Origin of the sequence: Streptomyces sp. NPDC046203, assembly GCF_040646255.1 — a bacterium.
Lineage (GTDB): Bacteria > Actinomycetota > Actinomycetes > Streptomycetales > Streptomycetaceae > Streptomyces.
The window spans coordinates 219,937-275,758 of the sequence record NZ_JBEYZX010000004.1 but is presented as its reverse complement, the minus strand read 5'-3'; the positions used below and the strand labels follow the sequence as shown (position 1 = coordinate 275,758).

Genomic DNA, 55,822 nt, shown 5'->3' with positions numbered 1-55,822 from the left:
GCGGACGTGCCGTAGCCGCCGAGCGTGAGATCCATCGTCACCTTGGTGAAGCCGGAGAGCGCGTCGCCGTGCTTCCTCAGGAGGGCCGGCTGCCGGGGCGTCACCGCTCCCCGCCCCCCGGCCCCGCCCCGGCCGGTCAGCGCTCGTGACCGAGCAGCCCGTGCAGCGTCGCCCCCGGGGCCGCTTGTGAGGACTCCGCTTGTGAGGACTCCGCCTGTGAGGACCCCGCAGGTGAGGATTCGGTCTGCGACGACCCGGCCGACGGCGACCCGGCCTGCGCCGCCCCCGCAGGTGAGGACTCTGCCCCCGCCGCGCCCTGCTTCGCGGGCGCCGGCGTCTTCACCGGCTCCGGAACCGGGTCCGGGAGCGTCTCGCAGACCGCGTCCGCCTCGGCGCCCTCCGCCCCGCGCGGGACCTCGCCGGTGCTCAGATAGGCGATCAGATACTGGTCCATGCACGCATTTCCGGCCAGGGTGACACCGTGGTTGCCGCCGCCCTGCTCGACGACGAGGCTGGAGCGCCGCACCATCCGGTGCAGCGCGACCGCGCCCTCGAAGGGCGTCGCGGCGTCGTTCGTCGCCTGGAGGAACAGCGTCGGCGGCAGCTGGTCGTTGGTGACGTCCGGCGGGGTCAGCGAGGGGACCGGCCAGAAGGCGCACGGCGCGTTGTACCAGGTGTTGTTCCAGGTGTAGAAGCGTGCCTTCGCGTACACGTCCCAGGCGTCCTTGCGCCACACGCTCCACCGCGCGGGCCAGCGCGCGTCCCGGCACTGCACGCTCGTGTAGACCGAATAGCCGTTGTCCGTGGCGGCGTCCGCCGCGCCGTGCGCCTCGTAGGCCTTCAGCAGCGGGGCGCTGTCGTGGTCGACGGCGTACGCCGAGAACGCCGCCGCGAGCTCCGGCCAGTAACCGTTGTAGTAGCCGCCCGGCAGGAAGGTGTCCTCCAGCTCGCTGGCCCCGACCTTGCCGCCGACCGGTCGCGCGAGCGCCTCGTCCCGCATCCGATACCAGGCCGCCTCGACGGCGTCCGGGTCGGTGCCGAGCCGGTAGGTCGCGTCGTTGCGCGCCACCCAGGCCATGAACGCCTTGTGACGCGCGTCGAACGCGTAGTTCTGCGCGATGTTGTCGTCGTACCAGACCCCGCGCGGATCGACCACGGAGTCCAGCACCAGGCGGCGCACCCGCTCGGGGTACAGACGCGCGTACACGGAACCGAGGTAGGTGCCGTAGGAGTAGCCGAGGTAGTTGATCCGGGGCACGCCGAGCGCCCGGCGGACGGCGTCCATGTCGCGGGCCGTGGAGATGGTGTCGATGTACGGCAGCAGGTCGGCGTATTTGTCGCCGCACGCCTTGGCGAAGGTCCGCGCCCGCTGGAGGTTGACCTTCTCGCCCTTCGTGCCGTGCGGTACGGAGTCCGGGCGCACCGGGTCGAAGTAGCCGGGGAGACAGTCCAGGGCGGGCTCGCTCTTGCCGACCCCGCGCGGGTCGAAGCCGATCACGTCGTACTGCGCGGCCACCTTGGCGGGCAGCGAGGCCGCCACGTATCCGGCCAGCCCGCGCCCGCTGCCGCCCGGCCCGCCGGGGTTGACCAGGAGTGGGCCCTGGTACGTGGCGGCGGTGTGCGCGACCCGGGTGAGGGCGAGCGAGATCTTCCGCCCGGCCGGATCGTCGTGGTTCAGGGGGACGCTCAGAGTGGCGCACTGGAGCGTCGGGTACGTCTTGGTGCCGCAGTCGGTCCAGGTCAGCGGGGCGACGGGCCGGGTGCTCGGGCCGGGTTCGGCGGCGGAGGCGGGGCCGGGCAGGACGGCGACCGTCCCCGCGACCAGGGCCCCTGCGGCGATCAGCTTGCCTGCGCGTGGATTCATACGGCGTCCGTGCCCCGCCCATGCCCCGGAGGGACCGATTCCGTCGAGAGTTGACCCGTTCGGAGGACGTGACACGCCGTCAGGAAGACGTGTCCGCAGCCGAGTCGGATCCGGCCGTACCGGAGCGGCCGCCGGGCCGCCCGGACCTCGGGCCCGTCGGGGCGGGAGCCCCGGCCCGCCCCGGAGGGCGCCGTGGATTTGGGGCCCCGCCGCGCAGGTGATTGGCTTGACCCGTACCCCCGAGAGCATCACGAAACAACCTGGAGGAAGCGCCATGGCGCAGGTCGAGGCCACGACGGAGCGGATCATCGCCGCGGACGCGGGCACTGTGTTCGACGCGCTCGCCGACTACCGCGGCACGCGCGCGAAGCTGCTGCCGGAGCAGTTCAGCGAGTACGAGGTGCGCGAGGGCGGCGACGGCGCGGGCACCCTGGTCCACTGGAAGCTCCAGGCCACCAGCAAGCGTGTCCGCGACTGTCTCCTGGAGGTCACCGAGCCCACCAGCGGGCAGCTGGCCGAGAAGGACCGCAACTCCTCCATGGTCACCACCTGGACCGTGACCCCGGCCGGTGAGGGGCGGTCCAAGGTCGTCGTCACCACGGTCTGGAACGGCGCCGGCGGCATCGGCGGCTTCTTCGAGCGGACCTTCGCCCCCAAGGGGCTCGGCCGCATCTACGACGCCGTGCTCGCCAAGCTCGCCACCGAGGTCGAGAAGTAGTCGGAAGTAGTCGGAAGTAGTCAGGGGGGCGGCCCGCCCTCCCTGGAACCGACGCCGGATCCGCGTGCGCCCGCCTGGTCGGTCCGGTCACCCCGTTCCGCCCGGTTCGCCCTGAAGGGTCAACCGGGCGCAGCGGCGGCCCGGGAAGTAGCCCCGGCGAACCAGAACCAGGAAGTAACGCCCGGATCTGTCACCGGATCGAGTGGTTTCCCCGACGCCCTTGCCAGAGTTCCGGGGGCGCGCGGAGGGGCGCTTCTCACTTTATAAACCTGCTGATGAGCGCCCCGAGCGCGCCCTCACGCCGGTCCGCTGCACCCCTCACGCCCTCGCTTTCCCCGTCACCTCCACCGTGCTCCGGCCCCGCGCGCCCCGCGAACAATGGCCCGCGCAGAGGCCGTGAGAGGGGAGCAGGACGTGGGTGCGCGTACGAAAGCGGAGGGTGTCGAGGGGACCGTGACGGTCTTCTCGGACGTACTACCGCCCGCCCGGGAGGCGTCGGCCTTCGAGCCGTCCCCAGGACCCGGCTGCGAGGGGGACCCGACCCTCTCGTGGGATCCGGCGGCGCCCGGATCCCACGACCCCCGATCCCACGCCCCCGGACCGGACACCGGCTCCGGACCGGACACCGGCCCCGGCGCGGGTCCGGACGCCCCTTCGGATCCGGCCGCACCCGCGGGCGGGGCGGCCCCGCGCGAGGCCCTCGATCCGCGCCGCGTCCGGCTCGTCTTCGTCGGCCTCATGCTCGCGCTGCTGCTCGCCGCGCTGGAGCAGATGATCGTCGCCACCGCCCTGCCGAAGATCGTCGGTGAACTCCAGGGCCTGGACCGGATGTCCTGGGCGATCACCGCCTATCTGCTCACCTCCACCATCGGCCTGCCCGTCTACGGCAAGCTCGGCGACCTGCTCGGCCGCAAGGGTGTCTTCGTCTTCGCGATCGTCGTCTTCGTGATCGGCTCCGGACTGGCCGGCTGGTCGCACACGATGAACCAGCTCATCGCCTTCCGGGCCGTCCAGGGCGCCGGCGCGGGCGGGCTGATGATCGGTGTCCAGGCGATCATGGCCGACATCGTTCCCGTCCGGGAGCGCGGCCGTTACATGGGGCTCATCGGCGCGGCCTTCGGCCTCGCCTCCGTCGCGGGCCCCCTGCTCGGCGGTTTCTTCACCGACCACCTCTCGTGGCGCTGGTGCTTCTACTTCAACGTGCCCTTCGGCCTGGTCACCCTCGCCGTCGTCGCCGTCGTCCTCAAGCTGCCCCGGCCCACCGTCCGGGCCCGCTTCGACGTCCTCGGCGCCCTGCTGCTCGCCGCCGCCTCCACCTGTCTGGTGCTGCTGACGACCTGGGGCGGCACCGAGTACGCGTGGGGCTCCCGGGTCATCATCGGGCTCGGCTGCGGCGCCGGCGCGGCCGCAGCGCTCTTCCTGGTGGTCGAGCGCTTCGCCCGGGAACCGCTCATCCCGCTGCGGCTGTTCCGCGACTCCGTCTTCAGCGTCACCAGCCTGGTCGGCGCCGTCGTCGGCATCGCGCTCTTCGGCGCCGCGAGCTACCTGCCGACCTTCCTCCAGATGGTCGAGGGCGCCAGCGCCACCGAATCGGGCCTGCTGATGCTGCCGCTCATGGGCGGCATCGTCGTGGCCTCCGTCGTCTCCGGCCGGCTCATCAGCCGTACCGGCCGCTACAAGATCTACCCGGTGCTCGGCAGTGCCGTCGCGACCACCGGAATGTGGCTGCTGTCGCGGATGGAGACCGACACGCCGCGTCTCCAGTACAGCCTGTGGCAGGCCGTCCTCGGCCTCGGCATCGGCCTGATCATGCCGGTCCTGGTACTCGCCGTGCAGAACTCCGTACGGCCCTCCGACCTCGGCACCGCCACCAGCGCGCACAACTACTTCCGCCAGATCGGCGGCAGTGTGGGCGCCGCGATCTTCGGCACCCTCTTCGCCTCCCGGCTCGCCGACGCCCTCGCCGACCGGCTGCCCCGGGGCGGCGCCACCGCGCTGCCGTCCGCCGACTCGATCACTCCGCAGGTGGTCCACGCGCTGCCGCCCGCGCTGCGCGACGCCTTCGTCCAGGCATATGCCGACGCGATGCCCCGGATCTTCCTCTACCTCGTGCCGGTCCTCGCGCTCGGCCTCGTCCTCGCCTTCGCTCTCAAGGAGAAACCGCTGGTGTCCCACCACACCCCCGCCACCGAGGCACCCGTCGCCCCCGCCCCGCAGCCCCGGGACCCCGCCTACGACCCGGCGGGTTACGAGCCGTCCGGCTACGACCCGGCCGGCTACGAATCGGCCGGTTACGACCCGGCCGCACCCGCCCCGTTCGCCACGGCGTCGATCACCATCGGCCCGGGCCCCGGCGCGGTCGCGCAGCTCGGCGGCGTACCCGTCTGCGGCACGGTCCGGCACCACGACGGCAGCCGCGTCCCGCGCGCCGCGCTCACCCTCATCGACGTCCGGGGGCGGCAGATCGGCCGGGGCGCGAGCGGCGAGGACGGCCGGTACGCGCTGAGCGTGCCCGGTCCCGGCGCGTACGTGATGATCGCCGCCGCCGGCGGACACCAGCCGCAGGCCGTCTCCGTCAGCGTCGGGGAGCGGCCGGTCGAACTCGATGTCGTACTCGGTGGCGCGGGCCGGCTCGCCGGTGCCGTCGTCACCGCCGACGGCACCCCGGTCCGGGACGCCACCGTCACCCTCACCGATGTACGCGGCGAGGTCGTCGCCGCCACCCGCAGCGGACGCGAGGGCGGCTATGTGATCGGCGAGCTGGTCGCCGGCGAGTACACGCTCGCCGCGAGCGCCGCCGCGTTCCGCCCGGCCGCGCTGCCGATCAGCGTGCAGGCCTCGCGCGAGACCCGCCAGGACATCGAGCTGGCGGGCGGCGCGGTGCTGCGCGGGACGGTCAGGGCGGGCGGCGGGCGGCCCGTCGAGGACGCCCGGGTGACCCTGCTCGACGCGGCCGGCAATGTCGTCGACACCCTCACCACCGGCCCCGACGGCAGCTTCCGCTTCATCGACCTGTCCTCCGGCGAGTACACGGTCATCGCGGCCGGCTACCCGCCGGTCGCCACCGTCCTCCAGGTCGCCGGGGGAGGCCGCACCGAGCGCGACCTCCAGCTCGGCCACCAGGACTGACGGGCGCCGACGGGTCGACGCCTCGGCGGGCCGACGCCTCGGAGGTCCGTCAGTCCGTCAGTCCGTCAGCCCGCCAGTCCGGCGGGACGGGACTCAGGAGGCGTCGGTCGCCTTGCGCAGCGCGTTGATGCAGGCGCCGATCGCCTCCTGGAGGGCCTCCAGACGCTGGACCATGTCGGCCTCGACGACGTCCTCCTCCAGTACCTCGTCCAGAGTCAGCTCCTCGAAGACCTTCGTGGCCTTCTGGAGGCTGTTGTAGAACTTCGCCCGGCGCTCCTGGACCCGCAGCGCCGGGTCCTCCTCGACCGCCTTGGCGACCAGGGACTTCACCGTGTCATATGCCTCGCCGGCCCACTCGCCGGCCTCTTCCGAGTCGTCCAGCTCGTCGATCAGCGACAGGTGGCGCTCGGCCTCGGCCCGCAGCTCCGGCGGCGCGTCCAGCGTCTGCCCGGCCGGCGTCCTGACCTGCCCGCCCTCGGCGACCTGGCGCACGAACTCGATCCGGTCGGCCGCCTTCGCCTCCTGCGCCACCGCCTTCTTCAGCTCGCCGGTACGGGCGATGGCCCGCGCCATCTCGGTCTGGAGGGCGGTGTCCTCCTTCATCCGGTCGAGGAGCGCGTCCCGCGCCGCCTCGGCCGTGCCCGGGTCGGCGAGGATCGCGGCGCGCAGCGCGGTCGGGTTCTCCGCGACCTCCAGCGCCTTGGTCGCCTTGATGCCCTCCGCCTCGGCCGCCGCCGTGATCGCGTGACCACGCACGGACGTGGCGCTGGAGCGCGAGGAGTAGTACGAGAGCCACACGTCGGCCTCGGGCAGCTCGACGTCCTCACCCGGGACCAGCGCCTCGAACTGCGGCACGAGGCCGTCGTCGGCGGCCGTGTCCCACGCCTTGTAGTAGCGCATGACCCGCTCCGCCGAGCAGCCGGCCAGCTCCGCGAACGCCTTCGCCGACACCTTCGGCGAGCCCTCGGCCGGCTGTCCGCCCGGACGTACACTTCGCGCCACCTTCAGCGCGAACGCCCAGCCGCCCGTCCGCGCGTACACCCCGAAGTCCCGGGCGTCGCGGACCACGGCCTCGGCGACGTCCTGCGCGGCGGGCTCGACCCACTCGCCGCCGTCCAGCGCGGGGTCGAGCGAGAGGTCCGGCGCGAGCCCGGCCACCGGCTCGGCAACCGGCTCGGCCACGGGCTCCGCCGGCGGCTCGGCGGCCGGTGCGGGGACCGGGGCGACGACCGGCTCGGCCGCGGTCTCGGCGGGGGTCTCGGACAGGGTGGGGGACATGGTCACCGAGAGGTCTCCTGGAGTCGGGGGCGCGGACCCGGGGCGGATTCCGCACCTGTCAGCCTATACGTACGAGATGAAATGATTCGCCCGAATCCTTGGGTGGCCGAGAGGTCACGTACCGCTGAACCCCCGCCACCGGTCCAGGCCTTCGACACTTTTCCACAGGGGTGGTGGGGCCCGTGGGTCGGCGCGTACGGTGCGGGGCATGAAGATCTTGATCAGCGCCGACATGGAAGGCGCCACCGGGGTCACCTGGCCCGCCGACGTGCTGCCGGGGACCCCGCAATGGGAGCGCTGCCGGTCCATGTTCACCTCCGACGTCAACGCGGCGGCGCTCGGCTTCCTCGACGGCGGCGCCGACGAGGTGCTGATCAACGAGGCGCACTGGACCATGCGCAATCTGCTCCTTGAGCGGCTCGACGAGCGCGCCCAGATGCTGACCGGGCGGCACAAGTCGCTGTCCATGGTCGAGGGTGTCCAGCACGGGGACGTCGACGGCATCGCCTTCGTCGGCTATCACACCGGGGCGGGCGCCGAGGGTGTCCTCGCGCACACCTACCTCGCGAACTCGATCACCGGCGTCTGGCTCGACGGGGTCCGCGCCAGCGAGGGCCTGCTCAACGCGCGCGTGGTCGCCGAGTTCGGGGTCCCCGTCGTCCTCGTCACCGGAGACGACCTGACCTGCGAGGACGCCCTCCTCTACGCGCCGGAGGCGCACAAGGTCGCCGTCAAGGACTACGTGTCGCGGTACGCGGCCGTGTGCCGCACCCCCGCCCGTACCGCCGCCGACATCCGCGCGGCGGCCAAGGCGGCGACCGCGCTCGCGGTGCGCCACGAACCGGTCCAGGCCGGGCCGTTCACGATGGAGCTCGAATTCGACGCCGAGCACCTGGCCGGTGCCGCCACCGTGGTGCCCGGCACGGAGCGGAGCGGCGAGCGGCGCGTGGCCTACACCAGCGAGACGATGTACGAGGCGATTCGCACGTTCAAGGCGGTCACCACGGTCGTGTCCGCCGCAGTGGAGGAACAGTATGGGTGAGGAACAGCGCGGCCCGGACGCGACGGCACTCGACGAGGTGGTCACCTTCACCTCCGGGCTGATCCGGATCGACACCACCAACCGGGGCGGCGGCGACTGCCGCGAGCGTCCCGCCGCCGAGTACGTGGCGGAGCGGCTGGCCGGCGCGGGCCTTGAGCCCACGCTCCTGGAGCGCACCCCCGGCCGGACCAATGTGGTCGCCCGGATCGCCGGCACCGATCCCACGGCCGACGCGCTGCTCGTCCACGGCCATCTGGACGTCGTGCCCGCCGAGGCGGCCGACTGGACCGTGCACCCGTTCTCCGGCGAGGTGCGCGACGGTGTCGTGTGGGGCCGAGGCGCCGTCGACATGAAGAACATGGACGCGATGGTGCTCTCCGTCGTCCGCTCCTGGGCCCGCGAGGGGTTCCGCCCGCGCCGTGACATCGTCCTCGCGTACACCGCCGACGAGGAGGCCAGTGCCGAGGACGGCTCCGACTTTCTCGCCGAGCGCCACCCCGGTCTCTTCGAGGGCTGTACGGAGGGCATCAGTGAGTCCGGCGCGTACAGCTTCCACCCGGAGCCGGGGATGACGCTGTACCCGATCGCGGCGGGGGAGCGAGGCACCGCCTGGCTCAAGCTCACCGCCCGCGGCCGGGCCGGCCACGGCTCCAAGGTCAACACGGCCAACGCGGTCACCCGGCTCGCCGAGGCCATCGCCCGCATCGGCGCCCACCAGTGGCCCGTCCGGCTCACCCCGACCGTGCGGGCCGCGCTCACCGAGCTGGCCGCGCTGTACGGCATCGACACCGACGTCGACGCCCCCGACTTCGACACCGACCTCCTCCTGGACAAGCTGGGTCCGGCCGCCGCCCTCGTCGAGGCCACCGTCCGCAACAGCGCCAACCCGACGATGCTGGAGGCCGGCTACAAGGTCAACGTCATCCCGGGCCAGGCCGTCGCCTACGTCGACGGGCGGATGCTGCCCGGCACGGAGCACGAGTTCGCCGAGACCATGGACCGGCTCACCGGACCCGACGTGGAGTGGGAGTTCCACCACCGCGAGGTGCCGCTCCAGGCGCCGGTCGACTCGCCCACCTTCGCCAAGCTCCGCGCCGCCGTCGAGTACGTCGACCCCACCGGGCACGTCGTCCCGTTCTCCATGTCCGGCGGCACCGACGCCAAGCAGTTCTCCCGGCTGGGCATCACCGGCTACGGCTTCTCGCCGCTCAGGCTGCCCCCGGAACTCGACTACGGCGCGCTCTTCCACGGCGTCGACGAGCGCGTCCCCGTCGACGCCCTCCACTTCGGCGTCCGCGTCCTCGACCGCTATCTCCGGACCGCCTGACGCGCGGCCCGCGCCCGGTCGGGCCGGAAGCCCCGGCCACCGACCCGCTCGACCCGCTCGACCCGCTCGACCCGCTCCCGCTCCACCGACCCCGCCCCACCCGCATCGCAACCCACGCACGACCCGTACAGGGGGGATCCAGATGGAAACCACGGCCGCCTACGGCAGCTGGCCGTCGCCCATCGACGCGGCACTGGCCGCGGCGCACGACGGCCGGCCCGAATTCGTCGGCTTCGTCGGCGACGAGGTGTGGTGGACCGCGCCCCGTCCCGCCGAGGGCGGCCGGCGGACCCTGGTGCGCCGCCGCCCCGACGGCGCCGAGGAGTCGGTGCTGCCCGCCCCGTGGAACGTCCGCAACCGGGTCGTCGAGTACGGCGGACAGCCCTGGGCCGGCACCGTGCGGGCGGACGGTTCGCCGCTCGTCGTCTTCTGCCACTACGCCGACCAGCGGCTGTACGTGTACGAGCCGGACGCGGCGGACGGCGCCCCGCCCCGCCCGCTGACCCCGCTCTCCCCGGTCGGCGACGGACTGCGCTGGGCCGACCCGGTGCTCCGGCCCGAACGCGGCGAGGTCTGGTGCGTCCTGGAGGAGTTCACAGGGCCCGGACCCACGGACGTGCGCCGGGCCGTCGTCGCCGTGCCCCTGGACGGCTCCGCCGCCGAGGACCGCGCGCGCGTGCGCGAACTGTCCGACGGGCGGCACCGCTTCGTCACCGGCCCGCGCGTCTCGCCCGACGGCCGGCGGGCCGCCTGGATCGGCTGGGACCACCCCCGGATGCCGTGGGACGGCACCGAGGTCCGGCTCGCCGACGTCATGGAGGACGGCAGTTTCACCGGGATCCGCACCGTCGCCGGCGGACCCGAGGAGTCCGTGCCGCAGATCGGCTGGACCGCCGACGGCCACCTGCTGCACGTCAGCGACCGCACCGGCTGGTGGAACCTCTACCGCACCGCGCTCGACGGCGGCGACCACCTCGCGCTCTGCCCCCGCGAGGAGGAGTTCGCCGGCGCCCTGTGGAAGATCGGCCTCACCTGGTTCCAGCCCCTGGACAGCGGACTGGTCGCCGTCGTCCACGGCCGGGGCGCCACCACCCTCGGGATCCTCGACCCCGAGAGCGGCGACCTCGCCGACGCCGTGGGTCCCTGGACCGAATGGGCCGCGACCCTCGCCGTGCACGGCACCCGGGTCGTCGGTGTCGCCGCCGGACCGCACAGCGGCTACGAGGTCGTCGAACTGGACACCTGCACCGGCTTCGCCCGGGTGATCGGCGCCCCGCACAAGGACCCCGTCGACCCCGCGTACTACCCCGAACCCGAGGTGCGGACCTTCACCGGCCCCGGCGGCCGGGAGATCCACGCCCAGGTGTACCCGCCCCGCCACCCCGAGCACACCGGCCCCGACGGCACGCGTCCGCCGTTCGTGATCTGGGCGCACGGCGGACCCACCGGCCACGCCCCGCTCGTCCTCGACCTGGAGATCGCCTACTTCACCTCGCGCGGCATCGGCGTCGCCGAGGTCAACTACGGCGGCTCCACCGGCTACGGCCGGGAGTACCGCGAGCGGCTGCGCGAACAGTGGGGAGTGGTCGACGTCGAGGACTGCGCGGCCGTGGCCCGCGCCCTCGCCGACGAGGGCACCGCCGACCCCGCCCGGCTCGCCGTCCGAGGCGGCAGCGCCGGCGGCTGGACGGCCGCCGCCTCCCTCGTCCACAGCGACGTCTACGCCTGCGGCACCATCATCTACCCCATCCTCGACCCGGCCGGCTGGGCCACCGGCGAGACCCACGACTTCGAGGCCCGCTACATGGACTCGCTGATGGGGCCGGTCGCCGAGGTCCCCGAGCGCTACCGCGAGCGCTCCCCGCTGGAGCACGTCGACCGGATCACCGCGCCCTTCCTGCTGCTCCAGGGGCTCGACGACGTGATCTGCCCGCCCGCCCAGGCCGACCGGTTCCTGGCCCGCACCGCCGGCCGAGGCGTCCCGCACGCCTACATCGCCTTCGAGGGCGAATCGCACGGCTTCCGCCGCGAGGACACCCTGATCCGGGCGCTGGAGGCCGAACTCTCCCTGTACGCACAGACCTTCGGCATCGACCGCCCCGACGTCCCCCGGCTGGAGCTGAGGAAGTGACCGCCGAGCCACTGGTACGGCCCCGCCGGCTCCGACCCGGCGACCGGGTCGCGGTCGTCGCCCCCAGCGGTCCGATCCCCGAGGAGAGGCTTCAGGCGGGGCTCGACGTCCTGCGCGGCTGGGACCTCGACCCCGTCGTGGCCCCGCACGTCCTCGACACCCACCCCACCCTCGACTACCTCGCGGGTACGGACGAGGCCAGGGCCCGCGACTTCACCGAGGCATGGTGCGACCCGGAGATCGCGGCGGTGCTGTGCGCCCGGGGCGGGTACGGCGCCCAGCGCATGGTGGACCTGCTCGACTGGACCGCGATCCGCGCCGCCGGCCCCAAGGTCATGGTCGGCTACAGCGACATCACCGCCCTGCACGAGGCGTTCGCCGTCCGGATGGGCCTCGTCACCCTGCACGGCCCGATGACGGCGGCCGGTCCCTTCGCCAAGAACGCCCGCACCCAGGAGTCGCTGCGCGCCACCCTCTTCGAGCCCGAGTCGGTCCGCTCGCTCGGCCTGGAGTCGGCCACCGCCCTGGTGCCCGGCCGGGCGCACGGCGTCACCCTCGGCGGCTGCGTCAGCCTGCTCGCCTCCGACCTCGGCACACCGCACGCCCGGCGCTCCGCCCGGGGCGGGCTGCTGCTCCTGGAGGACGTGGGGGAGGAGCCGTACCGCCTGGACCGGATCCTCACCCAGCTCCTGCGCTCCGGCTGGCTGGACGGCGTTGCCGGGATCGGCCTCGGCTCGTGGGAGGAGTGCGGGCCGTACGAGAAGGTGCGCGCACTGTTCGCCGACCGGCTCGGCGGGCTCGGCGTCCCGGTCCTGGAGCATCTCGGCTTCGGCCACCAGGACGACGCGCCGACGATCCCGTTCGGGATACCCGGCGTCCTGGACGCCGACGCGGGCACGCTCACCCTCGACGTACCCGCGCTGATCTGAGCTCCCCGGACGGCCCGCCCGCCTCAGGGCCTCACCCGGGGAGGGCGGGCCGTCCGGTGTCTTCACCGGACCTCCGCCGACAACCCGGCGCACCCGCATTGACGCGCGCATGACATGCGTCTCACGATGGGTCGGACCCGCACCTACCGCTTGGTAGGCCGTCGCACGCCCCCGGTGTGGAGGTCCCCGTGTCCCGTGCCCTGCCCAGATCCCGCAAGCTGCTCGCGCTCACGGCCGGAGCGGCCCTCGCCGCACCCCTCGCCCTTGCCGTACCCGCCCAGGGCACGGAGCCCGGACCGAGGAGCCTCGCGAGCGGCACGTACACCGTCACCCCGCTCCACTTCACCGTCCAGGCCGGCGGCCGCAGTTGTGTCGTCGACGCCGACCTCTACCGTCCCGACGGCGTTGACGCCGCCCACCCCGCGCCCGCCGTCCTCGCCACCAACGGCTTCGGCGGCAGCAAGAGCGACACCGACGGCATCGGCAAGGCATTCGCCGCCCGCGGCTACGTCGGACTCGTCTACTCCGGCCTCGGCTTCGGCAAGAGCGGCTGCCTGATCTCCCTCGACGCCCCGGGCATCGACGGCGCGGCCGCCGCCCGGCTCGTCGACTTCCTGGCCGGCGCCCGCGCCGCCGACGACGGCACCCGCGCGGACTTCGTCACCCTGGACGCCCCCGGCGACCCCGTCGTCGGCATGATCGGCGGCTCCTACGGCGGCGCCATCCAGCTCGCCACCGCCGCGGCCGATCCCCGCCTCGACGCCCTCGTCCCCTTCATCACCTGGAACGACCTCGCCTACTCCCTCGCCCCCAACAACGCCGACCGCGACACCCCCGGCGTCTTCAAATGGCAGTGGGCCAACGGCTTCTACCTGATCGGCGAGGGCCAGACCCTGCTCGAACCCTCCCTCGACCCCAGCCGGATCAACTCCCTGGCCTGTCTGCACTTCGTCACCGACGCCTGCGACACCGTCCGGCTGCTCAACTCCGGCACCTACCCGCAGGCCGGCGCCGACAAGATGCTCGCCTACGCGCGCAGCGTCTCCCCGGTCTCGTACCTCGACAAGGTCAAGGCCCCCACCCTCCTCGTCCAGGGCCAGTCCGACAGCCTGTTCAACCTCAACGAGGCCCGGCGCACCTACGACCGGCTGCGCGGCCAGGGCGTCGACACCCGGATGATCTGGCAGTCCTGGGGCCACAGCGGCGGCCACAAGCCCGGCGAACTCGACCTCGGCCAGGGAAACCTGGAGACGAGCTACACCGGACAGCGGGTCCTCGCCTGGTTCGACCGGTATCTGCGCCACGACCGGGCCGTCGACACCGGGCCCGCCTTCGCCTACTACCGCGACTGGCAGAGCGGCTACGGCACCGCCGACCAGGTGCCCGCGGCGGGCAGCCGGCTCTATCTGTCCGGCGACGGCAAGCTGGTCGACGACCGCGCCAAGGTCGCCCGGGGCTCGCGCCTCTACGCCAACCTCCCGGTGCCCACCAGCCACTCGGAGTTCTCGCTGGCCGGCACCCTGGGCGTACCCGACCCCGAGCCGTACGACCTGGCCGGCACCTACCTCGGCTGGAGCAGCGCCCCGCTCACCGCCCCCGCCGACCTCGTCGGCGCGCCCCGCGCCACCCTCAAGGTGAACTCGCCGAGCGCCGCACGTGTCCAGGACTCCGGCGACGCCGCCGACAAGCTGGTGCTCTTCGCCAAGCTCTACGACGTCGCCCCCGACGGCACCAAGACCCTGGTCAACCGGCTGGTCGCGCCCGTCCGCGTGCCCGACGTCAACCAGCCCTTCACCGTCGAACTGCCCGCGATCGTCCACCGCTACGAGACGGGCCACCGGCTGGAGTTCGTCGTCGCGGCCAGCGACACGGCGTACTTCGGCAACCGGGGCATCAAGCCGGTGACGGTCACCAGCGCCCCCGACGACACGGGGACGCTGGACCTGCCGCTGGTGAACGGGCGCGTGGGCTGACCCTCGCCCGCCACTCGCCCGCCACCGGTTCCTCGTGCCGGGCCCGCGGCGATCACCGCGGGCCCGGCACGTCTCAGCGGGCGGTGAGGGCCGCGTAACCCGGCCGGATCAGCTCCTCGACGATGCGCCGGCGCTCCGGCAGCGGCAGGAACGCGGCCTCCACGGCGGCCACCGTGAACTCCTCGAAGACCTCCGGGCCGTAGCCGAAGGCATCCACCAGGTGCTGGAACTCCTCGCACATGGTGGTGCCGGAGACCAGCCGGCCGTCGGTGTTCACGGTGACGCGGAAGCCGAGGCGGCGCAGCTCGTCGATCGGGTGCGAGGCGTAGTCCTTGGCCGCACCCGTCTGGAGGTTGGAGGTGGGGCAGATCTCCAGCGGGATGCGGTTGTCGCGGACGTACGCGGCCAGCCGGCCCAGCGTGCCGTCCTCGGCGATGTCGTCCGTGATCCGCACCCCGTGCCCGATCCGCTCGGTGCCGCAGACTTGCACCGCCTCGTGGATCGACTCGGCGCCGACGGCCTCGCCCGCGTGGACGGTGAAGTGGCAGTTCTCCCGCTTCAGGTACTGGAAGGCGGGCAGGTGACGGGCCGGCGGGTTGCCTATCTCGCCACCGGCGATGTCGAAGCCGACGACGCCGTCGTCCCGGTGCGCGGCCGTCAGCCGGGCGATCTCCAGGGACCGGTCGGTGTGCCGCATGCCGGTGAGCAGGGTACGGACGGTGATCCGGCCGCCGGCCGCGCGCTCGCCCGCCCGGAATCCGGCGTTCACCGCCTCGACGACCTCGTCGAGGGTCAGCCCGCCCTCCAGATGCTGCTCGGGGGCGTAACGGATCTCGGCGTAGACCACCCCGTCGGCGGCCATGTCCACGACGCACTCGGCCGCCACCCGCTCCAGGGCCGTACGGGTCTGCATGACCGCGCAGGTGTGCGCGAAGGTCTCCAGATACCGCTCCAGCGACCCCGAGTTCGCGGCCTTCCGGAACCATTCCGCCAGCTCGGCCGGGTCCTCGGTGGGCAGACCGGTGTAGCCGTGCTCCCGCGCCAGTTCGACGATGGTCGCGGCGCGCAGACTGCCGTCGAGGTGGTCGTGGAGTACGGCCTTCGGGGCCCGCCGGATCCAGTCGGCGACGACGGGGGCCGTGGCCGGAGCGGCCGCCGTGTCAGTCGCCGTGCCGGTCGCCGCGTCGGTCGCCGCGTCGGTCGCCGGGGAGGCGGGAACGGCGGGGGCGGCATCCGAGGCCATGTGGTTGTCAGACAAGTGCATGGCGCGGAAGTGTACGCCACCCGGGAAAGGGCGCCCGCGGGTGGTGACGGCGACGGTGAAGGAGACGGCGGGAGGGCGTCCCGGGGCTCAGCCGGACTGCACGACGGGCAGGGCGGGCGCGCCCGTCGGCAGCATGTGCTTGGCCGCCAGAACCGGGGTGTCGCCGACCCGTACGACCTGGGTCACGAGCACCGCCGGAGTGTCGGCCGGACGGCCCAGCTGCCCGCCGCGGCGGCGGCCGAGCAGCGTCGCCGTGACGGAGCTGTGCGCGGCCAGCGGCACACCCCGCGAGGCGGAGGTGAGGACCGCCAGCATCGAGACGGCACCGGGCCGGACCGATGGGTGGGCGGTTGGGCGGGCGGATGAGGCTTCCCGGTGGGCGGGCGGTGCCGCCTGGCCGGTGGATGGTGCCTCCCGGTCGGTGGGTGCCTCCCCGCCGGCGGGCCTCGGAGAGGCTCGCAGGGCGTCGGCGAAGGCCGGGTGGGCCCGGTCCAGGACCGGCCACGCCGCCGCCCACTCCTGACTGAGGACGGCCGCCCCGGCCTCGCCGACCAGGACGGACTCCCAGAACGGCAGCTCGGCGCCGGCCGGTGCGAGCAGGTGCTGGGTGGTGAAGTCGGTGGGTTCCTCGCTCGTGCGCAGGATGTCCCGCACCCGCAGGGGCGCGCTCGCCCCGAGCAGATCCTCCAGCGGGCGCAGCCGCTCGAAGCCGCGTCGCGGCGGATGGGTGTTGACCGTCCGGCCGACCCCGCGCCGCACCGTGACCAGCCCGTCCTCCTGGAGCAGGAGCAGCGCCTCGCGCAAGGCGGGGCGGCTGACGCCGAGTTCGCCCGCGAGCCTCGGTTCGGAGGGGAGCGTGGAGCCCGGGGGATAGGTGCCGTCGCGCAGGGCGTCCGCGATCCGCTCGTAGAGCGCGACGACGGGACGCCGCCCCTGTCCGCCGCCTGCCACGGGGCCTCCTGGTGTCCATCGGTGTCCGTCGGCTCTTCGATCGACCACCGTAGTCGGCCCACGCTGTCTGACAAGTCGCTCGTTCGGCGTAGCTCGTCAGGGCCGTGGGGCGCGAATCGGCTCATTCTGGGGGAGCGCACGGACACGGCGGGACTCGGACTCGGACATGGGTCCGGACTCGGACACGGGCACGGCGGGACGGAGAAAGGGCGGCCATGAGCGCCAAGAGGACGACGAGGGACAGGTCGAGCGCGAGCGGGTCCCGGGCCGGCGGATTCTTCACCCCGGGACGGATCGCGATCCTGATCGTCGCGGCCGTGACGCTCGTCTTCATCTTCGAGAACCGGCATGAGGTGCGGATCAGGGTGCTGATCCCCGAGGTGACGATGCCCCTCTACTTCGCCCTGCTCGCCACCGCCGTGCTCGGCGCGGTATGCGGCTACTACCTGGCCGCCAGGAGACGCCGGTGAGACGGGCGGCCCTCGTGTGCGCGGGGGCCGCCCTCGCGCTGGCCGCCGTGGCGGTCAGTTCGGCGGAGCCGGCCGCCCCGGCCGAGGGGGACACCGGCTCCCCGCCGCTGCCGGACCTGCCGGATCTGCGCGGCAAGGGCCTGTGGCGGGTCTTCACCACGCTCGACGCCCGCACCCGCCTCGACGTCCACGACGCCGCCGGCTCCGACCGGCGCGTGCTCTGGCCGCTGAACTGGCGCGTCTGCACCCAGTACCCGCCACCGGGCACGACCCGCCACTCCGGCGGCCGACTGGTGATCGGCGTCCTCAAGAAGGGCGAACCCTGCCCGGCCAGGGTGGCGGCGGCCCGGCGCTGAATGCCCGTGGACGACCGCCGACGGCCACCCTCGCCGGGCCACCCTCACCCGGCCACCCTCACCCGGCCGCCCTCACCCGGCCATCCCCGCCGGATCATGCGGCGACGGGACCTGCGCGACCGGGCGGCAGCCGGCTTCGCCGGACCGCCCCCCACCCGTCCGCACGCGCCTAGGGCGTGTTTCGAAAGTCCCTCCTGGCCCGCGACGCCTGGCACGCCCTCCCCCGTAGCCCTTCGGGCACGGGAGGTGCCCCCACGCTGCGTTGTCGGAGTCATCCAAGTACACCCAGTACGAGGATGATCCTCCGCCTTGCGATCGCACGCACCAGACGCCGCAGGCCCCGCCCTCCGGGCGGACGGAGCTACTTTCGAAACACGCCCTAGGCTGAGCCCATGACCGATGATCAAGAGAGCCGGTCCGGCCGCTACCTCGCCGTCGGCCCCCGTGTCGCCCTGCGTCCGTTCACGGCCGGTGACGCGGAGGAGTTCACGGCGCGGGCCCGGGAGAGCCGCGAGTTCCACGCGCCCTGGCTGTTCCCGCCGCTCACGCCCGAGGCGTACGCGGTCTACACCGGCCAGCTGATCGACGTCCCGAGCCGGGCCGGCTTTCTCGTCTGCGACCGGGCGGACGGGACGATCGCCGGGTTCGTCAACATCAACAACATCGTCCGCGGCGCGTTCCTCTCCGGCGCTCTCGGCTACGGTGCCTTCGCGCACGCCGCCGGGCGTGGGCTGCTCTCCGAGGGCCTCGGGCTCGTCGTCACGTACGCCTTCGGGCCGCTCGGACTGCACCGGCTGGAGGCCAACATCCAGCCAGGGAACGCCGCCTCGCGCGCCCTGGTCCGGCGGGCCGGCTTCCGCCTCGAAGGGTTCTCGCCCGCGATGCTCTTCATCGACGGGGCCTGGCGCGACCACGAACGCTGGGCGGTCACGGCCGGCGACCCCCTCCTGACCCGCGCACGCGACCGGGACGGCGCCTGACCGAGGGGGCGAGGGGCCTCCCCTGGGGCCTGATCCGAAAGACAGGCCCCAGGACGTCAGGCCCCGGGGCGGGTCTCCGCCCCCCCCGGTCGGGCGCGGTCCGTCAGCGCTTGTAGTTGATCTTCATCGTGTCCATGTCGGTGACCGTGGACCGCAGGCCCTTGAAGCCGTGCCCGAGGCCCCGCAGGGCCGTCTCCACCCGGTCCTCCGCGATCGCGCCCGCCATCTCCTCCCCGTCCGCCGCGTCGGAGACGACGACCAGGCGGTACGAGAAGTGCTTCAGCGTGCGGTCGTAGGTGAGCGAGCCCTCCTCGGTGAACTCCATCGCCGAGATGCCGTGCGCGTCGACCTCGGCCAGCAGCCGGCTGCGGCTCGCCTCCGACAGCCCGTCGAATGTCCCCCGGACGATCACCCGGTAGGTGTGCTGCTCGCTCATGTGTGATGCCTTCCTCGATGAAGAACCAAGGGTAGGACGGCCTCCTCCCACCGCAACGGAATTTCTCGGTCAAGCCCGACCGGGGGCGTTGTCCACCCCCTGGCCAGCGATGGTTCCGGCGTGTTCCATGGTCGACATGACGACCGTACGACGTGCCGTACTCGCCCTCCCGGCGGCGCCGTTGGGCCCGGACAACCCGCTGCCCGCCCTTCGTCTGCTCGGTGGCACCCCCCTTCCCGCGGTCGACGCGCGCGACCTGGCCGACCTGCCCCGCGACATGGCGCGCCAGCTCGGCCGCGCCCCGCTGCGCACACTGTTGCCCACTCGTGTCCGTGACGGTTATGGACGTGAGCGCATCCCGACTGATCTCGACACGATCGTGATCGAGAACGACCGTCTGCGGGTCACCGTTCTGCCCGGCCTCGGCGGTCGTGTCCACTCCCTCCTCCACAAGCCGACCGGCCGCGACCTCGTCTACCGCAACCCGGTGTTCCAGCCCGCCGCCTTCGCCCTCAACGGCGCCTGGTTCTCCGGCGGCATCGAGTGGAACATCGGCGCCCACGGCCACGGCCCCCTCTCCTGCTCCCCGCTGCACGCGGCGGTCGTCCCCGCGCCCGACGGCGGCCCGATGCTCCGGCTCTGGGAATGGGAGCGGCTGCGCGACCTGCCCTTCCAGATCGACCTCTGGCTGCCGGAAGACGCCGAGCACCTGCGGGTCGCCGTCCGGATCCGCAACCCCCACGAGCACGCCGTGCCCTGCTACTGGTGGTCCAACACCGCCGTACCCGAGGACCGCCGCGTCCTCGCGCCCGCCGACAGCGCCTGGCACTTCGGCTACGAGCGTGCCCTGCGCCGGGTCCCGGTGCCCCGCTCCGAGGACGGCGCCGACCACACGTACCCGCTCCGCTCCGCCCACGCCGCCGACTACTTCTACGCGCTCGCCGACGGGCGGCGCCGCTGGATCGCCGCGCTCGGCGAGGACGGCACCGGGCTCGTGCAGACCTCCACGGACACCCTCCTCGGCCGCAAGCTGTTCCTCTGGGGCACGGCGCGCGGCAGCCGGCGCTGGCAGGAGTGGCTGACCGAGCCCGGCACCCCCGGGTACGCCGAGATCCAGGCCGGTCTCGCCCGCACCCAACTGGAACACCCGCCCCTGGAAGCGGGCGGGGAAGTCTCCTGGCTGGAGGTGTACGGGCCGCTCGGCGCCGACCCGGACACGGTGCACGGCACCGACTGGGCCGCCGCCCGCGGACACGTCGAGGACGCACTGGAACGGGTCCTGCCCCGGGCCGAGGTGGACGCCGCGTACGAGCAGTGGCGCACCCACGCAGCCGACACCGACCCGGGACCGCTGCTCGCGACCGGATCGGGCTGGGGCGCGCTCGAAGTCCTGTGCCGTGGACACGTGTTGCCGGGCACACCGTTCCCGGAATCGCTGCTCGGCGAGGAACAGCGGCCCTGGGTCGGCCTGTTGCGTACGGGTGGACTGCCGAACGCCCCGGAGTACGTCGCGGCGCGCTGGACGACTCCGGTCAACGGAGTCTGGCGGGATCTGCTGGAGTCCGCCGCCCCGGCGGGCCCGTCCGCCGAGTACCACCTCGGCATCGCCCAGTGGGCGGCGGGCGATCTGGCCCAGGCGGTACGGAGTTGGGAACGCGGCCTGAAGAACGCGGCCGAACGCTGGCCCCTGCTCTACTGTCTGGCCGTCGCGGACCGTGAGCGCGGACACCCGGTGCGCGCCGCCGAGCGGTTCGCGGAGGCGTACGACGCGCAGGCGCGCGGTGGAGACCCGTTCGTCGGTGCCGCGCTCGCCCGCGAGGCCGTGCCCGCCCTGCTCGCCGCCCATCGCCCGGGCCGGGCCCGCCGCATACTGGAGCGCCTCCCCGACGCGGTCCGGGCCCGGGGCGTCTTCCGTTATCTGGCGGTCCGGCTGCTGCTGGCAGAGGGCCGGACGGACGAGGCCCGGGCCGTCTTCGACGCGGGCTTCGAAGTCGCCGATCTGCGGGAGGGCGCCGAGGAACTGGGCGAGACATGGTCCCGTATCACCGACGAACCCCTGCCGGACGCCTACGACTTCAGGATGCGCCCGCCCGAATGACCGGCCCCGGCCGGGTGAATCCTTCGGCCCGGGCGAACCCTCCGGTCCCTCCGGTCCGTCCGGTCCGTCCGGTCCCTCCGGTCCGTCCGGTCCGTCCGGCCCTGGTGGCCCGGCGAGGTCCGAACGATCAGACCCGGCACAGGATTTCGCCGTGCAGGACGGCGTACCAGCCGTCGTCCTGCACGCCCCAGGCGCGCCACGCGTCCGCGATGGCCGCCGGCTCCTCGTGCGTCGCGTGGCCGAGCTCGACCGCCCGGCGGGCGTACCCGGAGTCCGTGGTGCGGTCCGCCCACATCCCGCTCCACCAGGCCCGCTCGTCCGGCGACGCGAAGCACCAGACTCCGGCCGAGGCGGTGACGTCGGTGAACCCGGCCTCGTGGGCCCAGGACACCAGACGGCGGCCGGCGTCGGGCTCCCCGCCGTTCGAGCGGGCGACCCGCCGGTACAGCTCCCGCCAGCGGTCCAGGCCCGGCGAGGCCGGGAACCAGGTGAACGCGCCGTAGTCACTGTCCCGTACGGCCACCACGCCACCCGGCCGGCACACCCGCCGCATCTCGCGCAGCGCCCGTACCGGATCCCCGACGTGCTGGAGGACCTGATGGGCGTGGACGACGTCGAAGGAGTCGTCGGCGAAGTCGAGGGCGTGGACGTCCGCGACCGCGAACTCGACGTTGTCCAGGCCGCGTTCGGCCACCACGGCCTTCGCCGTGTCGAGAACGTCCGATGCCGGGTCCACCGCGACGACCAGGCCGCCCGGCGCGACCCTCGCGGCCAGATCGGCGGAGATCGTCCCCGGTCCGCAGCCCACATCCAGGACGCGTTGGCCCGGCCGCAGTTCCGGCAGCAGATAGGCGGCGGAGTTCTCGGCCGTACGCCAGCGGTGCGACCGCAGGACGGACTCGTGGTGGCCGTGGGTGTAGACGGCGGTCTCGCGTGGCGTGGACGGTTCCGGGCGGGTGGCGCGACGGTCGGTCATGGCCGGACTTCCTCACGGGGGTCGGGTGCGAAGCGGTGCGGTGCGGCCACGGTACGCCCGACATCCGGATGGCGAGACCCCTCTCTCAGGATATGGACAATCGGTAGGACAGCTCGCGCAGTTCCCGGCCTCCGGTCTCCTCGATGACGGCCTCCCCGTCCGGCCGCCAGCCGGCCGCCTCGTAGAACGCCCGCGCCCGCGCGTTGTCCTCGAACACCCGCAGTCCCGCCGCCCGGAATCCGGCCGCGCGCATCGCGGCCACCGCCGCCGCGAGCAGCGCCCGCCCGATCCCGCGCCCCCATGCCTCCGGCACGGCGTACAGCGCCGACAGCTCCGCCGTCGCCACGTCCGCCGTCGCCCCGCCGTGCCGGGCCCGGAACGAGACGAACGCCTCCACCGCCCCGGCCTCGCCCTCCGCGACCAGTACCACCGGCCCACCGGGATCCGACAGCCGCTCGTGCCACGCGACCGCCCGCGCGACCGGATCGAGGGAGTCGAGATACGGCGCGGGCAGCAGGTCACGGTAGGCCGCCCGCCAGGAACGGACATGGACGCCCGCGATCGCGGCGGCGTCGGACGGAAGGGCGTGTCGGATCGTCGGCATGCTCGGCATTCTCGGGGCCGCTCACCCGCCCGGCCACGCCTTTTCGCTCAGACGGGCGGGCGCGGAGGCTCTTGGCGGTCGGGCCGGAGCGGCGACTCCCAGCGGCGCTCCCCGTCCTGGAAGACCTCGGTCGGTGCCAGCCCGGCCGCCGCTGCCACCGCCGCCGACGCGTGATGCCCGTGGTGCACATGCGCCACGAGCGAGGGGACGCCCCGCCCGCGCAGCCAGTCGGCAAGCGCCCCCGCCGCCTCGCGGGCCAGCCCCCGGCCCTGCCAGGGGGTGCCGACCACCCATGCGATCTCGGCGCCGTCGCGCGCCACGGTGGCCTGTACGGTGCCGACCGCCTCGCCCCGGCCCGGGCCGTCGCCGCGCAGCCGCAGTACCCAGTTGCACCAGGCGGCGGACCCCGCCTCGGCCGGACCAGCGAGCAACCGGACGTAACGCGCCCGCAGTTCAGGCTCGGACAGCGGGGTGCCGCCGATGAAGTCGTGCAGGGCCGGATCGGCCAGGGCCACCGCCATCTCGGGCGCGTGGTCCACCCGCAGGGGCTCCAGGTCCAGCCGGGCGGTGCGCAGCGGGACGGCGGCGAAGGTGAGGGGATCGAGGGGGTGCATCCGTACAGACTGCCGCGTGGTGCAAGTTCGTTCAGCTGAATTCCGCGCGGGCGCGGGCGCGGGCGCGGGTGCGGGTGCGAGTGCTGGCGTGGACACGGTCCACCCGCGCGCCTGCGTCACCCGGAGCCGCCGGTCCACCCGCCGTCCGCGATCGACCGCCCGGAGCCCGCCGCCCGGTGCCACGAACGGCGGAACCTGGCGAACCTCCGTATAAAGGACAGCGGGCAAGGGCAGTGGTGGCCTGGAGAGCGCCCTGGTGTGTCGGGAGGTGCGGGACATGCGGCAGACCACCCCGGAAGGGCGCGGGCCGGTGCGGTACGCGCCGCCCGCGCCGGGCTCGGGGCTGCCCGTGCTGCCGCGCCTCGCCGCCCTGCTCGCCGCCGCCGCGGACCGTACCGAACCCGAGCCGCCCGGCGGCGGACCCGTGCTCCGCGAGGCGGCCGCCGGCTACTGGTGGCGGCGCGGACTGCGCACCCATCCGGAGGACGTCGTCGCCGCACCCGGCGCCCCGCCCCTCCTGCTCGCCCTGCTCACCGCGCACGGCGGCGACGTCCTGCTGCCGAGGCCCTGCCCCGCCTGGTGGGCCCCGCAGATCCGGCTCCTCGGCCGGCCCGCCTACCACGTGCCCACCCCCGCCGAATGCGGTGGCGTGCCCGACCCGTACGCCCTGCTGGAGACCGTGCGCCGGGTCCGCGCCGAGGGCGGCAGCCCACGGGTGCTGCTGCTCTCCGTCGCCGACGACCCCACCGCCACCGTCGCGCCGCCCGAACTCCTGCGCGAGGCGTGCGAGGCGGCCGTCGCCGAGGGCCTGCACATCGTCAGCGACGAGACCTGGCGCGACACCCTGCACCGGCCGTCCGGAACCGTGCTGCTCAGCCCCGCCGAGATGTGCCCCGAGGACGTCACCGTCCTCACCGACCTGGCCGGCGCGCTCACTCCGGTCGCCTGGCCCTGCGCCGTCGCCCGCTTCCCGCCGGGGGCGGCCGGCGGCCACCGGGCCCGTACGCTCGACATCCTCACCGCGCTCGGCGCCCTCGTGGCCGCCCCGGTCGCCCCCGCCGCCGTGTACGCGCTCGGTGAACCCCCGGACGTCACGGAGCGGACCCGGCTGACGGCCGCCCTGCACGGCACGGTCGCCGCCGCCGCGCACCGCGCCGTCCTCGCCGCCGGAGCCCTCGCCCTTCCCCCGCGAGCCGGACGTCATCTCTACGCGAATCTCGGCCCGTTGCGCCCCGGACTCGCCGCCCGAGGTGTCCAGGACTCCCTCGATCTGGAGATCCATCTGACCGCCCGGCTCGGCGTCCCCGTCCCCGGTGGCCATCGTTTCGGCGATGAACTCGGAGCCCTGCGTGCCCGGTTCGACACCGCCTTCTTCCTGGGCGCGGCCGAGCGGGAGGAGGAGCGAGTCCTCGGAGATTTTCACTCCGAGGAACTGCCCGGTGTGGCCGAGGCGTTGGGCACCTTCGCCGCCGCACTCGGCGAACTCGCGGACGGGGGCGCGGACGGGGGCGCGAAACCGGAAGGGCCGCCCGAAGGCTCCTACGGCTGACGGTGACCCGCCGCCCGGCACCGCCTACGCGTGCTTGCCGCCGCCCGGGCCCGCCGGAGGGACCTTGTGGCGGCGCTCGCCGCGCAGCCGCCGCCACAGCGCCGGGATCGCGCTGACCAGCACCGTGAGCCCCACCGCGGCCACCACCCCCTGCCACGGCTCCGGGAAGAGGGAGCCGCCCAGGATGCCGATGAGCTGGTACGTCGCAGCCCACGCGAGGCACGCCGGCAGGTCGCCCCGGGCGAACCGGCGCAGTGGCATCCCGGCGAGCAGACAGGCCAGCATCACCGGGATCCGTCCAGCCGGCACGAGCCGCGACAGGACCAGCACCGGCACCTGATGGCTCTCCAGCCGCTCCTGCGCGTGGACCAGGTGTTCCGGGGTGACCCGGCCGCGCAGTGACGCCAGCCAGCGCGACCCGCCGCGCGAGCGGACCCCGCGCTGCCCCAGCCAGTACAGCGCCAGATCGCCCAGGAACGCGGCGAACGACGCCACCAGGAACACGAACAGCAACGCCAGCGGCGACGTCTGGTGGAAGGCCACCACCGCCGCCGAACTCACGACCGCGCCCGTCGGCACCACCGGCACCAGCGCGCCCAGGGCCACCAGCAGGAACAGGGAGGGATAGCCGACGGCCTGCTGCGTCGACTCGGGCGGCAGCACCGGAGCCACGGGCACCACCGTCACCAGCCGCTCGATCACCGGCCGCCCCCAAGCCGTATCCGCAACCCCGTGCCCCCGAAGCCTCGCCCGGCGGACGCCCCCGGCACCGGCCCGGTCATCGCGTCCACCGCCACCGCCTCGCGCGCCACGACAACCTCGCGCACCGCGACCGCCCCGGGCGTTCCGCCCAGGGCCGTATCCCCGCCGTCCCCGCTCACCGCGCCACCTCCGGCCGGACCCGCTCGCCGTGGCCGAGCCGGTGCACCGCCACCTTCGGCGCCAGCCGGGCCGCGTGCCGGACGAACTCGTCGCCCGGGGAGTGGAACTCGTGCGGCCGCACCGCGTCCATGCCGATCGGCCAGTACGTGCCGTAGTGCACCGGCACCGCGGCCGCCGGGGACAGTACGGCGAGGGCTTCCGCCGCGCGCCCGGCGTCCAGATGACCGTGCCCGAGGTACGGACCCCAGCCGCCCACCGGGAGCAGCGCCACGTCCACCGGGCCGACCGCGTCCGCCATGCCGTCGAACAGCCCGGTGTCCCCAGCGAAGTAGGTACGGGCCTCGCCCTCCACCACGAAGCCGAGCGCGGGGGAGCGCTGCGGGCCGACCGGGAGCCGGCGGCCGTCGTGCGACGCGGGCACGGCTCGTACCCGCACCCCCTCGACCTCGGTCGACTCGCCCGGCGCGAGCTCGGTGAGCCGCAGTCCCCGCCCGTCGAGACGGCGCAGCGCCGGTACGGCCGCGAGCGCGCCGCGCGGCACGACGACCCGCGTGCCCGGGGCGAGCCGGGCGAGGGAGGGCAGATGGAGGTGGTCGGCGTGCAGATGGGAGACGAGCACCGCCTCGGCGCGGGCGGCCTCCGGCGGCGGCGGTGCGCCGCGCCTGCGCCGCAGATGAGCGAAGCGGCGCGCGAAGAGCGGGTCGGTGAGGAACCGGACCCCGGAGTCCTCGACGGTGCATGTGGCATGACCCCACCAGGTGATCTCCACCAGTCCGCCGCCCTCTCCGCTCCCGCGCCCGTCCGGCGCGGTGTGTGCCGATGCCCTCTGTCCGCTGCCCGTAGCGTTCCCCGGGCGTGGCCGCCGTCCGGGCCGGCCGGAGGTTCGGGTGCCGGCCCACGGCACTTCCGTATCTCCGTACCTCTGGACCTCTGTACTTCCGTACCTCCGTATCGAGGGTAGATGTACGACGGCGGCCCCGTACCCCGTCGGTCGGCCCGCGCCGTACCCGCACCCCGGCGGTGTCCTCGCTCTCCTCGGCGACCCGCCGACGCAGTAGGGTCGGGCCATGGACGACGTTCGGGTGGCGGCGATCGCCAGCCTCACCCCGCTCGAAGAGCTCGACGACGACCCTTTTCTGGTCGACACCCGCAGCCAGCACGCCATGTGCGCCCGCTGGGCCGACGCCAACGGCTACGTGGTGACCCGCGAGATCCTCTGCTACGGCCTCAGACCCGATCACGACGCGCTGTGGGCGGACGTCGACGAGGGGGCCGTGGACGTCTTCGTCGCGCCGAACGAGCGCGTGCTGGCCCGTGCGCTGGCCGACGTCTCCGGCTTCCTCGCCGAGTGCGTCCGGCGCGGGGTCCGGCTGGAGACCGCCGGGTTCGACGAGCCCGCGTACGACGGGCCGACGAAGGCGCGGGTGCATCGCAGGCTCTCGATGCCCACGGCGGGATACGACGGATCCTGAACGTTTTCGAACGACCCCGGAGGCGGCACCACCCGGGCCTCCGGCCCTCCCCTGTCCCGACCTGCATCCCGCCCCGTATCCCGAGCCGTGCCCCGCCCCTGCCGGCCGGCCGCGCCCCCGCCGCCGTCCCACCGCCGTGCCCCGTCGCCGCACGACCGGCACCGCACGACCGGCACCGCTTCCGGCCCGCTGTGCCAGTCTTGAGGCAGGAAACGGGTGAAAGGTGAACGAGGCGTGGGTGAACGGCGAGGGCGATCCGGTCGCTGGCGGAGCGCCGGTGGCACGCTGCTGCGGGTGATCACGGTCTGGGCGGTCTCCACCCTCACCCTCCTGGTCCTCGCCGCCGTGCTCCCCGACTTCCGGCTCCAGTCCCGCGACGGCGACAGCGTCACCCGGATCGCGCTCACCGCCGCCTGGGGAGCGGGGGCCTTCGGACTGCTCGGCGCGCTCGTCTGGCGGCTGATCGTCCGGGCCCTGCTGCTCGTCCCCGCGCTCGTCCTCGGCCTGCTGGTGTTCTTCCTCAACGGCTCGCTGCTGCTCCTCGCGCTCCGGCTGATCCCCGACGGGCGCGGCGCCGTCGCCCCGGAGACCGCCGTCGTGGTCGCCGCCGTGATGTCGGCGGTCGCCTCGGCCACCTCGACCGCCCTCGCCGTACGGGACGACGAGGCGTACCGGCGCCGGCTGTACCGGCTCACCGACCGCACCCGCCCCCGGATCGCCCGAGGCGGCCCCGAGGCCGCCCCCGGCACCGTCTTCCTCCAGCTCGACGGCGTCGGCCACCGGGTGCTGCGCGACGCCGTCGCCGACGGCCGGATGCCCACCGTCGCCGAGTGGCTGGCCGGGACCCACACCCTCACCCCGTGGCGTACGGACTGGTCGAGCCAGACCGGCGCCAGCCAGCTCGGCATCCTGCACGGCTCCAACGAGGACGTGCCCGCCTTCCGCTGGTACGAGAAGGACACCGGCCGGCTCATGGTGTCCAACCGGCCGGCGAGCGCCGTCGAACTCCAGCGCCGGGCCGTCGAGCGCACCGGCCACGGCGGACTGCTCGCGGACGACGGCGCCTCGCGCGGCAACCTGTTCAGCGGTGGCGCCGAGCAGCTCGCGCTCGTCCTGTCGACGGCCGCCCGCCGGGGCCCGCACAACCGCTCGCGCGCCGGCTACTTCGCGTACTTCTCCGACCCCGCCAACGCCGTCCGCACCGCCGGCTCCCTCCTCGCCGAGGTGCTGCGCGAGATGGTCCAGTCGACCCGCGCCCTGCTGCGCCGCGACACCCCGCGCGTCGGACGCGGCGGGCTCTACCCCTTCGTCCGCGCCTTCGCCACGGTCGTGGAGCGCGACGTGGTGGTCTCGGCCGTCATGGGCGACATGCTCGCCGGGCGGACCGCCGTCTATGCCGACCTGGTGGCCTACGACGAGGTCGCCCACCACTCCGGACCCCGAAGCCGCGACACCCACCAGGTCCTCGCCCGGCTCGACCGGTCGATCGCCCTGATCGCGAAGGTCGCCGAGCACGCGCCCCGCCCGTACCGGATCGTGCTCCTGTCCGACCACGGCCAGAGCCCGGGGGAGACCTTCGCGTCCGCGTACGGGCTCACGCTGCGCGATCTCGTACGGGCCGGGTGCGGGCTGCCCGTGCCGCGCCGGGTCCGGCGGACGCACAGCGGCTCCGAGGCCCGGGACGCGGCCCGCGAGGCGCTGCGCGGCGCGCTGCACCGGCCGGTGGACCAGGAGGGCGAGGCCGGGCCGGAGGGGCAGGAGGCGGCGGCGGTGGCCGCGGCGCGGGCGCCCGGGCCGGTGGTCCTGGCCTCCGGGAACCTGGGCCTGGTGTCGTTCCCCGGGGTTCCCCACCGGATGACCCGGGAGGAGATCGATCGGCTGCACCCCGGGCTGCTGCGCACCCTCGCCGAGCACCCGGGGATCGGCTTCCTGCTGGTCGCGAGCGAGGAGCACGGCTCGGTGGTGCTGGCGCGCGACGGCGTAGAGGCGCCGCTCGCCGGGCTGACCGACGAGGCGCCCGGGCCGCTGGCCGCGTTCGGGCCGGGCGCGGCGGACGCGGTGCGGCGCACGGACGGCTTCCCGCACGTCGCCGACATCATGGTCAACTCGATGCACGATCCAAAGACCGGCACCGTGCACGCGTTCGAGGAACAGATCGGTTCGCACGGGGGGCTGGGCGGGGAGCAGGGGGAGCCGTTCCTGCTCTGGCCGCGCGAGCTGACGGCGCCCCCGGCCGGGCTGGTGGGCGCCGAGCGGGTGCACCGGGTGCTGCGGGGCTGGCTGGGGGAGAGCGGCGGCCCGCAGGTGCCGCTGAAGATTTCGTTGCCGAATGATCAAACGGAAGCAGTTATTCCGGTTAACGGACCGGTGACGCGCAATAACGAACGGTGATTTGGCACGCCATCGCGCCGGGCGGACCATGGGGACGTTTGGCATGACGAGAGGTTGTTCGACGAGAGGCGCACCACCCGCATGAGCACGGCCCCCACCGCCGCGAGCCAGGACCCCACCGCGGTCCCGGCCGGCACTCCGGTCCCGGCTTCGGTACCTGCTTCGGTCCCGGTTCTCGACCAGAACCCGGCCCTCGACCGCGACTCCACGACCGGGACGACCCCGGACACGACGACCACCTCGGCTGCGGGGATCGACCCGGCCGCGGAGAACACCGCCGGCGGGGCTCCGTCCGGGAAGCACACCCGCGGCTTCGGACTTCCCGTCGCCACCGCCCTGGTCATGGGCAACATCATCGGCGGCGGCATCTTCCTCCTCCCGGCGTCGGTCGCCCCGTTCGGCACGATCAGCCTGCTGGCCTTCGGCATCCTCACCCTCGGCGCGATCTCCCTGGCCCTGGTCTTCGGCCGACTCGCCCGCCGTCTCCCGAAGACCGGCGGCCCCTACGTCTACGCCCGCGCCGCCTTCGGCGACTTCGCCGGCTTCCTCGCCGCCTGGTCGTACTGGATCACCGCCTGGGTCTCCAACGCCGCGCTCGCCGTCGCCGCCGTCGGCTACCTCGACGTCCTCGTCCCCGTACACGAGTCGACGTTCCTGACGATCGTCGCCGCCCTGTCCTTCCAGTGGCTGCCCGGCCTCGCGAACCTGGCCGGCACCCGCTACGTCGGTGCCGTGCAGGTCGTCGCGACCGTGCTCAAGTTCGTACCGCTGCTCCTGGTCGCCATCGGCGGGTTCTTCTTCTTCGACTCCGCGAACCTCGGCCCCTTCCAGGCGACCGAGGGCAGCCCGCTCGGCGCGATCTCCGCGTCCGCCGCGATCCTGCTGTTCAGCTACCTCGGCGTCGAGTCCGCAGCCGTCAGCGCGGGCGAGGTCCGCAACCCGCGCCGCAACGTCGGGCGCGCCACCGTCCTCGGCACCATCGCCGCGGCCACGCTCTACCTGCTCGGCACGCTCTCGGTCTTCGGCACCGTGGCCCACGACAAGCTGGTCCACTCCTCGGCGCCCTTCTCCGATGCCACGAACATCATGTTCGGCGGCTCGTGGGGCGGCGTGGCCGTCGCCTGTATGGCCATGGTCTCGATCCTGGGCGCGCTCAACGGCTGGACCCTGCTCAGCGCGCAGGCGCCGTACGCCGCCGCCCGCGACGGGCTGTTCCCGAAGGCATTCACGATCAAGCGGCGGGGTGTCCCGACGTTCGGCGTCGTCGTCACCGTGGCCCTCGCGTCGATGCTGACGATCTACAACTACACGGCCGGCACCAAGGGCGTCTTCGAGATGCTGGTCCTGGTCACCACCTTCACGGCCACGGTGCCGTACCTGCTCTCCACGGCCGCGCAGATCTACTTCCTGCTCTCCGGGCAGAAGGAGAAGGTCTCCCGGGCGCACCTCGTACGCGACGGAATCCTGGCGCTGGCCGCCTTCGGCTTCTCGATCTGGCTGGTCGCGGGCGCCGGGTACGAGGCGGTCTACCAGGGTGTGCTCTTCCTGTTCGTCGGTGTCCTCGTGTACGCGGTGATGGCGGCCCGCAAGGGGCGCGCGGCGCGGAGCGCGGCCGAGGGCCGGGAAGACGGCGAGGGTCGGGCCGACGAGGGTCGGGACGGCGAGGATCTGGAGGCCGAGGGTCGGGTAGCCGTGGGCCGTAAGGGTGCGGACCGGTAGGTCAACACGGCTGCGGAATGAACCCCTGAGGGTGAAATTCGGGGCGCTGGTGTAGGCCGTCCGGGGGGTTCGACGGGCGAGTCGGCACACGAGGCCCGTGTGGCGGGCAAAACGGACCACCGTGAGGTCCCCTGTCCGGTACGCGCTCGCGGTGCTGCTCGTGTTCGCAGCGCTGCTTGGCGCGGGCGCGGGAGCGGGGCCCGCGATCCCGGAGACGGAGACGCGGAGCGCGGCTGTCGCGGCCGATCCGGGTCCGGAGACGCACGACGAGGTCGAGGACGAGGACGCCGTATCCGTACGAGGGGTACGGTGCCCGGCCCTGCCCGGGCGGCCCTGGCGGCTGCCGGCCGCGCTGACCCTCGCGCCGGTTCCTGTGCCGCTTCCGCCCGTCCAGGGCGAAGGGGCTTCGCGGTCGACGGTGATGCGGTGCTGAGAGAGCTGGTCTCTCTCGCACCTTTCTCACCTCCGATCGTCAGGAGTCCCGTCATGCCCGTCGACTTTTTCGCCGTGCTCAACGCGCTGCTTCGCGCCGAAGCCTCCCGCAAGAACCGCCCGGCCGGCTCCTCCGGCCCGGTCCACCCGCCCCGGGCCCCCAAGCCCAAGCCCGCGCCCGTGTCCGAGTCCCTGCCCGAGCGCGAGCCTGCGGCCGCGTCCGCGTCTGCGGTCGCTTCCGGGGCGGGGGTGGGGTCCGGAGCGGGGTCGGGTGCCGAGGCAGGGCCCGGCCCTCGCTCCGGACCAGATCCAGACACGGACAGCCGTACGACCTGATGACGCCGTAGGGCGTTGACTCCGGCCGAAGTCATGCGCGAGATCTGTGGGGTGTACGGGGCGGGCGCATGGCTTCGGGCGGGGGTGGTTCGTGGGACCTGGCCTCTGGCGCGTGGGTGTTGGGGGCTGGGTGTCGTTTGGGGTGGGTGGGGCGTGGGTGCGGGTTAGGGCGGGTCCTGCGGGTGGGCGTTTGTGGTGGGTTCGGGTGGTGGCCCGCCCTCTTTTCCGAGTGTGGCCCCCTTCGCCGGCCCCTCAAGGGCGCTCCTTCGTCGCGTCGCTTGCGCGATGGCCTTCGGCCACCCTTGACCGCCCGGCTACGGGGGCCTTTTCACACTCGGAGGGCGGGCCGGGGGAAAGGGTCCACGCGGAGGCGATGCTTGCTGCCGGGCACCGTAGGCGAGTGGCGGGCCGGTGGGGTGTGGGGTCCGGGTATCGCTCCGGTGGTTCCGTTGTCCGTCCGTCGGTGGGGTGGGGCTCGGTTTGTGGCCGGGATGGGCGGGGCTGTGTCGGTCGGTTTGGGGTGCGCGGTTGTGGAGTGGGGCGGCCCGGGCCGTCTCGGCGGCCGGCCGCCGTCGCTGGGTCGGGATTCATGCCCCGCTGGTCACCGTCGGTGGGTGGGGCGGGGGAAACCCCGCTCGCGCGGTGGCCGGGCTTGCCTGGATCGCCTCTGGAGTCACACGAGTTCACACCAGCCCCACGACGGGCGCGGAGTATCGCGTTCCACTCCAGGCCGGGTGAGTAAGTGCGCTCGCGAGCGTCCGAAGGTGCCTCAGGAGCCACAGGGGTTCACTCCGGTCCCATTTCCGTCGGGAATTTCGACTTACCCACCCGCCAGACGAAGGAACTGCGCACGCGAGCAACCCCGTTCGCCCCTGCCGTCACGCGAGTCGTCCCGCCGAGGGGCGGAGTGGCGTCTTCCGCCCGACCGTGCGAGTTAGTGTGCTCGCTAGCGTCCGGGAGGGCCTCAGGAGCCACGGGAGTTCGCAATTGCCCTATTTGGAGTGGAAATGTCGACTTAAGTCGCACCTTGGTAAAGTGGGTAAAATCCGGGGTCTGGCGATGTGAAGCCGCAGGTCAGCTCCCCGCGCACGCGGGGGTGGTCCCAATGAGCCGGGATTCATTACCTGGGACCGGGAGTGATCCCCGCGCACGCGGGGGTGGTCCCCACCAGTGGGTCACGGCCGGAGGGGCGTCGCGGTGATCCCCGCGCACGCGGGGGTGGTCCCAACACGATCCGCGTCCTGGTCAACGCCAAGCGGTGATCCCCGCGCACGCGGGGGTGGTCCCCAGATCCGCCCGCAGCGGACCAGACCGATCGTGTGATCCCCGCGCACGCGGGGGTGGTCTCTTCGCGCCGGGGCGCCCGGCGGCGATCGTGGCGTGGTCCCCGCGCACGCGGGGGTGGTCCCCCTGGTCATGCCCGACATCGCCCACCCCACCCTGTGGTCCCCGCGCACGCGGGGGTGGTCCCGTAGGCCCGTTCGTGCGGCTGCGGCCCTCGACATGGTCCCCGCGCATGCGGGGTGGTCCCCGTGCGTTGCGCTCGGTGATTCTTCAGTCCACCGGCAGTGATCAGCGGGGCATGAGTCCCGGCCTGTCGACGGCGGTCATTCGCTGAGCCGTGCCGGGCCGCCCCATTGCACTGCTGCGCACCCCGGGCCGGCGGGTGCGGTCCCACCCACCCCGGCCGCAAACCGAGCCCCACCCCACCGGCCCGCACTCATCAAGTCGACCGGAGCGATACCCGGACCCCACCACCCCCCGGCCCGCCACCCGCCCACGGTGGCCAACGGACAAGACCGCCCCCGCGTGGACCTTTCCCCTGGGCCGCCCTCCGAGAGTGTCTTTCGCGCCTGGAAGCGCCGGGTCAAGGGTGGGCGCAGCCCATCGCGTAGCGACGCGACCGAAGGGAGCGCCCTTGACGCGGTGGTGGAAGGCGCGACTCTCGGAAGGAGGGCGGACACCACGTCACACCCACTCGCACCTCGCGCTATGACACCCCCCGCCCACCCCCTGCGGGCCTCGCCCCTCCCCGCCTTACCTCCGAGGTCATCGACCCACGCGAGCGTCGCCGACATCATCGAGGCACCGGGTCCCGGGCGGCGCACTCCGTCCGGGGCTCCGGGCCTCCACGCGCACCCCATCCTCCGCCCCACCCCCCCCCGTGGGGCTTTCGAAGGGAATCCGTCATGTCCCAGACCCTGCTCGCCGGTCTCGCCCGCACCACCGTGCCGCGCAGCGCGCTGCGTCGGTTCCTGGGGCTCGACGCCGTCGTCACCGGCGTGAACGGGATCGCCTACCTCGCCGCCTCCGGGCCGCTCGGCGAACTCCTCGGTGTCGGGCGCACCTTGCTGCTCGGGCTCGGAGTCTTCCTCACCCTGTACGCGGCGGGTGTCGCCTGGCTCGCGAGCCGTCCGCAGCCGCCCGCGCTCGGGGTCCGCGCCGTCGTCGAGGCCAACCTGGCCTGGGCGGTCGCGAGCGTTGCCGCACTCGCTCTCTGGCTGGAACCCACCACGGCGGGCGCGGTCTGGACCCTCCTCCAGGCCGGTACCGTCGCCGGCTTCGCCGCGCTCCAGTGGGCCGCCCTGCGGGCCGCTACACCGTGAGCGACCGCAGGTAGGAGACCGTCGCCTCGTCGGCCGGGAGCATCGTCTCGATGGCCAGCTCGGCGACGGTCACGTCCATCGGCGTGTTGAAGGTCGAGATCGACGAGACGAACGACAGCAGGCGACCGTCGTGTTCGATCCGCAGCGGCAGCGCGAAGTACGGGTACGGATCCGGGTCCTCCCGGTCGTCGGGGTCCGTGGTGCCCTCGGGCAGCGGGTACGCCGCCACCTCGTCGTACAGCGCTCGCAGCGCCGCCGACCGGTCCAGCGCGATCTGACGCTCCATCTGCGCCAGCAGATGGCCCCGCCATTCGCGCAGATTCCGGATGCGCGGCGCGAGCCCCTCCGGGTGCAGCGTGATCCGCATGGCGTTCAGCGGCGGGGTCAGAAGATGCTCGGGCAGACCCGCGAGCATCGCCTGCATGCCCTGGTTGGCCGCCACCACGGTGTACGCGCCGTCGACGACGATCGCCGGGTACGGCTCGTACCCCCGCAGCAGCCGCTCGATGCCCTCCCGCAGCGTGCCGAGCCTCGGGTCGTCGAGGGCGGACTCGGTGTAGCGCGGCGCGTAACCCGCCGCCAGCAGCAGGTCGTTGCGCTCGCGCACCGGTACGTCGAGGTGTTCGGCGAGCCGCAGCACCATCTCCTCGCTGGGCCGCGAGCGGCCGTTCTCGATGAAGGAGATGTGCCGCGCGGACGAGTCGGCGCGCAGCGCCAGCTCCAGTTGGCTCAGTCGCCGCCGCAGCCGCCAGCGGCGCAGCAGCGGGCCCACACTTGTGTCGCTCGCGACAGTCGTCATGGGCAGACGGTATCCCAGAGGGGGACCCGGGTATTTCTTTCGGATCCACCCTGTCCCCCCACCCGTTCCACCCCGTCGAAAGGGAGCATCCGTGCCCACACAGCCCTTGTCGCAGAAGGAGATCGAGGACCGACTGCGGGAGCTGCCCGGCTGGTCCGCGGCGGACGACCGCCTCACGCGCGACTTCCATCTCGCCGACCACTTCGCCGCCACCGCGTTCGTCGTCCACATCGCCCAGATCCAGCAGGAACTCGACCACCACGCCGACCTGACACTCGGCTACAACACCGTCGCGTTCTCCGTCCACACCCATTCGGCCGGCGGCGCCCTCACCGAGAAGGACTTCGCCCTGGCCGAACGCGTCCACGCGGCGGCCCCGAGCCACGGAGCCGAGTAGGCCGCATCCTCCCGCGCGCCGGGGTACGGCCCTCCCGGCGTCCTCGCCGGCGCGCGGGATCGGCCCGCAGGGAACGCCGGGACGGTGATCCGGCGAGCCCGTCCTTGCCGGAACGGCAAGTTTCCTCGCCGGTTCGGCAGCAGGTACCGCACGCTGTCCCCATGAGCGCACACCAGCACGGCCAGACGAAGCACGGTCACGGAAACCATGGCGCCGGAAACCATGGCGCCGGAAACCATGGCGCCGGAAACCATGGCGCCGGAAACCATGGTGCTGGAGACCATGGGCAGGGAACCCATGGGCACGGGAACCACCGCCACGGTCATGGCCATGGGGGCCACGACCACACCCACCTCGATTGGGCCGAGATGGCTCCCCTGCTGATCCAGCAGGCCGAGACCCAGAGCCCGCTCTACACGGAGGCCGCCTCCTGGCTCGCCTCCCTCGCCCCGGCCGCCCGGGTCCGCCGGGTCCTGGACGTCGGCAGCGGGCCCGGCGTCGTCACCGCGCTGCTCGCCGAGGCGTTCCCCGAGGCCGAGGTCGTCGCCGTGGACGCGACCCCGGAACTCCTCGCACTCGCCCGCGAACGCGCCGACGCCCGAGGGCTCGGCGACCGGGTCACCACCCTGCGCGCCGAACTTCCGGGCGACTTCGCCGCCCTCGGCACCGCCGACCTCGTCTGGGCCAGTAACTCCCTGCACCACATCGGGGATCAGCGCGCCGCCCTGGCCTCGTTCGCGGAGGTGCTGAACCCGGGCGGACTCATCGCGCTCGCCGAAGGCGGTCTGGCGCCCCGTCACCTGCCGTGGAACGCCGGCGTCGGCCGTCCGGGCCTGGAGGCCCGGCTCGACGCCGCCCAGGCCGAGTGGTTCGGCGCGATGCGGTCCGCGCTGCCCGACAGCAAGGAGGAAATCGACGACTGGAACGCTCTGCTGACCGCCGCCGGACTCACCCCGAGCGGCACCCGCAGCTTCCTGTCCGACGTCCCCGCACCGCTGCCCGACGCCGTACGCGGCCAGATCGTCGCGCACTACGAGCGGCAGCGGGAGGGTCTCGCCGAGCAGCTGGCGGACGACGACCGTGCCGCCCTCGACCGGCTGCTCGACCCGGCCGACCCGCTCTCCCTGCACCGCCGCCCGGACGTCTTCCTGCTCACGGCCCGTACCGTCCACACGGCACGCCGGGACTGACCCCCGGTGGCCGCCCCGCCGCCGGATGCCCCGGTGGGGCGGCCGGACAACCGGGCCGCCGGACCACGAGGACAGGGCCGTACGCTCCGCACACGTGGCCCCGCCACATGTGCCCCGGCCACATACGCCCCGGACAGCGCTACGGCGGCCCGGTGACACCCCGTACGGGAATGCCACCGGACCGCCGTTCACCGGATCGGGCGCGAGATCAAGCGCGAGACCAGGCGTGGGATCAGACGCGGGCTCAGGCGCCGGCGTTGAACTCCGCCGGGTTGGGGCCCAGGCGACGGCCCTCCTCGAGCGCGCTGATCGCGGCCAGGTCCTCGGCGTCCAGCTCGAAGTCGAAGACCTCGATGTTCTCCCGGATCCGGGAGGGGGTGACCGACTTCGGGATCACCACGTTGCCGGTCTGGAGGTGCCAGCGCAGCACCACCTGGGCCGGGGAGCGGTCGTGCTTGCGGGCGATCGCCACGATCGCCGGAACCTCCAGGAGGCCCTTGCCGGAGCCGAGCGGCGACCACGCCTCGGTCGCGATGCCGTGCTTGGCGTGCAGCGCGCGGGACTCGGCCTGCTGGAGCTGCGGGTGCAGCTCGATCTGGTTGACGGCGGGGACCACCGAGGTCTCGCCCAGCAGCCGCTCCAGGTGCTCCGGCTGGAAGTTCGACACGCCGATCGCCTTGGCGCGGCCGTCCGCCAGGATCTTCTCGAACGCCTTGTACGTGTCGACGTACGCGTCCTTCGCCGGCACCGGCCAGTGGATCAGGTACAGGTCCACGTAGTCGAGGCCGAGACGGTCCAGCGAGGCGTCGAACGCGCGCAGCGTCGAGTCGTGGCCCTGCTGGTCGTTCCAGAGCTTGGTGGTGACGAAGAGTTCCTCGCGGGGGAGGCCCGAGGCGGCGAGGGCCTTGCCGGTGCCGGCCTCGTTCCCGTAGATCGCGGCGGTGTCGATGGAGCGGTAGCCCGCGTCCAGCGCCGTGGCGACGGCCTTCTCGGCCTCGGCGTCCGGCACCTGCCAGACGCCGAAGCCCAGCTGCGGCATGCGCACGCCGTTGTTGAGGGTGAGGAAGGGAACCTTGCTGTCCGTGGTCACGGGGAAGCGTTCCTAACGTCGTCGGTGGGTGTTCGTATTCCTTCATCCCTTCAACGGACGAAGACCCGGTCGCATTCCGCCTCCGACGGACGAATCCGCAGGTCCGGAGAGTTCTCGGAGCCGCGGAGGTGATCACCCGGACACGGGCGGGTTCCGGGCCCCGCCCGTGTCCGCTCAGCGGTACAGCGCCTCGACCTCCTTGGCGTACACCTGCTCGATGGCGCGTCGCTTCAGCTTCAGGGACGGAGTGAGCAGCCCGTGCTCCTCGCTGAACGGATGGGCCAGGATCCGGAAGGTCCGGATCGACTCCGCCTGCGACACGCGCGTGTTCGCCGCCACCACCGCCCGCCGGATCTCCGCCTCCAGGGCCGCGTCGCGCACCAGTTCGGCGGTCGGCAGCGCCGGCCGTTCCCGCATCGCCAGCCAGTGCTCCACCGACTCCTGGTCCAGGGTGACCAGCGCGGCGATGTACGGCCGGTCGTTGCCGACCACGACGCACTGCGCCACCAGCGGATGCGCCCGCACCCGTTCCTCCAGGGGGGCCGGCGAGACGCTCTTGCCGCCCGAGGTCACCAGGATCTCCTTCTTCCGCCCGGTGATCGTCAGATAGCCGTCCTCGTCGAGCGACCCCAGATCGCCCGTCGCCAGCCAGCCGTCGTTGAGGACCGCGCCGGTCGCCTCCGGGGCGTTCAGATACCCCGAGAAGACATGGCCGCCGTGCAGCCACACCTCGCCGTCCTCCGCGATGTGCACCGTCGTGCCCGGCACCGGCTGCCCGACCGTCCCGTACCGGGTCCGCTCGGGCGGGTTCGCCGTCGCCGCCGCCGTCGACTCCGTCAGGCCGTACCCCTCGAAGATCGTCACCCCCGCGCCCTCGAAGAACAGCCCGAGGCGCCGGTCCATGCCCGAGCCGCCCGACATCGCGTGCCGCACCCGGCCGCCGAGCGCGGCGCGGACCTTCGCGTACACGGTCTTCTCGAAGAACTGGTGCTGCATCCGCAGCCCCGCCGACGGCCCCGGGCCGAGCCCGAAGGATTTGTGCTCCAGCGCCTCCGCGTAGCGCACCGCCACGTCCACGGCCTTGTCGAACGCGGCTCGCCGGCCCTCCGTCTCGGCCTTGCGGCGGGCGGCGCGGAAGAGCTTCTCGAAGATGTACGGCACGGCCAGGACGAAGGTGGGCCGGAAGAGCTGGAGGTCCGGCAGCAGCTCCGCGGCGGCCATCACCGGCTGATGGCCCAGCTTCACCCGGCCCCGGATCGCCGCCACCTCCACCATCCGCCCGAAGACGTGCGCGAGCGGCAGGAAGAGCAGCGTCGACGCCTCGTCGCCGGCGCGGGAGCGGAACACCGGATCCCAGCGCCCGGTCATCGTGTCCGCCTCGAACATCAGGTTCGCGTGGGTGATCACACAGCCCTTGGGGCGGCCCGTGGTCCCCGAGGTGTAGATCACCGTGGCCACCGAATCCGGCGTCACCGCCCGGCGGTGCCGGTGCACCGTCTCGTCGTCGATGCCCGCGCCCGCCGCCGTCAGTTCGGCGACCGCGCCGACCCCCGCGTCGAGCTGCCACAGCCGCTGCAGCCGGGGCAGCCGGTCGATCACCGAACCGATCGTCATCGCGTGGTCCTCGTGTTCCACCACGCACGCCGTGACCTCGGCGTCGTGCAGCATCCAGTGCACCTGGTCGGCGGAGGAGGTCGGGTAGACCGGCACCGGCTGCGCCCCGAGCGTCCACAGCGCGAAGTCGAACAGCGTCCACTCGTAGCGGGTACGCGCCATGATCGCGACCCGGTCGCCGAACCGCACCCCCTCGGCGATCAGCCCCTTGGCGAGCGCGAGCACCTCGTCGCGGAACCCGGCCGCCGTGACGTCCCGCCACTGCCCGTCGGCGTCCCGCCGGCCCAGCGCGGGCCGCTCCGGCTCCCGCTCGGCGTACTCGAACACCGCGTCCGCCAGACCGCCGGCCGAAGGCGCCGCCTCGACGGGCGGCACGGTGAACTCGCGCACTGGCCTGCTCCCCTCACCCGTAGCCGTATCGACGACGTCACGTTTGTCACACTCCGTACGGCGCGGAACCTACCCCACGCGGGGGCCCGGCGGGAGCCCCTTTCACGAAGCCGCGACATTGCGTGTATCGGCAGGTCAGGGGCGGGGGAGGAGGAGTGGCGGGACCTTCCGGGGGCGGCTGTGTGACCGTGGGTAAGCCCTGGTCGGGGGCAATCTCCACGGAATCTGTACGGCCTGCTCACCGGGGCCCCGCGCGGACGGGCCCGAGAGCCGGCCGAGAGTCCGGGGCCGCTGAGGGGCGGGGGTTGCCGGGATGTGGTGGTCGGGGCACGGGGCGCGGGGCGCGGGGCGCGGGGCGCGGGGCGGTGGGCCTTCGGAGGTCGAGCCCTGCCGGCCGGGGCAGCGGTCCGCCGGTCGGGGCAGCGGGAAGGCTCGTCCTCCGGCGGTCGGCTCAGTTGGGCCGGTGCAGCCGGTCGCCGCCCGCCAGGATCGCCGCGGCGAGGGCGTCGGCCGCGTCCTGGGAAGCCCCGCGCCGGCGTCCCTTGCGCAGGACGAAGTCGACCGGTCCCAGCTCGGGCAGTCCCGCCCGGGCGGGCAGTTCGACCAGGCCGGACGGCATCAGGCCGCGGCTGTGCGCCATCACCCCGAGCCCGGCCCGGGCCGCCGCCACGTTGGCGCTCAGGCTCGTACTCGTACACGCGATCCGCCACGGCCGGCCCTGGACCCGCAGCGCCTCCAGCGCGCGGGCGCGGGTGATGCCGGGGGCGGGGAAGAGGATCAGCGGCAGCGGCCGGTCCGGGTCGAGCCGCAGGCGGGGCGCGCCGATCCAGACGAGTACGTCCCGCCGGACCAGTTCCTCGCCGGACGCGCCCGATGCGCCGGACGCACCGGAGGCGCCGGATGCGTCGGGCGGGCCGGGCTCACCGGACGCGCCGGACGAATCCGCCGTCTCCACCGCCCCTCCGGCGGGCTTCCCGTCCGCCGGCCTTCCCGGGGTGCCGCCCCGCTTGGCCAGGATCAGATCGAGCCGGCCCGCGTCGAGACGCGCCTGGAGGGTGCCGGACAGCTCGACGGTCAACTCCAGGTCGACATCCGGGTGTTCGCGCCGAAATGCCTCCAGGATCTCCGGCAGCCGGGTCGTCACGAAGTCCTCCGAGGCCCCGAACCGCAGCCGCCCGCGCAGCCGGGTCCCGGTGAAGAACGCCGCCGCGCGCTCGTGCGCCTCAAGGATCGTCCGGGCGAAGCCGAGCATCGCCTCGCCGTCCTCGGTCAGCTCCACCGAGTGCGTGTCCCGGACGAACAGCGGCCGACCGGTCGCGGCTTCCAGTCGCCGTACCTGCTGGCTGACGGTCGACTGGCGCAGCCCGAGCCGCCGGGCCGCGCCAGTGAAGCTCAGGGTCTGCGCGACCGCGAGGAAGGTGCGCAACTGGGTCGGCTCGTAGAGGGCGGGCATGGGCGACAGGGTAGGGCCTCGCGTGGACGGCTCCGGGCCCTGCGCGCACGGCACTCCGTGACAGGGAGGCCACCCGTCTCCCCGGCGCCGGGGTCGGTCATCGCGAGCAGCGTGCGTTATCGCGATGCGTGATGACAGTCAGTGCGCTGAGCGGGTTTCCCGATCTCCGGGCCGTCGACCAGGATGGACGCCATGACCTCCCCCACCTCCCGCACGGCTGCCGGTCGCCGCCGGTCCCTGCTGCCGGTCGATCCGTACATCCTGGCGCTGCTCGGTACGGTCGGACTCGCCGCCCTGCTGCCCGCCTCCGGGACGGCGGCGACGGTCGCGGGCGGGGCCTCGACGGGGGCGGTCGCGCTGCTCTTCTTCCTCTACGGGGCGCGGCTGTCCACCCGGGAGGCGATGGACGGACTGCGCCACTGGCGGCTCCATCTCGCCGTGCTGGCCAGTACGTTCCTGGTCTTCCCGGTACTCGGGATCGCGGCGCGGGGATTCGTACCGACGGTCCTCACCCCCGACCTGTACAACGGTCTGCTCTTTCTCTGCCTGGTGCCGTCCACCATCCAGTCGTCGATCGCCTTCACCTCGATCGCCCGGGGCAACGTGCCCGCCGCGATCTGCGCGGGCTCCTTCTCCTCCCTGGCCGGCATGGCCCTCACCCCGCTGCTCGCGGCCCTGCTGCTGGGACACGGCGCGGGCGGCTTCTCCGCCGACTCGCTGATGAGGATCGCGCTCCAGCTCCTCGTCCCGTTCCTGGCCGGGCAGCTGCTGCGGCGCTGGGTCGGCGGATTCATCGCCCGGCACCGGAAGGTGCTCGGGTACGTCGACCGGGGCTCGATCCTGCTGGTCGTCTACACGGCCTTCAGCGAGGGCATGAACCGGGGCGTCTGGCAGCTGGTGACCCCGGCCCGGCTCGGCCTGCTGCTCGGCGTGGAAGCGGTGCTCCTCGCGGTGATGCTGGCATTGACCTGGTACGGGGCGGGGCGGCTCGGCTTCGGGAGGGCAGACCGGATCGCGATCCAGTTCGCCGGGTCCAAGAAGAGTCTGGCGGCCGGACTGCCCATGGCCAGCGTTCTCTTCGGCGCGCAGGCGTCGCTCGCGGTGCTGCCGCTGATGCTCTTCCACCAGATGCAGCTCATGGTCTGCGCCGTGCTGGCCCGCCGCCGGTCCCGCGATCCGGAGGCGGGCGGGGTGACATCGGCCGGTACGGCACCGGCCGGGACGGCTTCGAAGGGGGCGGCTTCGATCGAGACGGGGACGGTCGGGACCGTCGGGGCGGACGCCTGAGCGTCCGCAGCCCGGGCGCGCTCGGTCTGCCCGGCCCCGTCCCGCCCGGTCACGCCCGTCCGCTCGGCGGTCCGAGTGGCGGGCCTGCCCGGCCCGCCCCTCAGCGGGTCGCGGCGATCGCGTCCAGATCGATCCGGTGCTCACCCGCGTACACGTTCATGTCCTGCCCGCGCAGGAAACCGACCAGGGTCAGCCCCGTCTCCGCCGCCAGGTCCACCGCGAGCGAGGACGGCGCCGACACCGCCGCCAGCACCGGAATCCCCGCCATCACCGCCTTCTGCGCCAGCTCGAACGAAGCCCGCCCCGACACCAGCAGCACCGACCGCGCCAGCGGCAGCCGTCCCTCCGTGAGCGCCCGCCCCACCACCTTGTCCACGGCGTTGTGCCGGCCCACGTCCTCGCGTATGTCGAGCAGCTCGCCGTCCTCCGAGAACAGCGCCGCCGCGTGCAGCCCGCCGGTCCGGTCGAAGACCCGCTGCGCCTCCCGCAGCCGGTCCGGCAGCGCGGCCAGCAGGGCGGGCGGCAGCCGCAGCGGGGGAGTGTCGGCGATCGGGAAACGGGCCGTGGTGCGCACCGCGTCCAGGCTCGCCTTGCCGCACAGACCGCACGACGAGGTGGTGTAGACGTTCCGCTCCAGGGTGATGTCGGGGACCGGTACGTCCGGCGCGAGCCGTACATCCACCACGTTGTACGTATTGGTGCCGTCGTCCTTCGCTCCGGCGCAGTACACGATGTTCCGTACGTCCGAGGCGGCCGCGAGCACACCCTCGCTCACCAGGAATCCCGCCGCCAGCGCGAAGTCGTCGCCGGGCGTCCGCATGGTGATCGCGATCGGCCGGCCGTTGAGCCGGATCTCCAGCGGCTCCTCCGCGACCAGGGTGTCCGGCCGGGTGCTCACCACCCCGCCACGGACGCGTACGACCCGCCGCCGTTCGGTGACCCGTCCCATGTGATCGCCCGTCCTTCCCCGCCGCTGACCTCGGATGGTCCGGCCGTTCCGGCCCGACCGGTCCATTCTCCCTTGTCAGCGCCGTACAGCCGGTTCGAGGGAATCTTGGTGGTTCACCCCACTTGTTACCCGCCGGTCGCTCGCGAGACTGGGAGGTCTTCCGCGGATACGAACCGGCGGAAACCCGTACGCATTTCCGAATCAGCGCACCAGCACACCACCGAACCACCGGAGGATCCCGGGCATGACGGGCACAACGGGCATGACGGGCACTCGCATCGCCGCACTCGGGCACCACCAGCCCGCCAAGGTGCTCACCAACGACGACCTGGCCGCGCTCGTCGACACCAGCGACGCGTGGATCACCAGCCGGGTCGGCATCCGTACCCGGCACGTCGCCGGGCCCGACGAGCCGGTCGACGCCCTCGCCGCACACGCCGCCGCGAAGGCGCTCGCCGCCGCCGGACGGGCACCCGACGACATCGACCTGGTGCTCGTGGCCACCTCCACCGCCATCGACCGCTCGCCCAACACGGCCGCTCGGGTCGCCGCCCGGCTCGGTATGACCTCGCCCGCCACCATGGACCTCAACGTGGTCTGCGCCGGCTTCACCCACGCCCTCGCCACCGCCGACCACGCGATCCGAGCCGGTGGCGCCCGCCGCGTCCTCGTCATCGGCGCCGACAAGATGACCGACGTCACGGACTGGACCGACCGCACCACCTGCGTGCTCGTCGGCGACGGCGCGGGCGCCGCGGTCGTCGAGGCGTGCGAGGCCCCGGCGGACGGCGGTCTCGCGGCCATCGGCCCCGTCCTGTGGGGCTCGGTCCCCGAGATGGGCCACGCCGTACGCATCGAGGGCACCCCGCCCCGCTTCGCCCAGGAGGGTCAGGCTGTCTACCGCTGGGCCACCCACCGGCTGCCCGCCCTCGCCCGCGAGACGTGCGCCCGTTCCGGGATCGCCCCGGAGGACCTGGCCGGGGTCGTCCTCCACCAGGCCAACCTGCGCATCGTCGAACCGCTCGCCGCGCGCATCGGCGCGGTCAACGCGGTGGTCGCCCGGGACGTCGTCGACTCGGGCAACACCTCCGCCGCCTCGGTCCCGCTGGCCCTGGCGAAGCTGGTCGAGCGCGGCGAACTCCCCACCGGTGCCCCAGTCCTGCTGTTCGCCTTCGGCGGCAACCTCTCCTACGCGGGCCAGGTCGTCCGGGTGCCGTAGGGGCTGTCCGGGAAGAGTCCGGGGTGCGTCCGGGGCGGGGCTTGGGCCGAGGTCCGGGTCGAGGCTTGGGCCGTTCGGCGGTGCCCGGTGGCGAGGGGTCCGGGGCGGACCTAGCTTCGATCACGGCGAGGGCCTTTCTCCCGGCCTTCCGCGGAAGCGCTCCGCCTGCCCGCCCCTCGCGTGATCTGGAGGACCGTCATGCGCGTGATACGTGCCGCAACGTCCGCAGCCCTGCTCGCCGTCGCCCCCATGGCCGCCCTCCTCCTGACGGCGCCCGCCGCCGCGGCGGACGACACCGGCCCCGGGGGAGGCTTCCCGAGGGAACACGGCGGCGGTTCGTTCGGTTTCTCCGTCACTCCCCGGCAGGTCGCTCCCGGTGGCACCGTCACCCTCAAGGCGGACGGATGCCGGGCGCCGGTGGTGAACGTCGAGTCCGACGCCTTCGACTCGCTCGTCCTGCGGGACGGGCGGCCGGGCACCGCCCGCGTCGACCCGGGCCTCAAGCACGGCGAGCGGTTCGAGGTGACCTTCGACTGCAAGGGCGAACGCGGCAGCACCACCCTCACGGTCGTCGGGGGCGGCGGCCACGACCGGCCGGGCCGCGACCACGGCCACGAGCCGGGGCGTGACCACGATCGGGACTTCGGCCGGGACTTCGGCCGTGACTTCGGCCGTGACCATGGACGCGACCACGGTGGAGACCACGAGCACGAGTGGATGGGCGGCCGCGACCACGAGGGCCACCCGTCGTTCGACGCCCACAAGGGCGTGAACGCCGGCTTCGGCAGCGTCTCCGGCAACAGCGCCTCCGACGGAGGTCCCGCCGGACTCGGCACCGCCGCGGCGGTCGCGGGTGGCGTCCTGATCGCCGGCGCGCTGGGCGCGGCCGTCGTCCTGACGCGCCGCCGCGAGCGCACCGAGGGCTGAGGGCAGCCCCCGAAGACAGCCCCTTCTTCCCGGTATGACGAGGACCGGGGAGGAGGGGCGCCGCTTTCCGTACGGTCCGCCGGACCGGCCTCCGTTCGGAACCGGCCGGACGGGACCGCATCGGACCGGCATGGGAAGAACCGGACCGGACTTGAACGGGCTGGACTGGAACGGACCGGAACAGATCAAGGAGAGGGCTTCACGTGTACGGGCAAAGCGACCAGAGCGTCCGGAGCGGGCTGGGCCTGCGCGGTGCCTGGGGCGCCGTCGCCGTCGTCTTCCTCATCGGTGTGCACCTTCTCCGCGGCGGCCTGACGGACGAGCCCGCCGACGGGCCCCCGCGCCCCGCCCCCGCCGCGGCACCCTTGCCCGCCCGGGCCGAGGTCACCGCCTCGCGCGCTGCCCCTCCGGCTCCCGCCCCGCTGCCGGCCGCTCCGCCTGTCCGGGTGCGGGTCCCGGCGGTCGGCGTCGACGCCCCGGTGGCCCGGGTCGGTCTGGAAGCCGACGGCCGGATCGCCGCCCCGCCCCCGGGCGACCGCAACCTCGCCGGCTGGTTCACCGGCTCGGTCACCCCCGGCGCACGCGGCACCGCCGTGGTCGTCGGCCATGTCGACACCGCCGAGGGCCACGCCGTCTTCTACGACCTCGGCGCGCTCGCCAAGGGGCAGCGGATCGAGATCGCCCGCGCCGACGGCCGCACCGCGGTCTTCACCGTGTACGGCGTCGAACTCGTCCCGAAGGACCGTTTCCCCGCCGAGCGGGTCTACGGCTCCACCAGCGCCCCGGAGCTGCGTCTCATCACCTGCGGCGGTCCGTACGCCGAGGGCGGCGGCTACACGGACAACGTGGTCGTCTCGGCCCGCCTCGCCGAGGTCCGCTGACCCGCCCCTCTCGCGGGGCGGCGCTGATGCGCGTACCCCCTGCACCCCGTACGACCAGCGCGCCTCCCGCACCTGGTACGTACCGTGCGCACCCGGCAACCCTCCGTGCACCCGCCGTCCGACCCCCTGCTGACCACGGAAAACGCTGGTGAAACCCACCTCGAACCCCTGATAGAGTTATCTATGTCGCCGCGGGAAACACCCCGAAAGCAAGACAGGCGACATCAGCATTACACCCCGTCCGGGTGGCGGAATGGCAGACGCGCTAGCTTGAGGTGCTAGTGCCCTTTATCGGGCGTGGGGGTTCAAGTCCCCCCTCGGACACCAACGAAAGACCCCAGCCTAGCTGGGGTCTTCGTGCGTTTACGGGGCGCTTGGCGTCACGGCGCAGCGACACTCGTGTCCCGTGGTTGCCGGGCCCTGGCCGCCGGGCTTCGGCCGGGACGGTGGGCGGTCAGGTGGTCAGGCGGTCGGCGCAGGGGTGAACAGCACCGGCAGGCTCACGGTGCCTCGGGTGAAGAGGCCCGTTTCGGCCGGGGTGAAGCCTTCGGCCAGGCGGGCGTCGGGCATGGCGTCCAGCAGCTGGGCGACACCGGTCTCGACCTCCGCCTTGGCGAGCAGCGCACCGACGCAGAAGTGCCGGCCGAGGGCGAAGGCGACGTGGTCGGCGGCGGCGGAGAAGGCGGTCGAGGTGGTCAGGTCGTCGCGGAAGATGTCAAAGCGGTCCGGGTCGCGGTAGCGGCTCTCGTCGCGGTTGGCCGCGCCGATCAGGCAGTTGACGGTCGCGCCGGCCGGTACGGTGCCGCCGCTGAGCTCCACCTCGGTCGCGGACTGCCGCATGATCATCTGGACCGGCGGGGTGTACCGCAGGGTCTCGGCGAAGGCCCGCGGGATCAGGTCGTGGTCCGCGCGGACGGCGGCGAGCTGGTCGGGGTGGCGCAGCAGGTTCACGAAGATGCCGGAGATCGCCTTGTCGGTGGTCTCGCCGCCCGCGGAGAGCAGCAGGCTGCAGAACGCGTCGATGTCCTCGTCGCTCATCTGCACCCCGTCGATCTCCGCGGCGCACAGCGTGGACAGCAGGTCCTCGCCCAGGTTCGCACGGCGCTCCCGGATGATCGGCAGCATGTACGCGGAGAGCTCGGCGCGGGTCCGCTTGCCCGTCTCGGCCACTTCCGGGTCCGCGGAGAGGTTGCCGAGGAAGGCGACGATCGAGGTGTACCAGCGGTGGAAGCGGGCGTGGTCCGCCTTGTCGAGGCCCAGCATGTCGACGATCACGTTGATCGGGAATCGGGTGGCGAACTGGTCCACCAGGTCGACGGAGCCGGAGTCCCGGAAGGCGTCGATCAGTTCGCGTGCGTTGCGCTCGATGACGGGGCGGAACTTCTCGCGGAGATCCGCGCCCCGGAAGGCGGGGGCGACGAGCGCGCGGCGTACGGCGTGCTCGCGGCCGCTGAGCTGGAGGATCGTCTTGCCGTGTGCGGGCTCGGCCTGCCACACGTAGTTGTCGGAAGTGAACTCGCCGCGCTTGTCCTTGAAGACGCGCTCGACGTCCTCGTAGCGCGAGACGAGGTAACTTCGCGTGGCCTCATGCCAGATGAGGGGCGCGGTGTCGCGCATCCGGCGGTACACGGGGTAGGGGTCCGCGGCGAACTCGGGCGAGAGGATGTCGGGCACCTGCTCCGCAGTGGACATGGGGACTCCCTCGATGTCGGTGAGGTTCCTCTGGCGGGAATGGCGTGAGTGGCGTGACCGAGCGACGAATGGCCTATGGCACAAGGTAAGTGATGCCCCGTCAGTCGAAACAGTCGACGTCATCGGCAATCGAAGAACGGCTCGAATGCTCGCCTGCCCCGCCGCCCTCCTCTCATCATCGGTCTCGCGGGGAGGGTCTGCCACTGGAGGTGCTCGCCGATGGTGCGGGCGTGCCGCCAGTGGCAGAGGGGCCGCGCCGGCAGTGATGGCACGCTCCACCGTGCGGCCGCGGCCGGCGGCCGAGAGGGCCTTCGGGTCGGATCACTGGACGCTTCGCCGGCCGCTTCGGTCCGCCGAGGGGGCGGTCTCCACCGGGCTCCGGCGCCCCGCCAGGTGCTGGGCGGGCAGCAGGGAGGCGAGCGCCGCGAGCCCGAGGAGTATGACCGCGATGCCGCGGAACGCGCGTTGGTAGCTGTCCGCGAGCACCGCGGGGGCGTCGGTGGCATGCGTCGCGGTGAGGGTGAGCAGTACGGCGAGGCCGAATGCCCCGCCGAACTGCCGGGTCGTGTTCAGCAGTCCGGAGACGGCGCCGGCGTCGGCGGACGCGACCCCGTTGGTGATGGTGGTGCTCACCGGGGTGCCGACCAGGCCGGTGCCGAACGAGACCAGGACCGCCGGGCCGAGGATGCCGGTGCCGTACCCGCTGCTCGGGGTGATGCCGCTCTGCCACAGGAAACCCGCGGCGGCGATCAGCGCACCGGTGGCGACCAGGATCCGGGGCTGGACGAACCTCATCAGCCGCGGCGTCAGGAACAGCCCGACCAGCAGCATCACCACCGTGTGCGGCAGGAACCCGAGGCCCGTCTGTACGGCGCTGTAGTGGAGGACGTCCTGCATGGTCAGAGTCAGGAAGTACCACATGGGTATGTGGAAGCTCGCGCCTCCCAGCAGCATCGCCAGGTTGCCCCGGCTCACTCCCGGCAGCCTGAACAGGCGTGGTGGTATGAGGGGTTGCGGGGCCAGCCTCGTCTCGACGGCCACGAAGGCGGCGAGTGCGACGAGCCCGCCGAGGAGGGGCAGTGCGGTCGCGAGATCGGTCCAGGCGTGGGTGTGGGCCTGCGCGATGCCGAAGGTGAGCAGGATCAGGGCGACCGTGGCCAGTACCGCCCCGGGCACATCGAGCCGCATGCCGCGCGTGGAGGTGTCCCGCCGGGTGAGGAACCGGGCGGCGACGAGGATCACGGGTACCCCCAGCGGGACGTTGATCAGCAGGATCGACCGCCAGGTCAGGTACTCGGTCAGGATGCCGCCGAAGAGGTTCCCCGAGGCGCCGCCCGCCAGACCCAGCGCCGTCCAGATCGTGAACGCCCGGGTGCGCAGCGGGCCCTCGGGGAACGTGGTGGTGAGCATGGTCAGGGCGAGCGGGGCGAGCGCGGCGGCGGCGACCCCCTGCGCGGCGCGCGCCGCGATCAGTACCGCCGGGACGGTCGCGAGGCCGCCGACCAGACTGGCGGCGGTGAACGCCGTCAGCGCGCTGACGAAGATCCGCTTGTGCCCGTAGAGATCGGCCAGCCTGCCGCCCAGCAGCAGCAGGCCGGCGAAGGCCAGCGTGTAGCCGCTGACCACCCATTGCAGGTTCGCCGGGGCGAAACCGAGATCCCTCTGGATCGACGGCAACGCCACGGTGATCACCGAGATGTCGAATATGACGATGAACTGGGCCGCGCACGCCAACGCGAGCGTGGCCGTGGCTGTCGTTCCGCGACGCATGTGTCCCCACCCCTCCGGCCCAGACAGTGCTGAGCGACGGCCTTGCTGCTGCCTGAACGACCGTTCGACCCTCGCTCCGGGGTCCTGAGTACCTGAGCCCTGGGCCTGGACCTGGGCCTGGGGTGCCCCCGGGCCCAGGTCCAGGCCCCATCCGTCCCTACTGGGAGAAGTCCACGCCCTGGGCCAGTGCCACCCGCCCGGAGTAGTTCACGGTGTTGGTCGCGCGGCGCATGTACGCCCGCCAGGCGTCGGAGCCGGACTCGCGGCCCCCGCCGGTCTCCTTCTCGCCGCCGAACGCGCCGCCGATCTCCGCGCCCGAGGTGCCGATGTTGACGTTGACGATGCCGCAGTCCGCGCCGTCGGCGGCCAGGAAGCGTTCCGCCTCGCTCTGGTCGGCGGTGAAGATGCCGGAGGACAGCCCCTGCGGTACGTCGTTGTGCAGCCGGATCGCCTCGTCGAGGTCGCGGTAGGTGAGGACGTACAGGATGGGCGCGAAGGTCTCTTCCCGTACGACGGCGGTCTGCGCGGGCATCCGGACGAGGGCGGGCCGGACGTAGAAGGCGTCCGGTGCCGCGTCCGACAGCGCACGCTCGCCGCCGGCGCACAGGGTGCCGCCGTCCTGGACCGCGCGGTCGAGCGACTCGCGCATCCTGTCGTAGGAGGCCTCGTTCACGAGGGGGCCGACCAGGGTGGCGTCCTGGAAGGGGTCGCCGACGGGGAGCCGGCGGTAGGCGGCGGTGAGCCGCTCGACGAGGGTGTCCGCGATGTCGGCGTGCACGATCAGCCGGCGGAGCGTGGTGCACCGCTGGCCGGCCGTGCCCGCCGCGGCGAACACCGCCGCGTTGACCGTGAGATCGAGGTCCGCCGACGGGGTCACCACGGCGGCGTTGTTCCCGCCGAGCTCCAGGATGCTGCGACCGAACCGGGCGGCCACGCGCGGGCCGACCGCGCGGCCCATCCGGGTCGAACCGGTGGCGCTGACCAGCGGCACCAGCGGGGAGTCCACGAGCCGCTCGCCGGTCTCCGCCGCGCCGAGGACGACCTGGTTGAGGTGCGCCGGGGCACCGGTCTCCGCCACCGCGCGGTCCAGGAGGGCGGCACAGGCCAGCGCGGTCAGCGGGGTGAGCTCGGACGGCTTCCAGACCACGGTGTCACCGCAGACCAGGGCGACCGTGGCGTTCCACGCCCACACGGCGACCGGGAAGTTGAACGCGGAGATCACACCGACCACGCCCAGGGGGTGCCAGGTCTCCATCAGCCGGTGGCCGGGGCGTTCGGAGGGCATCGTCCGGCCGTAGAGCTGCCGGGACAGGCCCACCGCGAAGTCGCAGATGTCGATCATCTCCTGCACTTCGCCGAGCGCCTCGGAGCGGATCTTGCCGGCCTCGACGGTGACCAGGTCGGCCAGATGCTGCTTGTGCTCGGTGAGCAGCTCGCCGAACCGCTTGACCAGCGCGCCCCGCACCGGTGCCGGAGTGGTCCGCCATTCCAGGAACGCCGCGTGCGCGGCCTCGACGGCCTGGTCGACCTCCGCGGGGGTGTGGGCGCGCAGACCGAAGAGGGCGGCGCCGGTGACCGGCGTCCGGGCGGTGAGCGCGTCGCCCTTGACCGCGCCGAGTTCGACGCCGCAGCGCGCGAGGGCGTGCTCCGCCTTCGCCCGGACGTCGTGGGTGCTGCTGACTGCTGTGACCATGGAGACTCCTCGTAGAGCGTTTCGGGACCGGTTCGCTCCGGCACCCCGTTCCCGTTCTTGCTGTCGTCCGCCTTGCTGTCCTGCTGTCTCGCTGTCTCGCCGACATGCGTCCGCGAAGGCTTGTTCGTTCCGCTCGCGGCTCCGGCGGCTCCGGCGGCTCCGGCGGCTCGGTGTCCGGCGGTACGGGCGGCCTCGGCCCGCCGGAGCCGCCGAAGCGGTGGGGGCCGGCCGCACCTCCGTACCTCTCGCGATACCGCCGTGTCCGTCCCCCTGTCCCTTCACACCGCCCGTTTCCAACGGACTTCTCCCGGAACGGCGATCATTCTTCAAACCTTGAAATATCCGATATGTGGCCGAGTCGATACGCGAGGAACTCGGGCGGGTCGGGTGATCGACGCGGTCACCGTACCAGCGGTCACGCCTTTCGAATAGCTTCGGGGAAGTCGATCGTCGTGGCTTCGGGGCGGAATGCCGAATGCGCCGGCCACATTTCATCGGTCCCGTCCAGATGGTGCTGAGGGATTGTCCGGATCCCGCCCCGTGAAATATCGTGGAAATCGGTCGGGCGACCCGACGGTTCCGTGGTGCCGAGGCGGTGGACGACGCCGTGGTGAAGTTCCGGAACGGCCGCCCCGCACTCAGCCCGCCAGGAGATCCTTCAGTGAGTCCGCCAGGTGATCGATTTCCTCTTCGGTGGTGTAGAAATTCGCCGATATTCGCAGGAGTGGCCCGTTCGGTCCGTCGGACACGGCGGTCTCGATCCGGAAACGTTCCCAGAGGCCCTGACGCACCTCGTCCGCTCGTACGGTCGCGGGCAGGTGAAATGCCGTCATTCCGCCGGACAGGGATGACGGTTCAGGAGTGGCCGGTTTCAGCCCCTGCCCGTCGGTCAGGCGCCGGCGGGCGTGATCGGCCAGCTCGCGCCTGCGGGCGCGGATCCTGTCGTGGCCCAGTCCGGCCTGGAAGCGGATCGTCTCCGGCACGGTCAGCCAGGGGCACAGGTCGCGGGTGCCCTCGCATTCCAGCCGGCGCAGCCGGGGGGTGCTGCCGAACCGGTCGCGCCGGTCCGGATCGCTTCCCGGCGGCGGTTCGTAGGCCCAGCTCACCTGTGTCGGCTCCAGGTCGTCCGCCCGTCCCGGGCCGATGTGGAGGAAGCCGACCCCGGTGGGGGCGAGGAGCCACTTGTGCCCGCTGCCCACGTAGAAGTCGCACGGGATGCGGGTCAGGTCCAGGTCGACGTACCCGGGCGCGTGGGCGCCGTCGATCACCGTGACGATCCCGCGCCGGCGGGCCTCCTCGCACAGTTCCCGGACCGGCAGGATCAGGCCGGTCGCCGACAGTACGTGGCTGAGGAAGAGGACTCGGGTCCGCGGTCCAAGCGCGGCGACGACGGCGTCGACGATCTCCGCGGGGCTCTCGGGCATCTCCGGCAGCGGGAACGTCCTGACCGACAGGCCCTGCCGTCGGGCCGTGCGCTCCCAGCACCAGCGCATCGGCGGGTACTCGTGGTCGGTCATCAGGATCTCGCCCGGGGCGAGCGGGGGCAGCGATGTCGCCACCAGGTTGACGGCCCCGGTGACGTTGGTGGTGAACGCGAGCCGGTGCGGGTCGCCTCCCACGAAGCCGGCGAGGCTCTCGCGCGCCTGCCACAGCAGCCCGGGGACCTCGCGCAGCAGGAAGTCCATCGGCGCGTGGGCGAGGCGGGCGCGCAACCCGGTGACGTGGTCGAAGACGGTGCGCGGGAGCGGGCCCGCGGAGCCGGTGTTGAGGTTGACGGCGGTGGGGTCGAGCAGCATGCGGCGACGGGCATCGCCCCAGTCGGAACAGGCCATTTCGTGATCTCCCGAACACTCGAAGAAATACCGGGACCGGCCAAGTCGGATTGCCGCGCCGGACAATAGCAGTCGTTGCTTGATCGTGGAGATCCGATACCTCGGATGATCCTGAAGACAATGCGGAGAGAGGCATGAGAGAGGTCGGGGAGGGGGTGAAGACGAGTGCCGCTTAGCATCGGTCCGCGAATGTGGAATTCGCCGCCGCGGAAATCCGGGTCGGCATTGCCTCTACAGGAGTATTCGAATATGAGTGAACAGGGACATTTACCTGGGTCCGACCATTCCGGGACGGCGGATCTGTGCGCCGGGGACGTGCGTGGCGCACTCCGTCCTCATGTGCTCGTGGACGGCTACGACATGGTGCTGGAGCTGTCCGAGAGTCAGGGGTCCTGGCTGGTCGACGGGGTGACCGGGGATCGCTATCTCGACCTTTTCTCTTTCTTCGCATCGGCGCCGCTCGGCATCAATCCACCCTGTATCACCGAAGATCCGGACTTCATGCGGGAACTCGCCGCCGCGGCCGTCAACAAGCCGTCCAACCCGGACATGTACACGGTTCCGTATGCCCGGTTCGTCCGGACGTTCGCCCGGGTGCTCGGCGACCCCGAGCTGCCGCACCTGTTCTTCGTGGACGGCGGCGCGCTGGCCGTCGAGAACGCGCTCAAGGCCGCCTTCGACTGGAAGGCGCAGCGGCTGGGCCTCGACGAGCGGGCGGCGAACCGGCTTCAGGTGCTGCACCTGGAGCAGGCGTTCCACGGTCGCAGCGGCTACACCATGTCGCTGACCAACACCGACCCGGCGAAGACCGACCGTTTCCCCAAGTTCGACTGGCCGAGGATCCCGGCCCCCGCGCTGCTGCATCCGCTCGGCGAGCACGCGCGCGCCAACCAGGAGGCGGAAGAGCGTGCCCTGCGGGCCGCCGAGGACGCCTTCCGGGCCGCCGACGGCATGATCGCCTGCTTCATCGCCGAGCCGATCCAGGGCGAGGGCGGGGACAACCACCTCAGCGCCGGCTTCCTCCAGGCGATGCAGCGGCTGTGCCACGAGTACGACGCCCTGTTCGTCCTCGACGAGGTGCAGAGCGGCGGCGGGATCACCGGCACCCCCTGGACGTACCAGCAACTCGGCCTGCGGCCCGACCTGGTCGCCTTCGGCAAGAAGACCCAGGTGTGCGGGGTGATGGGCGGCGGCCGGATCGGCGAGGTCGCGAACCACGTCTTCGCCGTCTCCTCCCGGATCAGTTCGACCTGGGGCGGGAACCTCGCCGACATGGTCCGCGCCACCCGGATCCTGGAGACGATCGAGCGCTCCGACCTCCTCGAATCCGTCGCGCGACGCGGCAAGTACCTCCTCGACGGCCTGGAGGCCCTGGCCACCGAGTACCCGGCCGTCGTGAGCAACGCCCGCGGCCGAGGTCTGATGTGCGCGATCACCCTGCCGGACGCCGGTGTCCGTGACGACCTCCTGGGCCGGATGTACCGGGAGCACCACGTCATCGCGCTGCCGTGCGGAGAGAGCGGCCTGCGTTTCCGCCCGCCGCTGACGATCACCGAGAGCGAGATCGACCGGGCGATCGAGGCGCTGGCCCGCAGCCTCGGGTCGCTCGCGGCCTGAGGGCGCCGCCCGCCCCGACGTACGACCCGCGGGGGCTGTCCGGCGGATCCCGGCCCAGGCCGCGATCCGCCGGACAGCCCCCGGCCCAGCGCGTTCTCTGACCTTCGCGGCCCGCGGCGGACCTGCCCACCGCCGCGGGTCGCTCGAATCCGCACGACGGAGAGCCTACGAATGAAGTCAGCAGGAAACCTGACGGCCGGCGCGGACTGGTCCGCCCGCGTCGCACGAGTGTCCAGCGAGCGCTGCGATCTCGAGATGCTCCTCAAGGACGAGTGGCGCAACAAGATCGCGGTGCGGGACGACGACCCCGCCGTACGAGCGACCAAACGGCAGGACCTGCGCGTCGACGGGCAGGACTACACCGCGCTCCGGAACGCGCTGCGCGAGGACGACGGGGCGCCGGTCGCGGCCTTCGCGCTGGCGGCGCTGCACGCCGTCATGCGCGCCTACGGCCACGGGAACCGGACGGTGGCCGCACTCGTCGACGCCACGGGA

44 protein-coding genes, 1 tRNA gene and 1 CRISPR repeat array are annotated in these 55,822 nt (G+C 73.1%); of the genes, 26 read left to right on the top strand and 19 right to left on the bottom strand.

Going from position 1 to position 55,822, the window contains the following annotated elements:
* Nucleotides 1-136: 136 nt before the first annotated feature.
* The gene (locus tag ABZ990_RS05655; protein ID WP_361225726.1) at nucleotides 137-1,864 is read right to left on the bottom strand and encodes an alpha/beta fold hydrolase; all 1,728 of its coding nucleotides are present in this window, start codon (nucleotides 1,862-1,864) and stop codon (nucleotides 137-139) included.
* A 274-nt stretch (nucleotides 1,865-2,138) separates the two neighbouring features.
* Between ABZ990_RS05655 and ABZ990_RS05650 the strand changes: the two genes are divergently transcribed.
* Together ABZ990_RS05650 and ABZ990_RS05645 are read left to right on the top strand one after the other, a co-directional pair.
* Nucleotides 2,139-2,582 (top strand): SRPBCC family protein, encoded by a 444-nt coding sequence (locus ABZ990_RS05650; protein WP_361225723.1) that lies wholly within the window; start codon nucleotides 2,139-2,141, stop codon nucleotides 2,580-2,582.
* A 414-nt stretch (nucleotides 2,583-2,996) separates the two neighbouring features.
* Nucleotides 2,997-5,711 (top strand): MFS transporter, encoded by a 2,715-nt coding sequence (locus ABZ990_RS05645; protein WP_361225720.1) that lies wholly within the window; start codon nucleotides 2,997-2,999, stop codon nucleotides 5,709-5,711.
* Nucleotides 5,712-5,804: 93 nt separating this feature from the next.
* Here ABZ990_RS05645 and ABZ990_RS05640 read toward each other — a convergent pair whose 3' ends face one another.
* Nucleotides 5,805-6,989 (bottom strand): hypothetical protein, encoded by a 1,185-nt coding sequence (locus ABZ990_RS05640; RefSeq protein ID WP_361225770.1) that lies wholly within the window; start codon nucleotides 6,987-6,989, stop codon nucleotides 5,805-5,807.
* Between the two features lie 208 nt (nucleotides 6,990-7,197).
* On the opposite strand from ABZ990_RS05640, the gene ABZ990_RS05635 reads away from it, so the two are divergent.
* The 5 genes from ABZ990_RS05635 (at nucleotide 7,198) to ABZ990_RS05615 (ending at nucleotide 14,391) form a co-directional block, all read left to right on the top strand.
* Complete coding sequence (locus tag ABZ990_RS05635; RefSeq protein ID WP_361225717.1) at nucleotides 7,198-8,031, top strand: M55 family metallopeptidase; 834 nt, start codon at nucleotides 7,198-7,200, stop codon at nucleotides 8,029-8,031.
* Complete coding sequence (locus tag ABZ990_RS05630) at nucleotides 8,024-9,358, top strand: M20/M25/M40 family metallo-hydrolase (RefSeq protein ID WP_361225715.1); 1,335 nt, start codon at nucleotides 8,024-8,026, stop codon at nucleotides 9,356-9,358. The genes ABZ990_RS05635 and ABZ990_RS05630 overlap by 8 nt, the downstream gene beginning before the upstream one ends.
* A 142-nt stretch (nucleotides 9,359-9,500) precedes the next feature.
* The gene (locus ABZ990_RS05625; RefSeq protein ID WP_361225712.1) at nucleotides 9,501-11,489 is read left to right on the top strand and encodes a prolyl oligopeptidase family serine peptidase; all 1,989 of its coding nucleotides are present in this window, start codon (nucleotides 9,501-9,503) and stop codon (nucleotides 11,487-11,489) included.
* Complete coding sequence (locus ABZ990_RS05620; protein WP_361225709.1) at nucleotides 11,486-12,418, top strand: LD-carboxypeptidase; 933 nt, start codon at nucleotides 11,486-11,488, stop codon at nucleotides 12,416-12,418. The genes ABZ990_RS05625 and ABZ990_RS05620 overlap by 4 nt, the downstream gene beginning before the upstream one ends.
* Nucleotides 12,419-12,606: 188 nt before the next feature.
* On the top strand, nucleotides 12,607-14,391 hold the full coding sequence (locus ABZ990_RS05615; RefSeq protein WP_361225706.1) for a CocE/NonD family hydrolase: 1,785 nt from the start codon (nucleotides 12,607-12,609) through the stop codon (nucleotides 14,389-14,391).
* 73 nt (nucleotides 14,392-14,464) lie between these two features.
* Here the strand turns inward: ABZ990_RS05615 and ABZ990_RS05610 are convergent, their stop codons facing one another.
* Together ABZ990_RS05610 and ABZ990_RS05605 are read right to left on the bottom strand one after the other, a co-directional pair.
* A complete protein-coding gene (locus tag ABZ990_RS05610) occupies nucleotides 14,465-15,655 on the bottom strand; it encodes an adenosine deaminase (RefSeq protein WP_361225703.1) in 1,191 nt (396 codons plus the stop codon).
* 87 nt (nucleotides 15,656-15,742) lie between these two features.
* The gene (locus ABZ990_RS05605; protein ID WP_361225700.1) at nucleotides 15,743-16,606 is read right to left on the bottom strand and encodes a GntR family transcriptional regulator; all 864 of its coding nucleotides are present in this window, start codon (nucleotides 16,604-16,606) and stop codon (nucleotides 15,743-15,745) included.
* A gap of 215 nt (nucleotides 16,607-16,821) precedes the next feature.
* Here ABZ990_RS05605 and ABZ990_RS05600 point away from each other — a divergent pair, with 215 nt between their 5' ends.
* The 3 genes from ABZ990_RS05600 to ABZ990_RS05590 all read left to right on the top strand — a co-directional run bounded on the left by ABZ990_RS05600 (nucleotide 16,822) and on the right by ABZ990_RS05590 (nucleotide 18,412).
* A complete protein-coding gene (locus ABZ990_RS05600) occupies nucleotides 16,822-17,076 on the top strand; it encodes a LapA family protein (protein WP_361225697.1) in 255 nt (84 codons plus the stop codon).
* Entirely contained in the window at nucleotides 17,073-17,432 is a 360-nt protein-coding gene (locus ABZ990_RS05595; RefSeq protein ID WP_361225694.1) for a hypothetical protein, read from the top strand. Before ABZ990_RS05600 ends, ABZ990_RS05595 begins: the two co-directional genes overlap by 4 nt.
* A 392-nt stretch (nucleotides 17,433-17,824) precedes the next feature.
* Entirely contained in the window at nucleotides 17,825-18,412 is a 588-nt protein-coding gene (locus tag ABZ990_RS05590; RefSeq protein ID WP_361225691.1) for a GNAT family protein, read from the top strand.
* A 103-nt stretch (nucleotides 18,413-18,515) separates the two neighbouring features.
* Here ABZ990_RS05590 and ABZ990_RS05585 read toward each other — a convergent pair whose 3' ends face one another.
* On the bottom strand, nucleotides 18,516-18,848 hold the full coding sequence (locus ABZ990_RS05585) for a DUF6204 family protein (protein ID WP_361225688.1): 333 nt from the start codon (nucleotides 18,846-18,848) through the stop codon (nucleotides 18,516-18,518).
* 127 nt (nucleotides 18,849-18,975) lie between these two features.
* Here ABZ990_RS05585 and ABZ990_RS05580 point away from each other — a divergent pair, with 127 nt between their 5' ends.
* Nucleotides 18,976-20,946 (top strand): DUF5107 domain-containing protein, encoded by a 1,971-nt coding sequence (locus ABZ990_RS05580; protein WP_361225685.1) that lies wholly within the window; start codon nucleotides 18,976-18,978, stop codon nucleotides 20,944-20,946.
* Between the two features lie 127 nt (nucleotides 20,947-21,073).
* Here the strand turns inward: ABZ990_RS05580 and ABZ990_RS05575 are convergent, their stop codons facing one another.
* From ABZ990_RS05575 to ABZ990_RS05565, 3 genes are all read right to left on the bottom strand, one after another.
* Nucleotides 21,074-21,922, bottom strand: coding sequence for a methyltransferase domain-containing protein (locus ABZ990_RS05575; protein ID WP_361225682.1), 849 nt, complete (start codon nucleotides 21,920-21,922; stop codon nucleotides 21,074-21,076).
* Between the two features lie 85 nt (nucleotides 21,923-22,007).
* Nucleotides 22,008-22,526 (bottom strand): GNAT family N-acetyltransferase, encoded by a 519-nt coding sequence (locus ABZ990_RS05570; protein WP_361225679.1) that lies wholly within the window; start codon nucleotides 22,524-22,526, stop codon nucleotides 22,008-22,010.
* A 47-nt stretch (nucleotides 22,527-22,573) separates the two neighbouring features.
* Complete coding sequence (locus ABZ990_RS05565; protein WP_361225677.1) at nucleotides 22,574-23,140, bottom strand: GNAT family N-acetyltransferase; 567 nt, start codon at nucleotides 23,138-23,140, stop codon at nucleotides 22,574-22,576.
* A 277-nt stretch (nucleotides 23,141-23,417) separates the two neighbouring features.
* Between ABZ990_RS05565 and ABZ990_RS05560 the strand changes: the two genes are divergently transcribed.
* Nucleotides 23,418-24,689, top strand: coding sequence for an aminotransferase class I/II-fold pyridoxal phosphate-dependent enzyme (locus ABZ990_RS05560; RefSeq protein ID WP_361225674.1), 1,272 nt, complete (start codon nucleotides 23,418-23,420; stop codon nucleotides 24,687-24,689).
* Between the two features lie 24 nt (nucleotides 24,690-24,713).
* On the opposite strand, the gene ABZ990_RS05555 is transcribed toward ABZ990_RS05560, so the two are convergent.
* Both ABZ990_RS05555 and ABZ990_RS05550 read right to left on the bottom strand, forming a co-directional pair.
* Nucleotides 24,714-25,391 (bottom strand): VTT domain-containing protein, encoded by a 678-nt coding sequence (locus tag ABZ990_RS05555; protein ID WP_361225671.1) that lies wholly within the window; start codon nucleotides 25,389-25,391, stop codon nucleotides 24,714-24,716.
* Nucleotides 25,392-25,566: 175 nt separating this feature from the next.
* A complete protein-coding gene (locus ABZ990_RS05550) occupies nucleotides 25,567-26,340 on the bottom strand; it encodes an MBL fold metallo-hydrolase (protein WP_361225668.1) in 774 nt (257 codons plus the stop codon).
* Between the two features lie 298 nt (nucleotides 26,341-26,638).
* Between ABZ990_RS05550 and ABZ990_RS05545 the strand changes: the two genes are divergently transcribed.
* The 5 genes from ABZ990_RS05545 (at nucleotide 26,639) to ABZ990_RS05525 (ending at nucleotide 34,527) form a co-directional block, all read left to right on the top strand.
* Nucleotides 26,639-27,043: a recombinase family protein gene (locus ABZ990_RS05545; RefSeq protein WP_361225665.1), complete on the top strand. Its 405-nt coding sequence runs from the start codon at nucleotides 26,639-26,641 to the stop codon at nucleotides 27,041-27,043.
* Between the two features lie 234 nt (nucleotides 27,044-27,277).
* Nucleotides 27,278-29,434 carry a phage holin family protein gene (locus ABZ990_RS05540; protein ID WP_361225662.1) on the top strand — a complete coding sequence of 719 codons (2,157 nt, stop codon included), beginning with the start codon at nucleotides 27,278-27,280 and terminating at the stop codon, nucleotides 29,432-29,434.
* Between the two features lie 81 nt (nucleotides 29,435-29,515).
* Complete coding sequence (locus tag ABZ990_RS05535) at nucleotides 29,516-31,153, top strand: amino acid permease (RefSeq protein WP_361225660.1); 1,638 nt, start codon at nucleotides 29,516-29,518, stop codon at nucleotides 31,151-31,153.
* Nucleotides 31,154-31,274: 121 nt separating this feature from the next.
* Nucleotides 31,275-31,586: a hypothetical protein gene (locus ABZ990_RS05530; protein WP_361225657.1), complete on the top strand. Its 312-nt coding sequence runs from the start codon at nucleotides 31,275-31,277 to the stop codon at nucleotides 31,584-31,586.
* Between the two features lie 1,414 nt (nucleotides 31,587-33,000).
* Nucleotides 33,001-33,452: direct repeats of the CRISPR family, unit length 25 nt; unit sequence TCCCCGCGCACGCGGGGGTGGTCCC.
* A 658-nt stretch (nucleotides 33,453-34,110) separates the two neighbouring features.
* Nucleotides 34,111-34,527, top strand: coding sequence for a hypothetical protein (locus tag ABZ990_RS05525; protein WP_361225654.1), 417 nt, complete (start codon nucleotides 34,111-34,113; stop codon nucleotides 34,525-34,527).
* Here ABZ990_RS05525 and ABZ990_RS05520 read toward each other — a convergent pair.
* Complete coding sequence (locus ABZ990_RS05520) at nucleotides 34,517-35,326, bottom strand: helix-turn-helix domain-containing protein (protein ID WP_361225651.1); 810 nt, start codon at nucleotides 35,324-35,326, stop codon at nucleotides 34,517-34,519. The two genes, ABZ990_RS05525 and ABZ990_RS05520, sit on opposite strands and share 11 nt — an antisense overlap.
* A gap of 91 nt (nucleotides 35,327-35,417) precedes the next feature.
* On the opposite strand from ABZ990_RS05520, the gene ABZ990_RS05515 reads away from it, so the two are divergent.
* Nucleotides 35,418-35,723, top strand: a complete 306-nt coding sequence (locus ABZ990_RS05515) for a 4a-hydroxytetrahydrobiopterin dehydratase (protein ID WP_361225649.1) — start codon at nucleotides 35,418-35,420, stop codon at nucleotides 35,721-35,723.
* Nucleotides 35,724-36,091: 368 nt separating this feature from the next.
* Nucleotides 36,092-36,913, top strand: coding sequence for a class I SAM-dependent methyltransferase (locus tag ABZ990_RS05510; protein ID WP_361225646.1), 822 nt, complete (start codon nucleotides 36,092-36,094; stop codon nucleotides 36,911-36,913).
* Between the two features lie 244 nt (nucleotides 36,914-37,157).
* On the opposite strand, the gene ABZ990_RS05505 is transcribed toward ABZ990_RS05510, so the two are convergent.
* From ABZ990_RS05505 to ABZ990_RS05495, 3 genes are all read right to left on the bottom strand, one after another.
* Nucleotides 37,158-37,952, bottom strand: a complete 795-nt coding sequence (locus ABZ990_RS05505) for an aldo/keto reductase (RefSeq protein WP_361225768.1) — start codon at nucleotides 37,950-37,952, stop codon at nucleotides 37,158-37,160.
* A gap of 225 nt (nucleotides 37,953-38,177) precedes the next feature.
* Nucleotides 38,178-40,007, bottom strand: a complete 1,830-nt coding sequence (locus ABZ990_RS05500; RefSeq protein WP_361225643.1) for a long-chain fatty acid--CoA ligase — start codon at nucleotides 40,005-40,007, stop codon at nucleotides 38,178-38,180.
* 451 nt (nucleotides 40,008-40,458) lie between these two features.
* Complete coding sequence (locus ABZ990_RS05495; protein WP_361225640.1) at nucleotides 40,459-41,460, bottom strand: LysR substrate-binding domain-containing protein; 1,002 nt, start codon at nucleotides 41,458-41,460, stop codon at nucleotides 40,459-40,461.
* Between the two features lie 192 nt (nucleotides 41,461-41,652).
* Between ABZ990_RS05495 and ABZ990_RS05490 the strand changes: the two genes are divergently transcribed.
* On the top strand, nucleotides 41,653-42,747 hold the full coding sequence (locus ABZ990_RS05490) for a bile acid:sodium symporter family protein (protein ID WP_361225637.1): 1,095 nt from the start codon (nucleotides 41,653-41,655) through the stop codon (nucleotides 42,745-42,747).
* A 100-nt stretch (nucleotides 42,748-42,847) separates the two neighbouring features.
* On the opposite strand, the gene fdhD is transcribed toward ABZ990_RS05490, so the two are convergent.
* Nucleotides 42,848-43,696: a formate dehydrogenase accessory sulfurtransferase FdhD gene (gene fdhD, locus ABZ990_RS05485; RefSeq protein WP_361225634.1), complete on the bottom strand. Its 849-nt coding sequence runs from the start codon at nucleotides 43,694-43,696 to the stop codon at nucleotides 42,848-42,850.
* A gap of 262 nt (nucleotides 43,697-43,958) precedes the next feature.
* Between fdhD and ABZ990_RS05480 the strand changes: the two genes are divergently transcribed.
* The 4 genes from ABZ990_RS05480 (at nucleotide 43,959) to ABZ990_RS05465 (ending at nucleotide 47,050) form a co-directional block, all read left to right on the top strand.
* The gene (locus ABZ990_RS05480) at nucleotides 43,959-44,915 is read left to right on the top strand and encodes a beta-ketoacyl-ACP synthase III (protein ID WP_361225766.1); all 957 of its coding nucleotides are present in this window, start codon (nucleotides 43,959-43,961) and stop codon (nucleotides 44,913-44,915) included.
* Between the two features lie 204 nt (nucleotides 44,916-45,119).
* Nucleotides 45,120-45,842, top strand: a complete 723-nt coding sequence (locus tag ABZ990_RS05475; RefSeq protein ID WP_361225632.1) for a hypothetical protein — start codon at nucleotides 45,120-45,122, stop codon at nucleotides 45,840-45,842.
* A gap of 203 nt (nucleotides 45,843-46,045) precedes the next feature.
* Nucleotides 46,046-46,723, top strand: coding sequence for a class F sortase (locus ABZ990_RS05470; protein WP_361225629.1), 678 nt, complete (start codon nucleotides 46,046-46,048; stop codon nucleotides 46,721-46,723).
* Nucleotides 46,724-46,962: 239 nt separating this feature from the next.
* Nucleotides 46,963-47,050 (top strand) — tRNA-Leu (locus ABZ990_RS05465).
* A gap of 135 nt (nucleotides 47,051-47,185) precedes the next feature.
* On the opposite strand, the gene ABZ990_RS05460 is transcribed toward ABZ990_RS05465, so the two are convergent.
* The 4 genes from ABZ990_RS05460 to ABZ990_RS05445 form a co-directional block, all read right to left on the bottom strand.
* Entirely contained in the window at nucleotides 47,186-48,415 is a 1,230-nt protein-coding gene (locus ABZ990_RS05460) for a cytochrome P450 (RefSeq protein WP_361225626.1), read from the bottom strand.
* A gap of 321 nt (nucleotides 48,416-48,736) precedes the next feature.
* A complete protein-coding gene (locus tag ABZ990_RS05455) occupies nucleotides 48,737-50,185 on the bottom strand; it encodes an MFS transporter (RefSeq protein ID WP_361225623.1) in 1,449 nt (482 codons plus the stop codon).
* A gap of 157 nt (nucleotides 50,186-50,342) precedes the next feature.
* Nucleotides 50,343-51,878 (bottom strand): aldehyde dehydrogenase family protein, encoded by a 1,536-nt coding sequence (locus ABZ990_RS05450; RefSeq protein ID WP_361225620.1) that lies wholly within the window; start codon nucleotides 51,876-51,878, stop codon nucleotides 50,343-50,345.
* Between the two features lie 638 nt (nucleotides 51,879-52,516).
* The gene (locus tag ABZ990_RS05445; RefSeq protein WP_361225617.1) at nucleotides 52,517-53,710 is read right to left on the bottom strand and encodes an aminotransferase class V-fold PLP-dependent enzyme; all 1,194 of its coding nucleotides are present in this window, start codon (nucleotides 53,708-53,710) and stop codon (nucleotides 52,517-52,519) included.
* A 249-nt stretch (nucleotides 53,711-53,959) separates the two neighbouring features.
* Here ABZ990_RS05445 and lat point away from each other — a divergent pair, with 249 nt between their 5' ends.
* Entirely contained in the window at nucleotides 53,960-55,327 is a 1,368-nt protein-coding gene (gene lat, locus ABZ990_RS05440) for an L-lysine 6-transaminase (protein WP_361225614.1), read from the top strand.
* Nucleotides 55,328-55,498: 171 nt separating this feature from the next.
* The coding region (locus tag ABZ990_RS05435; protein ID WP_361225611.1) for a hypothetical protein at nucleotides 55,499-55,822 on the top strand (324 nt) is incomplete at its 3' end.

Bases quoted from the DNA above. Each gene is read 5' to 3' on its own strand.
- ABZ990_RS05655 (WP_361225726.1), bottom strand. From the start codon at position 1,864: ATGAATCCACGCGCAGGCAAGCTGATCGCCGCAGGGGCCCTGGTCGCG.
- ABZ990_RS05650 (WP_361225723.1), top strand. From the start codon at position 2,139: ATGGCGCAGGTCGAGGCCACGACGGAGCGGATCATCGCCGCGGACGCG.
- ABZ990_RS05640 (WP_361225770.1), bottom strand. From the start codon at position 6,989: ATGTCCCCCACCCTGTCCGAGACCCCCGCCGAGACCGCGGCCGAGCCG.
- ABZ990_RS05635 (WP_361225717.1), top strand. From the start codon at position 7,198: ATGAAGATCTTGATCAGCGCCGACATGGAAGGCGCCACCGGGGTCACC.
- ABZ990_RS05630 (WP_361225715.1), top strand. From the start codon at position 8,024: ATGGGTGAGGAACAGCGCGGCCCGGACGCGACGGCACTCGACGAGGTG.
- ABZ990_RS05625 (WP_361225712.1), top strand. From the start codon at position 9,501: ATGGAAACCACGGCCGCCTACGGCAGCTGGCCGTCGCCCATCGACGCG.
- ABZ990_RS05610 (WP_361225703.1), bottom strand. From the start codon at position 15,655: ATGCACTTGTCTGACAACCACATGGCCTCGGATGCCGCCCCCGCCGTT.
- ABZ990_RS05600 (WP_361225697.1), top strand. From the start codon at position 16,822: ATGAGCGCCAAGAGGACGACGAGGGACAGGTCGAGCGCGAGCGGGTCC.
- ABZ990_RS05590 (WP_361225691.1), top strand. From the start codon at position 17,825: ATGACCGATGATCAAGAGAGCCGGTCCGGCCGCTACCTCGCCGTCGGC.
- ABZ990_RS05585 (WP_361225688.1), bottom strand. From the start codon at position 18,848: ATGAGCGAGCAGCACACCTACCGGGTGATCGTCCGGGGGACATTCGAC.
- ABZ990_RS05580 (WP_361225685.1), top strand. From the start codon at position 18,976: ATGGTCGACATGACGACCGTACGACGTGCCGTACTCGCCCTCCCGGCG.
- ABZ990_RS05575 (WP_361225682.1), bottom strand. From the start codon at position 21,922: ATGACCGACCGTCGCGCCACCCGCCCGGAACCGTCCACGCCACGCGAG.
- ABZ990_RS05570 (WP_361225679.1), bottom strand. From the start codon at position 22,526: ATGCCGACGATCCGACACGCCCTTCCGTCCGACGCCGCCGCGATCGCG.
- ABZ990_RS05565 (WP_361225677.1), bottom strand. From the start codon at position 23,140: ATGCACCCCCTCGATCCCCTCACCTTCGCCGCCGTCCCGCTGCGCACC.
- ABZ990_RS05560 (WP_361225674.1), top strand. From the start codon at position 23,418: ATGCGGCAGACCACCCCGGAAGGGCGCGGGCCGGTGCGGTACGCGCCG.
- ABZ990_RS05545 (WP_361225665.1), top strand. From the start codon at position 26,639: ATGGACGACGTTCGGGTGGCGGCGATCGCCAGCCTCACCCCGCTCGAA.
- ABZ990_RS05535 (WP_361225660.1), top strand. From the start codon at position 29,516: ATGAGCACGGCCCCCACCGCCGCGAGCCAGGACCCCACCGCGGTCCCG.
- ABZ990_RS05525 (WP_361225654.1), top strand. From the start codon at position 34,111: ATGTCCCAGACCCTGCTCGCCGGTCTCGCCCGCACCACCGTGCCGCGC.
- ABZ990_RS05520 (WP_361225651.1), bottom strand. From the start codon at position 35,326: ATGACGACTGTCGCGAGCGACACAAGTGTGGGCCCGCTGCTGCGCCGC.
- ABZ990_RS05510 (WP_361225646.1), top strand. From the start codon at position 36,092: ATGGCTCCCCTGCTGATCCAGCAGGCCGAGACCCAGAGCCCGCTCTAC.
- ABZ990_RS05505 (WP_361225768.1), bottom strand. From the start codon at position 37,952: ATGCCGCAGCTGGGCTTCGGCGTCTGGCAGGTGCCGGACGCCGAGGCC.
- ABZ990_RS05495 (WP_361225640.1), bottom strand. From the start codon at position 41,460: ATGCCCGCCCTCTACGAGCCGACCCAGTTGCGCACCTTCCTCGCGGTC.
- ABZ990_RS05490 (WP_361225637.1), top strand. From the start codon at position 41,653: ATGACCTCCCCCACCTCCCGCACGGCTGCCGGTCGCCGCCGGTCCCTG.
- fdhD (WP_361225634.1), bottom strand. From the start codon at position 43,696: ATGGGACGGGTCACCGAACGGCGGCGGGTCGTACGCGTCCGTGGCGGG.
- ABZ990_RS05480 (WP_361225766.1), top strand. From the start codon at position 43,959: ATGACGGGCACTCGCATCGCCGCACTCGGGCACCACCAGCCCGCCAAG.
- ABZ990_RS05460 (WP_361225626.1), bottom strand. From the start codon at position 48,415: ATGTCCACTGCGGAGCAGGTGCCCGACATCCTCTCGCCCGAGTTCGCC.
- ABZ990_RS05455 (WP_361225623.1), bottom strand. From the start codon at position 50,185: ATGCGTCGCGGAACGACAGCCACGGCCACGCTCGCGTTGGCGTGCGCG.
- ABZ990_RS05450 (WP_361225620.1), bottom strand. From the start codon at position 51,878: ATGGTCACAGCAGTCAGCAGCACCCACGACGTCCGGGCGAAGGCGGAG.
- ABZ990_RS05445 (WP_361225617.1), bottom strand. From the start codon at position 53,710: ATGGCCTGTTCCGACTGGGGCGATGCCCGTCGCCGCATGCTGCTCGAC.
- lat (WP_361225614.1), top strand. From the start codon at position 53,960: ATGAGTGAACAGGGACATTTACCTGGGTCCGACCATTCCGGGACGGCG.